This is a genomic window from Lentilactobacillus sp. Marseille-Q4993, from assembly GCF_951230165.1.
Taxonomy (GTDB): domain Bacteria; phylum Bacillota; class Bacilli; order Lactobacillales; family Lactobacillaceae; genus Lentilactobacillus.
The window spans coordinates 1-56,616 of sequence record NZ_CATNVB010000008.1 but is presented as its reverse complement, the minus strand read 5'-3'; the positions used below and the strand labels follow the sequence as shown (position 1 = coordinate 56,616).

73 protein-coding genes are annotated in these 56,616 nt (G+C 40.5%); 3 read left to right on the top strand and 70 right to left on the bottom strand.

The genetic code is table 11. The features are described 5' to 3' along the window. Window positions 1-51: 51 nt before the first annotated feature. Together gntK and QOW94_RS04885 are read left to right on the top strand one after the other, a co-directional pair. On the top strand, window positions 52-1,617 hold the full coding sequence (gntK, locus tag QOW94_RS04890; RefSeq protein WP_283679113.1) for a gluconokinase: 1,566 nt from the start codon (window positions 52-54) through the stop codon (window positions 1,615-1,617). Between the two features lie 35 nt (window positions 1,618-1,652). Next, window positions 1,653-3,008 (top strand): gluconate:H+ symporter, encoded by a 1,356-nt coding sequence (locus QOW94_RS04885; RefSeq protein ID WP_283679112.1) that lies wholly within the window; start codon window positions 1,653-1,655, stop codon window positions 3,006-3,008. A 36-nt stretch (window positions 3,009-3,044) separates the two neighbouring features. Here QOW94_RS04885 and QOW94_RS04880 read toward each other — a convergent pair whose 3' ends face one another. From QOW94_RS04880 to QOW94_RS04715, 34 genes are all read right to left on the bottom strand, one after another. Further along, entirely contained in the window at window positions 3,045-3,764 is a 720-nt protein-coding gene (locus QOW94_RS04880; protein WP_283679111.1) for a demethylmenaquinone methyltransferase, read from the bottom strand. 30 nt (window positions 3,765-3,794) lie between these two features. Beyond that, a complete protein-coding gene (locus QOW94_RS04875) occupies window positions 3,795-4,577 on the bottom strand; it encodes a biotin--[acetyl-CoA-carboxylase] ligase (RefSeq protein ID WP_283679110.1) in 783 nt (260 codons plus the stop codon). An 82-nt stretch (window positions 4,578-4,659) separates the two neighbouring features. Continuing rightward, window positions 4,660-5,418 carry an enoyl-ACP reductase FabI gene (gene fabI, locus QOW94_RS04870; RefSeq protein WP_283679109.1) on the bottom strand — a complete coding sequence of 253 codons (759 nt, stop codon included), beginning with the start codon at window positions 5,416-5,418 and terminating at the stop codon, window positions 4,660-4,662. Window positions 5,419-5,437: 19 nt separating this feature from the next. Further along, window positions 5,438-6,208 carry a carboxyltransferase subunit alpha gene (gene accA / locus QOW94_RS04865; protein WP_283679107.1) on the bottom strand — a complete coding sequence of 257 codons (771 nt, stop codon included), beginning with the start codon at window positions 6,206-6,208 and terminating at the stop codon, window positions 5,438-5,440. A gap of 12 nt (window positions 6,209-6,220) precedes the next feature. Beyond that, a complete protein-coding gene (locus tag QOW94_RS04860; protein ID WP_283679106.1) occupies window positions 6,221-7,045 on the bottom strand; it encodes an acetyl-CoA carboxylase carboxyltransferase subunit beta in 825 nt (274 codons plus the stop codon). Further along, entirely contained in the window at window positions 7,032-8,405 is a 1,374-nt protein-coding gene (accC, locus tag QOW94_RS04855; protein ID WP_283679105.1) for an acetyl-CoA carboxylase biotin carboxylase subunit, read from the bottom strand. Before accC ends, QOW94_RS04860 begins: the two co-directional genes overlap by 14 nt. 19 nt (window positions 8,406-8,424) lie before the next feature. Continuing rightward, on the bottom strand, window positions 8,425-8,841 hold the full coding sequence (locus tag QOW94_RS04850) for a 3-hydroxyacyl-ACP dehydratase FabZ family protein (RefSeq protein ID WP_283679104.1): 417 nt from the start codon (window positions 8,839-8,841) through the stop codon (window positions 8,425-8,427). A gap of 2 nt (window positions 8,842-8,843) precedes the next feature. Continuing rightward, window positions 8,844-9,323: an acetyl-CoA carboxylase biotin carboxyl carrier protein gene (accB, locus tag QOW94_RS04845; protein ID WP_283679103.1), complete on the bottom strand. Its 480-nt coding sequence runs from the start codon at window positions 9,321-9,323 to the stop codon at window positions 8,844-8,846. A gap of 2 nt (window positions 9,324-9,325) precedes the next feature. Beyond that, window positions 9,326-10,555, bottom strand: coding sequence for a beta-ketoacyl-ACP synthase II (gene fabF / locus QOW94_RS04840; protein WP_283679102.1), 1,230 nt, complete (start codon window positions 10,553-10,555; stop codon window positions 9,326-9,328). Window positions 10,556-10,571: 16 nt separating this feature from the next. Further along, the gene (gene fabG / locus QOW94_RS04835) at window positions 10,572-11,303 is read right to left on the bottom strand and encodes a 3-oxoacyl-[acyl-carrier-protein] reductase (RefSeq protein ID WP_283679100.1); all 732 of its coding nucleotides are present in this window, start codon (window positions 11,301-11,303) and stop codon (window positions 10,572-10,574) included. 6 nt (window positions 11,304-11,309) lie between these two features. Next, the gene (locus QOW94_RS04830) at window positions 11,310-12,218 is read right to left on the bottom strand and encodes an ACP S-malonyltransferase (protein WP_283679099.1); all 909 of its coding nucleotides are present in this window, start codon (window positions 12,216-12,218) and stop codon (window positions 11,310-11,312) included. A gap of 12 nt (window positions 12,219-12,230) precedes the next feature. Then, window positions 12,231-12,467 carry an acyl carrier protein gene (locus tag QOW94_RS04825; protein WP_283679098.1) on the bottom strand — a complete coding sequence of 79 codons (237 nt, stop codon included), beginning with the start codon at window positions 12,465-12,467 and terminating at the stop codon, window positions 12,231-12,233. A 34-nt stretch (window positions 12,468-12,501) separates the two neighbouring features. Next, entirely contained in the window at window positions 12,502-13,482 is a 981-nt protein-coding gene (locus tag QOW94_RS04820) for a beta-ketoacyl-ACP synthase III (RefSeq protein WP_283679097.1), read from the bottom strand. Then, entirely contained in the window at window positions 13,482-13,955 is a 474-nt protein-coding gene (locus QOW94_RS04815) for a MarR family winged helix-turn-helix transcriptional regulator (protein WP_283679096.1), read from the bottom strand. The genes QOW94_RS04820 and QOW94_RS04815 overlap by 1 nt, the downstream gene beginning before the upstream one ends. Window positions 13,956-13,973: 18 nt before the next feature. Next, window positions 13,974-14,420 (bottom strand): 3-hydroxyacyl-ACP dehydratase FabZ, encoded by a 447-nt coding sequence (gene fabZ, locus QOW94_RS04810; RefSeq protein WP_283679095.1) that lies wholly within the window; start codon window positions 14,418-14,420, stop codon window positions 13,974-13,976. Between the two features lie 266 nt (window positions 14,421-14,686). Next, window positions 14,687-15,988, bottom strand: coding sequence for a pyrimidine-nucleoside phosphorylase (locus QOW94_RS04805; protein ID WP_283679094.1), 1,302 nt, complete (start codon window positions 15,986-15,988; stop codon window positions 14,687-14,689). 33 nt (window positions 15,989-16,021) lie between these two features. After that, the gene (locus tag QOW94_RS04800; RefSeq protein ID WP_283679093.1) at window positions 16,022-16,969 is read right to left on the bottom strand and encodes a sugar-binding transcriptional regulator; all 948 of its coding nucleotides are present in this window, start codon (window positions 16,967-16,969) and stop codon (window positions 16,022-16,024) included. Between the two features lie 17 nt (window positions 16,970-16,986). Further along, window positions 16,987-17,700: a purine-nucleoside phosphorylase gene (gene deoD / locus QOW94_RS04795; protein WP_283679092.1), complete on the bottom strand. Its 714-nt coding sequence runs from the start codon at window positions 17,698-17,700 to the stop codon at window positions 16,987-16,989. Between the two features lie 12 nt (window positions 17,701-17,712). Continuing rightward, window positions 17,713-18,909: a phosphopentomutase gene (locus QOW94_RS04790; protein ID WP_283679091.1), complete on the bottom strand. Its 1,197-nt coding sequence runs from the start codon at window positions 18,907-18,909 to the stop codon at window positions 17,713-17,715. A 24-nt stretch (window positions 18,910-18,933) separates the two neighbouring features. Then, window positions 18,934-19,596, bottom strand: a complete 663-nt coding sequence (deoC, locus tag QOW94_RS04785; RefSeq protein ID WP_283679090.1) for a deoxyribose-phosphate aldolase — start codon at window positions 19,594-19,596, stop codon at window positions 18,934-18,936. A 206-nt stretch (window positions 19,597-19,802) separates the two neighbouring features. Next, a complete protein-coding gene (locus QOW94_RS04780; protein ID WP_502867243.1) occupies window positions 19,803-20,711 on the bottom strand; it encodes a glycine betaine ABC transporter substrate-binding protein in 909 nt (302 codons plus the stop codon). A gap of 7 nt (window positions 20,712-20,718) precedes the next feature. After that, on the bottom strand, window positions 20,719-21,567 hold the full coding sequence (locus QOW94_RS04775; RefSeq protein ID WP_283679088.1) for an ABC transporter permease: 849 nt from the start codon (window positions 21,565-21,567) through the stop codon (window positions 20,719-20,721). Beyond that, complete coding sequence (locus QOW94_RS04770) at window positions 21,560-22,759, bottom strand: quaternary amine ABC transporter ATP-binding protein (RefSeq protein ID WP_283679087.1); 1,200 nt, start codon at window positions 22,757-22,759, stop codon at window positions 21,560-21,562. The genes QOW94_RS04775 and QOW94_RS04770 overlap by 8 nt, the downstream gene beginning before the upstream one ends. Window positions 22,760-22,960: 201 nt before the next feature. Further along, window positions 22,961-24,328, bottom strand: a complete 1,368-nt coding sequence (gene rlmD / locus QOW94_RS04765) for a 23S rRNA (uracil(1939)-C(5))-methyltransferase RlmD (protein ID WP_283679086.1) — start codon at window positions 24,326-24,328, stop codon at window positions 22,961-22,963. 83 nt (window positions 24,329-24,411) lie between these two features. Next, on the bottom strand, window positions 24,412-25,410 hold the full coding sequence (locus QOW94_RS04760; RefSeq protein ID WP_283679085.1) for a diacylglycerol kinase: 999 nt from the start codon (window positions 25,408-25,410) through the stop codon (window positions 24,412-24,414). A 20-nt stretch (window positions 25,411-25,430) separates the two neighbouring features. Further along, window positions 25,431-26,852: an Asp-tRNA(Asn)/Glu-tRNA(Gln) amidotransferase subunit GatB gene (gene gatB, locus QOW94_RS04755; protein WP_283679084.1), complete on the bottom strand. Its 1,422-nt coding sequence runs from the start codon at window positions 26,850-26,852 to the stop codon at window positions 25,431-25,433. Continuing rightward, window positions 26,852-28,315, bottom strand: a complete 1,464-nt coding sequence (gene gatA, locus QOW94_RS04750; RefSeq protein WP_283679082.1) for an Asp-tRNA(Asn)/Glu-tRNA(Gln) amidotransferase subunit GatA — start codon at window positions 28,313-28,315, stop codon at window positions 26,852-26,854. Before gatA ends, gatB begins: the two co-directional genes overlap by 1 nt. Next, window positions 28,315-28,626 (bottom strand): Asp-tRNA(Asn)/Glu-tRNA(Gln) amidotransferase subunit GatC, encoded by a 312-nt coding sequence (gene gatC, locus QOW94_RS04745; RefSeq protein ID WP_283679081.1) that lies wholly within the window; start codon window positions 28,624-28,626, stop codon window positions 28,315-28,317. The genes gatA and gatC overlap by 1 nt, the downstream gene beginning before the upstream one ends. Window positions 28,627-28,685: 59 nt before the next feature. Further along, complete coding sequence (locus QOW94_RS04740) at window positions 28,686-29,807, bottom strand: CamS family sex pheromone protein (RefSeq protein ID WP_502867242.1); 1,122 nt, start codon at window positions 29,805-29,807, stop codon at window positions 28,686-28,688. A 17-nt stretch (window positions 29,808-29,824) separates the two neighbouring features. Further along, window positions 29,825-31,837 carry an NAD-dependent DNA ligase LigA gene (gene ligA, locus QOW94_RS04735; RefSeq protein WP_283679140.1) on the bottom strand — a complete coding sequence of 671 codons (2,013 nt, stop codon included), beginning with the start codon at window positions 31,835-31,837 and terminating at the stop codon, window positions 29,825-29,827. Window positions 31,838-31,869: 32 nt separating this feature from the next. After that, window positions 31,870-34,116: a DNA helicase PcrA gene (gene pcrA / locus QOW94_RS04730; RefSeq protein ID WP_502867241.1), complete on the bottom strand. Its 2,247-nt coding sequence runs from the start codon at window positions 34,114-34,116 to the stop codon at window positions 31,870-31,872. Window positions 34,117-34,295: 179 nt separating this feature from the next. Beyond that, a complete protein-coding gene (locus tag QOW94_RS04725) occupies window positions 34,296-35,456 on the bottom strand; it encodes an ATP-grasp domain-containing protein (protein WP_283679079.1) in 1,161 nt (386 codons plus the stop codon). Between the two features lie 42 nt (window positions 35,457-35,498). Next, window positions 35,499-36,074 (bottom strand): xanthine phosphoribosyltransferase, encoded by a 576-nt coding sequence (locus QOW94_RS04720; RefSeq protein WP_283679078.1) that lies wholly within the window; start codon window positions 36,072-36,074, stop codon window positions 35,499-35,501. A gap of 14 nt (window positions 36,075-36,088) precedes the next feature. Continuing rightward, window positions 36,089-36,721 (bottom strand): glycoside hydrolase family 73 protein, encoded by a 633-nt coding sequence (locus QOW94_RS04715; protein ID WP_283679077.1) that lies wholly within the window; start codon window positions 36,719-36,721, stop codon window positions 36,089-36,091. 143 nt (window positions 36,722-36,864) lie between these two features. Here QOW94_RS04715 and QOW94_RS04710 point away from each other — a divergent pair, with 143 nt between their 5' ends. Next, window positions 36,865-37,140, top strand: coding sequence for a DUF2187 domain-containing protein (locus tag QOW94_RS04710; protein WP_283679076.1), 276 nt, complete (start codon window positions 36,865-36,867; stop codon window positions 37,138-37,140). Between the two features lie 42 nt (window positions 37,141-37,182). On the opposite strand, the gene QOW94_RS04705 is transcribed toward QOW94_RS04710, so the two are convergent. The 36 genes from QOW94_RS04705 to rpsJ form a co-directional block, all read right to left on the bottom strand. Then, the gene (locus QOW94_RS04705; protein WP_283679075.1) at window positions 37,183-37,785 is read right to left on the bottom strand and encodes an ECF transporter S component; all 603 of its coding nucleotides are present in this window, start codon (window positions 37,783-37,785) and stop codon (window positions 37,183-37,185) included. A 139-nt stretch (window positions 37,786-37,924) separates the two neighbouring features. Next, entirely contained in the window at window positions 37,925-38,317 is a 393-nt protein-coding gene (gene rpsI, locus QOW94_RS04700) for a 30S ribosomal protein S9 (RefSeq protein WP_283679074.1), read from the bottom strand. A 13-nt stretch (window positions 38,318-38,330) separates the two neighbouring features. Next, on the bottom strand, window positions 38,331-38,774 hold the full coding sequence (rplM, locus tag QOW94_RS04695) for a 50S ribosomal protein L13 (RefSeq protein ID WP_283679073.1): 444 nt from the start codon (window positions 38,772-38,774) through the stop codon (window positions 38,331-38,333). A gap of 125 nt (window positions 38,775-38,899) precedes the next feature. Further along, on the bottom strand, window positions 38,900-39,697 hold the full coding sequence (gene truA, locus QOW94_RS04690) for a tRNA pseudouridine(38-40) synthase TruA (protein ID WP_283679139.1): 798 nt from the start codon (window positions 39,695-39,697) through the stop codon (window positions 38,900-38,902). Between the two features lie 12 nt (window positions 39,698-39,709). After that, on the bottom strand, window positions 39,710-40,504 hold the full coding sequence (locus QOW94_RS04685; protein WP_283679072.1) for an energy-coupling factor transporter transmembrane component T family protein: 795 nt from the start codon (window positions 40,502-40,504) through the stop codon (window positions 39,710-39,712). After that, window positions 40,497-41,357 (bottom strand): energy-coupling factor transporter ATPase, encoded by an 861-nt coding sequence (locus QOW94_RS04680; RefSeq protein WP_283679071.1) that lies wholly within the window; start codon window positions 41,355-41,357, stop codon window positions 40,497-40,499. The genes QOW94_RS04685 and QOW94_RS04680 overlap by 8 nt, the downstream gene beginning before the upstream one ends. Further along, a complete protein-coding gene (locus tag QOW94_RS04675) occupies window positions 41,327-42,160 on the bottom strand; it encodes an energy-coupling factor transporter ATPase (RefSeq protein ID WP_283679070.1) in 834 nt (277 codons plus the stop codon). The genes QOW94_RS04680 and QOW94_RS04675 overlap by 31 nt, the downstream gene beginning before the upstream one ends. Before the next feature lie 171 nt (window positions 42,161-42,331). Beyond that, a complete protein-coding gene (gene rplQ, locus QOW94_RS04670; protein ID WP_283679069.1) occupies window positions 42,332-42,715 on the bottom strand; it encodes a 50S ribosomal protein L17 in 384 nt (127 codons plus the stop codon). A gap of 28 nt (window positions 42,716-42,743) precedes the next feature. After that, window positions 42,744-43,694, bottom strand: coding sequence for a DNA-directed RNA polymerase subunit alpha (locus tag QOW94_RS04665; protein ID WP_283679068.1), 951 nt, complete (start codon window positions 43,692-43,694; stop codon window positions 42,744-42,746). A gap of 97 nt (window positions 43,695-43,791) precedes the next feature. Then, a complete protein-coding gene (gene rpsK, locus QOW94_RS04660) occupies window positions 43,792-44,181 on the bottom strand; it encodes a 30S ribosomal protein S11 (RefSeq protein WP_283679067.1) in 390 nt (129 codons plus the stop codon). Window positions 44,182-44,207: 26 nt separating this feature from the next. Next, the gene (gene rpsM / locus QOW94_RS04655; protein ID WP_283679066.1) at window positions 44,208-44,573 is read right to left on the bottom strand and encodes a 30S ribosomal protein S13; all 366 of its coding nucleotides are present in this window, start codon (window positions 44,571-44,573) and stop codon (window positions 44,208-44,210) included. Window positions 44,574-44,593: 20 nt separating this feature from the next. Then, a complete protein-coding gene (rpmJ, locus tag QOW94_RS04650) occupies window positions 44,594-44,713 on the bottom strand; it encodes a 50S ribosomal protein L36 (protein ID WP_227361241.1) in 120 nt (39 codons plus the stop codon). Between the two features lie 34 nt (window positions 44,714-44,747). After that, entirely contained in the window at window positions 44,748-44,966 is a 219-nt protein-coding gene (infA, locus tag QOW94_RS04645; RefSeq protein ID WP_008855782.1) for a translation initiation factor IF-1, read from the bottom strand. 113 nt (window positions 44,967-45,079) lie between these two features. Continuing rightward, window positions 45,080-45,736, bottom strand: a complete 657-nt coding sequence (locus tag QOW94_RS04640) for an adenylate kinase (protein WP_283679064.1) — start codon at window positions 45,734-45,736, stop codon at window positions 45,080-45,082. Window positions 45,737-45,773: 37 nt separating this feature from the next. Then, on the bottom strand, window positions 45,774-47,090 hold the full coding sequence (secY, locus tag QOW94_RS04635; protein WP_283679063.1) for a preprotein translocase subunit SecY: 1,317 nt from the start codon (window positions 47,088-47,090) through the stop codon (window positions 45,774-45,776). Beyond that, window positions 47,090-47,524 (bottom strand): 50S ribosomal protein L15, encoded by a 435-nt coding sequence (gene rplO, locus QOW94_RS04630; protein WP_283679062.1) that lies wholly within the window; start codon window positions 47,522-47,524, stop codon window positions 47,090-47,092. The genes secY and rplO overlap by 1 nt, the downstream gene beginning before the upstream one ends. A 26-nt stretch (window positions 47,525-47,550) precedes the next feature. Continuing rightward, window positions 47,551-47,736, bottom strand: a complete 186-nt coding sequence (gene rpmD, locus QOW94_RS04625; protein ID WP_283679061.1) for a 50S ribosomal protein L30 — start codon at window positions 47,734-47,736, stop codon at window positions 47,551-47,553. A gap of 13 nt (window positions 47,737-47,749) precedes the next feature. Next, window positions 47,750-48,253 carry a 30S ribosomal protein S5 gene (rpsE, locus tag QOW94_RS04620; protein ID WP_283679060.1) on the bottom strand — a complete coding sequence of 168 codons (504 nt, stop codon included), beginning with the start codon at window positions 48,251-48,253 and terminating at the stop codon, window positions 47,750-47,752. Window positions 48,254-48,274: 21 nt separating this feature from the next. Then, a complete protein-coding gene (gene rplR / locus QOW94_RS04615) occupies window positions 48,275-48,631 on the bottom strand; it encodes a 50S ribosomal protein L18 (RefSeq protein ID WP_283679059.1) in 357 nt (118 codons plus the stop codon). A gap of 33 nt (window positions 48,632-48,664) precedes the next feature. Further along, window positions 48,665-49,204 carry a 50S ribosomal protein L6 gene (rplF, locus tag QOW94_RS04610; RefSeq protein WP_283679058.1) on the bottom strand — a complete coding sequence of 180 codons (540 nt, stop codon included), beginning with the start codon at window positions 49,202-49,204 and terminating at the stop codon, window positions 48,665-48,667. A gap of 28 nt (window positions 49,205-49,232) precedes the next feature. Further along, entirely contained in the window at window positions 49,233-49,631 is a 399-nt protein-coding gene (rpsH, locus tag QOW94_RS04605; protein WP_283679057.1) for a 30S ribosomal protein S8, read from the bottom strand. Between the two features lie 27 nt (window positions 49,632-49,658). Next, window positions 49,659-49,844: a type Z 30S ribosomal protein S14 gene (locus QOW94_RS04600; RefSeq protein WP_283679056.1), complete on the bottom strand. Its 186-nt coding sequence runs from the start codon at window positions 49,842-49,844 to the stop codon at window positions 49,659-49,661. A 15-nt stretch (window positions 49,845-49,859) separates the two neighbouring features. After that, window positions 49,860-50,402: a 50S ribosomal protein L5 gene (gene rplE / locus QOW94_RS04595; RefSeq protein ID WP_283679055.1), complete on the bottom strand. Its 543-nt coding sequence runs from the start codon at window positions 50,400-50,402 to the stop codon at window positions 49,860-49,862. 28 nt (window positions 50,403-50,430) lie between these two features. Beyond that, window positions 50,431-50,739: a 50S ribosomal protein L24 gene (gene rplX / locus QOW94_RS04590; RefSeq protein WP_283679053.1), complete on the bottom strand. Its 309-nt coding sequence runs from the start codon at window positions 50,737-50,739 to the stop codon at window positions 50,431-50,433. 29 nt (window positions 50,740-50,768) lie between these two features. After that, complete coding sequence (rplN, locus tag QOW94_RS04585; protein ID WP_283679051.1) at window positions 50,769-51,137, bottom strand: 50S ribosomal protein L14; 369 nt, start codon at window positions 51,135-51,137, stop codon at window positions 50,769-50,771. Between the two features lie 61 nt (window positions 51,138-51,198). Next, window positions 51,199-51,465, bottom strand: a complete 267-nt coding sequence (gene rpsQ, locus QOW94_RS04580) for a 30S ribosomal protein S17 (RefSeq protein WP_283679050.1) — start codon at window positions 51,463-51,465, stop codon at window positions 51,199-51,201. Window positions 51,466-51,490: 25 nt separating this feature from the next. Next, window positions 51,491-51,685 carry a 50S ribosomal protein L29 gene (gene rpmC, locus QOW94_RS04575; protein WP_283679049.1) on the bottom strand — a complete coding sequence of 65 codons (195 nt, stop codon included), beginning with the start codon at window positions 51,683-51,685 and terminating at the stop codon, window positions 51,491-51,493. Continuing rightward, on the bottom strand, window positions 51,675-52,109 hold the full coding sequence (gene rplP / locus QOW94_RS04570) for a 50S ribosomal protein L16 (RefSeq protein WP_283679046.1): 435 nt from the start codon (window positions 52,107-52,109) through the stop codon (window positions 51,675-51,677). Before rplP ends, rpmC begins: the two co-directional genes overlap by 11 nt. Window positions 52,110-52,111: 2 nt before the next feature. Then, window positions 52,112-52,777, bottom strand: a complete 666-nt coding sequence (gene rpsC / locus QOW94_RS04565; RefSeq protein WP_283679045.1) for a 30S ribosomal protein S3 — start codon at window positions 52,775-52,777, stop codon at window positions 52,112-52,114. Between the two features lie 3 nt (window positions 52,778-52,780). Continuing rightward, window positions 52,781-53,137, bottom strand: coding sequence for a 50S ribosomal protein L22 (rplV, locus tag QOW94_RS04560; RefSeq protein WP_283679043.1), 357 nt, complete (start codon window positions 53,135-53,137; stop codon window positions 52,781-52,783). 19 nt (window positions 53,138-53,156) lie between these two features. Beyond that, on the bottom strand, window positions 53,157-53,432 hold the full coding sequence (gene rpsS, locus QOW94_RS04555) for a 30S ribosomal protein S19 (RefSeq protein ID WP_283679042.1): 276 nt from the start codon (window positions 53,430-53,432) through the stop codon (window positions 53,157-53,159). Window positions 53,433-53,478: 46 nt separating this feature from the next. Beyond that, window positions 53,479-54,318 carry a 50S ribosomal protein L2 gene (gene rplB, locus QOW94_RS04550; protein ID WP_283679041.1) on the bottom strand — a complete coding sequence of 280 codons (840 nt, stop codon included), beginning with the start codon at window positions 54,316-54,318 and terminating at the stop codon, window positions 53,479-53,481. Between the two features lie 31 nt (window positions 54,319-54,349). Continuing rightward, a complete protein-coding gene (gene rplW / locus QOW94_RS04545; protein WP_283679040.1) occupies window positions 54,350-54,637 on the bottom strand; it encodes a 50S ribosomal protein L23 in 288 nt (95 codons plus the stop codon). Beyond that, a complete protein-coding gene (rplD, locus tag QOW94_RS04540) occupies window positions 54,637-55,260 on the bottom strand; it encodes a 50S ribosomal protein L4 (protein WP_283679039.1) in 624 nt (207 codons plus the stop codon). Before rplD ends, rplW begins: the two co-directional genes overlap by 1 nt. An 18-nt stretch (window positions 55,261-55,278) precedes the next feature. Continuing rightward, window positions 55,279-55,914 carry a 50S ribosomal protein L3 gene (gene rplC / locus QOW94_RS04535; RefSeq protein ID WP_283679038.1) on the bottom strand — a complete coding sequence of 212 codons (636 nt, stop codon included), beginning with the start codon at window positions 55,912-55,914 and terminating at the stop codon, window positions 55,279-55,281. Between the two features lie 25 nt (window positions 55,915-55,939). Continuing rightward, window positions 55,940-56,248, bottom strand: a complete 309-nt coding sequence (gene rpsJ, locus QOW94_RS04530; protein ID WP_283679037.1) for a 30S ribosomal protein S10 — start codon at window positions 56,246-56,248, stop codon at window positions 55,940-55,942. Between the last annotated feature and the right edge of the window lie 368 nt (window positions 56,249-56,616).

Genomic DNA, 56,616 nt, shown 5'->3' with positions numbered 1-56,616 from the left:
TATATTTCGACAGGATTCCGCTTTTTACTATTTAGAAAGGAAGTTATTTATATGGATTACACATTGGGCGTTGACATTGGAACCACCAGTGTCAAAACCGTTCTATTCGATGTTAAAGGTAAGGTTCATGGCTACTCTAACAATGGCTACCCTCTTTACCAAGACACCCCTGATATGGCTGAGGAAGATCCAGAAGAAATCTTCTCTGCTATGTCTGACGGCATTTCAGAAGTCCTTCGTAAGGCAAACCTTAATGATGGAGAACTGAAGGGCGTATCCTTCTCATGCGCAATGCACAGTTTGATTTTGCTCGATGAGAATTATAAGCCCCTAACCCGAGCAATTACTTGGGGGGACAACCGGGCGGTTAACTATGCTGACGAATTGAAGGCTAGTGACCAAGGAATGGAGATATACCAACATACCGGTACTCCAATTCACCCAATGACTCCATTAACCAAGCTGATTTGGTTACGTAACGACAAGCCAGAATTGTTCAAGCAGGCTAGTTACTTCGTTGGTATTAAAGAATATGTTCTTTACAAACTCTTTGGGGTTTTAAAGGAAGATTATTCAATCGCCAACGCAACTGGAATGTTCAACATTTTCAACATGGATTGGGACGACCAAGCACTTAAGGTTGCCGGCGTTACTCCTGACCAATTACCAGAGCTTGTTGATACCACTTACCAACTCAAAGGTCTTAAAGAAGAATACTCTAAGGTCCTTGGAATCTCAGAAGATGTTCCATTTATTATCGGAGCTTCTGACGGTCCTTTGGCTAACCTTGGAGTTAACGCCATCAAGCCTGGTGTCGTTGCTGTTACCATTGGAACTTCGGGTGCAGTCAGAGTTGTAACTGATAAACCAGTCACTGATCCAAAGGCTCGGGTATTCTGCTACTATCTTTCAAAGGGAATGTGGGTTGTCGGCGGTCCAGTTAACAACGGTGGAGTTGTCTTCCGTTGGGTCCGTGACCAACTTTGCGCCCCTGAAAAGGTTACTGCTGAGCAAATGAAGATTGATCCTTACGATTTACTAACTGAAATTGCAGCAAAAATTCCAGCCGGTTCAGATGGTTTGATTTTCTTCCCATTCTTGGGTGGCGAGCGGGCTCCAATTTGGGACGCTAACGCTCGTGGTTCATTCTTTGGTTTGAGTAGAACTCACACCAGAGCTCACATGATCAGAGCTGCTCTTGAAGGAATTGTTTACAACCTGTACACCGTTAGTTTGGCACTAGAAGAAGTTGTTGGTGAAGCCACAAGTATTCAAGCTAGTGGTGGATTTGCTAGATCAGCCCTTTGGCGTCAAATGCTGACGGATATCTTTGAACAAGATGTTTCCATTCCAGAGAGTTTTGAAAGTACCGCTCTCGGTGCTGCCACTCTTGGAATGTACAGTTTAGGCTTGATTGATAGTTTAGAGGATGTTTCTAAGTTTGTCGGAACTACAGATGTTCACCATCCAGATCCAAAGAACTTCCAAGCATACCGTGAATTGATTCCAATCTATATTCGGTTGAGTCGTTCGCTTCAACCTGAATACAAGAACGTTGCTGATTACCAACGTCGTCATCAATCTGATGATAGCGGTGCAAACACTAGTCACGCTTAATATTTTTTATACCTATACGGGGAAAGGGGAAAACTATGAAATTAATAGCCCTATTAATCGGAATAATTATTTTGTTAGTTCTGATTATCAAATTTAAGATCAACACTTTTGTATCATTAGTTTTAACCGCAGTTATAACTGCAATTATGTTAGGAATGCCTCTCGGAACAATCGCTGACACTGTCGGAGAAGGTATCGGAAGTCAACTTGGTGAACTCTCTATGGTCTTCGGGTTCGGGGCCATGCTGGGAAGGCTGGTTTCAGATTCCGGTGGTGCTTACATCATCGCTGAAACCATGATCCAACGGTTTGGTAAACAGCGGCTTCAAATTGCCGTAATGGTTGCCTCATTTATTCTGGGTATTGCCTTGTTCTTCGAGGTTGGGATGGTTCTGTTAGTGCCAATCGTATTTGCTATTGCGGTTGAAGCTGGAGTTCCAATCCTATTCTTAGGAATTCCAATGGCCGCAGCCCTTTCTGTTACCCACGGGTTCTTGCCACCACATCCTGCTCCAGTTGCCATTGCTCAAGTATTGGGCGCAAATGATGGTCACGTTCTGTTGTTTGGTCTTCTTATTGCCATTATTGCAGCTTACGTTGCAGGGCCAATCTTTTCAAAGATTGCTAAGAAGTATGCTCCGGACGCATTTAACCGGAAAGGTAACCTCTCATCAATCGGTGAGATCAAGCAGTTCTCACCTGAAGAATCACCTTCATTTGGAGTATCCGTATTAACTGCCTTATTCCCAGTTATCTTATTAGCAATCACCACTATCTACACGATGGCGGTTCACGGTGGTCACACACCAAAGAATCCAAGCACCATTGATTCAATTATCGAATTTATCGGTTCACCAAGTATCGCAATGCTGATTTCATTATTCTTCGCAATGTGGACTATGGGATGGAACCGGAAGAGAAGTACCTCACAGATTATGGAATCACTTGAAAACGCCGTTAAGTCCATCGCAATGCTACTCTTAGTTATTGGTGGTGGTGGTGCCTTCAAGCAAGTTCTTATCGACGGAGGAGTTGGTAAGGAAGTTGCCAAGATTTTCCTTGGCTCATCACTTTCACCACTTCTTCTCGGTTGGTTAGTTGCCGTTGTGCTTCGAATCGCTCTTGGTTCCGCGACCGTTGCCTCACTAACCGCAGCTGGTATCGTATCACCATTGATGGCTCAAGCAGGTGTTGATCCTGCCCTGATGGTTCTTGCCATCGGTGCCGGTTCACTTGCCGCATCACACGTTAACGATGCCGGATTCTGGATGTTCAGAGAATATTTCGATTTAACTGTTAAGCAAACATTATTAACATGGACGGTGCTTGAAACGATAATCTCCGTCGTCGGAATAGTCTTAGTCCTCTTACTAAACCTAGTATTCCATTAATAACCAAAAATAAAGCAGTGCGAAATTCGCACTGCTTTATTTTTTTATAGTTCTACCATAATGTAGGGCAGCTGCTCCAAACATAAATCTCTTGATAGCAACATTTGACACCCCAGCTGTTTCAAACATTTGTTGCAGCTTAGTGGCCGATACAAACTGTTTTGCTGTCGTTTGTAAATAATTATACTGATCAAAATTATGAACTCTCAGCTTGGCAATATATGGCACCAACTTAAAGTACGCCCGCCAGCCTATCTTAATAATCACATTCTCAGGAATTGATGTTTCGAGACTTGCAACAAGACCACCGGGTTTAACGACCCTGACCATTTCACGAAGAACCTGGTTCGCATCGGGGACATTCCGTAAACCGAATCCAATTGTGGCAGCCTCAAATGTGTTATCTGCAAAGGGTAAATGCATGGCATCCCCTTCAACTAATGACACCTGTTTTTGTTGCTTTGCCTGAGTGACCTTTTTATCACCAATCGCCAGCATGTTCCGACTAAAATCTAAACCAGTAACATGTCCCGTTGGTCCAACAGCTCGAGCCAGTGCAATCGTCCAATCAGCAGTACCACAACAAACATCAAGCACCCGCGCACCGGTTTCGATATGTAATAGTCTCATTGCCTGGCGACGCCAATTCCGTTGCGTCTTAAACGTCATCACATCGTTCATTTCATCATAATGATCCGCTATATCGTCAAACAGTCTATTTACAACCCTCTCAGGCGTTTTATTAGTTAACCCCATCTCGGTTCATTCCTCCCTAGAAAATGGCTCTCAGCCTAAATATTTGCCTCCTGGCGTCATTACCTTGGTAACTTCACCACTATTGATATGATGCTGAACGCCAAAATCATCAGTTATGATCAATGAGGCATCAGCTGCTATTTTAGTCGCTTGCCCAATAATTTTGTCATTACCAAGCGTAACCTCGACCCGCTCACCTACTGTTTGGTTGATTTTCTCATATTCTAGTAAGTATTGATTAAGGTCACCACGAATCATCAACCAGAATTGATTTACAATTGCACTAATAATTGATTCCCGATTAAAGTTAGAATCATCAGCTATCCACCCAGCTTTAGAGCGTAACTCTAAGGGAAAACTATTGGGGGTCATATTCAACCCAATTCCAACAATAACGTTGTTTGGGACCCCCTGTTTAATTGTACTCTCAGTTAGTATCCCACCAACTTTATGATTATCCACTAAAATGTCATTGACCCATTTAGTTTGAAACTGAGTGTTAGGAAAAAACTGCTTTAATGCCTTAACGACAGCAACCGCCGTTCCAGTTGTCACGAGACCAATTTTAGAAAGTTCAACTGGATTATCTGGCAATAATATCGTTAAATAAATTCCACTATCTCGGGGCGAAAAAAATGGGCGAGCGCGTTTACCCCTTCCGGCCGTTTGACTTTCAGCAATTATCACCGTGGCGGTACTTCGGCCATCGGAAATCAGTTGGTGAGCAACATCCATGGTCGACGTAACTTCGTCAAAGTATTCAACTTCAATAGACTGATCAATCTGTTCTTCTATCCGTTCAATATCAATCATTTTACAATTCCACCTACAAAAAAAGATTGTGTCTATATTAATTATGACACAATCCTTTTGATTATCATCTTATAATTGCTGATTACATTAAATGAACACCCTTATCGACGAAGATTACATCACCTGTAACCCCTGTTGACAAGTCACTCATTAAGAAAGCCGCAACGTTTCCAATCTCTTCGGTCGTAACACTAACATTATCAACCGTGAAGCCTTGAGACATTTTAAGCAAGTCACTATGACCTTTAATTCCAGTAACTGCAAGGGTCTTTACAGCCCCAGCGGAGATAGCGTTAACCCGAATTTGGTCTTCACCCAAATCAGAAGCAAGGTAACGAACACTTGATTCAAGGGCTGCCTTAGCAATTCCCATCATGTTGTAATTAGGAATTGCCCGAATTGACCCGAAGTATGTAAGGGTCAAAATACTACCTGGGTTGTTAAGATATGGTCGAGCATAACGAGCAACCGCAATTAGTGAATATGCACTGATGTTTTGAGCAAGGTCGTAACCTTCCTTTTCAGTGTTGATCACTCCATTGGTTAATGTCTCTTTGTCCGCAAAGGCAATCGCATGAATCACTCCATCGATTTTATTGTATTTATCACCAATTTCCTTGAATGCCTTTTCGATGTTTGCATCCTCAGCAACATCACACTCAATCAAATCGGTTCCCTCTGGAACAAATCGTTCAAGACTAGTTTTGATTCTGTCATTTTGGTAGGTCAAAACAACGTTTGCACCCTGCTCAATCAAAGCATTAGTACAGCCCCAGGCAATACTACGCTTGTTAGCAACGCCCATTACAACAATTGTTTTACCATCTAAAAAGCCTGCCATTTATTCATCCTCCTAAGAATTAGAATTTCTCGTATCGTAACTGTCTCTTTGCTAATAAATCAGTTACGGTTATTTTTTTTAGCTCACTAAATCGACTACTTAAGAATTCACGGAGATTAGCAACATCACTTTCATCCTTAACCTCCGGCAAAATTCCGTCGATTATTTCTTCCTTAAGAAGACTTTGGGGAGTTAATCCTAGCTCCTCAGCAGCTTGTGGAACTTTTTTAGAGTCCTTCCACATGATACTTGCATATCCTTCTGGTGACAAGACTGAATAAATACTGTCTTCAAACATATATACTTCATCACCGCTAGCTAATGCAAGCGCACCACCGCTACCGCCCTCACCGATAATAATGCTAATGTAAGGGACTTTTAATTGAAGACCTTCCAAAATACTTTGGGCAACCGCTGATCCTTGGCCATGGTATTCCGACTCAACGTCTGGAAATGCACCAGGGGTATTTATAATAGCTAAAACAGGACGGTTAAACTTCTCCGCCTGATGCATAACCCGAAGAGCCTTTCGGTACCCAAATGGAGTGGCACTACCAAAATGGCGGTCAATATTTGACTCTGTGTCGTTTCCTTTGGAAATTCCAACAACTGTGACTGGTTGATTTTTAAGATAACCAATACCAGCTATCACTGCATGATCATCAGCGTCAAGTCGGTCACCATGCAACTCAAAAAAGCCATCCACCAACTGATGAACTAAATCAGTCGTTAGAATTTTTCCTTGATCACGAGCTGCCTTAACCTTTTCATATGCTGTATTTTTAACCATGTTGATCTCCCTTTACTGGTGAAGCTTTAATAGTCGGTACAAAGTCTTCTTCATATCGGCACGAGCAACGATCGAATCAATGAAACCGTGCTCTAATACTGTTTCCGCCCGCTGAAAATCTACGGGTGGCTTTTGGTTGATAGTCTGTTCAATAACTCGCCGACCAGCAAACCCAACCAATGCATGCGGTTCAGCCAAAATAATATCGCCGTCCATGGCGAAACTTGCCGTAACCCCACCGGTAGTAGGGTCACATAAAACAACGATATATAGGAGCCCCGCATTAGCGTGTTCGCTAACCGCGGAAGATACCTTTGCCATTTGCATTAGAGAATGAATTCCCTCTTGCATTCTAGCCCCACCAGAAGCCGTAAACATGACAACAGGTAAGGATTCCTTCGTTGCTCGTTTGAACAACCGAGAAATCTTTTCTCCGGTTGAAGTGCCTAAACTACCCATAATAAAATATGGATCCATGATTCCAGCAGCAAAATCAACATCGTCGATAGTTGCCGGTCCAGTTAGGACACTTTCCTTAATCCCAGTGATTTTTTCGGCCTTAGCAATTTTTTGGCGGTACTTAATATCTTGGTATCGGTCTGGAATCGTAATCTCAGCATCGATTTCTTCAAATTTATCAAACGTAATTGAAGCCCGGCGTTTTGCTGTGATACGAAAACCGTAGCCACAATTTGGACACGTATGCAAATCACCCATCTTATTGCTAAAAAACACTTTATGGCAAACTGGGCATTCTTTTAAAAGATTATCGGGCAAGTCACTCATTCGCTTTTTCAGCAAATCAGTGCTTGGAGTATGAAATTTACTTGGCTCCATCTAAAACCCTCCGATCTGCCAAAATCACTTGTTCAATGTAATTAGTGTTATAAGAGGCTTCCTTGAATCCATCACTTTGGAGAATTTCGTTCAAGAAATCCTGATTAGTTGTAACGCCGCCAATTTCAAGTTCACTTAAAACTCGCTTCATCTTAGTGATTGCGACATCTCGATCATTCATGTGAACGATAACCTTGGCAATCATTGAATCATAGTATGGCGAAATAAAACTACCAGCAATGATTCCTGAATCAAATCGAACCCCCATCGTTCCGACAGGGAAGTATAGGTGATTAATTTTGCCAGGCCGAGGAGCAAACCCGTGATAAGGATCTTCAGCATTCAACCGACATTCAAGTGCATGCCCCTTAACGGCGGCATCCGCTTGAGTAAATGGTAAATCTTCACCAGCAGCAACCAAAATCTGAGCCTTAATTAGTTCGAGGCCAGTCACTTCCTCAGTAACTGTGTGCTCAACCTGTAACCGAGTATTCATTTCCATAAAGTAGAAATGATGGTCGTTATCCATTAAGAACTCGTAAGTTCCCGTGTTGGTATAACCCAATTTTGAAGTAGCTGTAGCAACAATATTCCCCAATTCTTTCCGTTCTGACTCAGAGATTAGAATCGAAGGACTCTCCTCGATTACTTTCTGATGACTTCGTTGAAGTGAACAATCCCGTTCAGGAAGGTAGACCACGTGACCACTGTTATCAGCAATCACCTGCATCTCGATATGCTTAGCATCCCGCAATAGTTTTTCAACATAGATACTGTCATCGCCGTACGAAATTCTAGCTTCCTGCTGAGTTGCCAAGAACGCTGCTTCTAGTTGACTTGGTTCATCAATTTCTCGAATTCCCTTACCACCACCACCAGCTGCAGATTTAAGCAAGACCGGATAACCAATCTCATCAGCGATTTGCTTCGCGTCACTAACTTGATTGACGACCCCTTCACTACCAGGAATTACTGGGACGCCATATTTCTTCATTGCATCCCTAGCATTAGCCTTATCACCCATCAAAGAAATGATGTCTGAATCAGGGCCAATGAACTTAATATGACACTGCTCACACAATGCAGCAAACTCTTCGTTTTCAGATAAAAAACCATAGCCGGGGTGAATGGCCTCACACCCAGTTAAACTGGCAGCACTGATGATTTCCGCCATATTTAGGTAGGAATCACTAGGTTGCGGACCACCGATACAAATTGCTTCATCAGCTAATGAAACGAACAAACTGTCCTTATCAGCACTTGAGTAAACCGCAACGGCAGTAATATCCATATCATGAAGCGCCCGAATGATTTGAACCGCAATCTCGCCCCGATTTGCAATTAATACTTTCTTGAACATTTAAATCACCTCAATTGGATTACTCAATGGCAAATACTAAATCTGCCTCGGTAATAACCTCACCGTCGCGGGAAATTTCACCGTGACCAACCCCAACGTTTAGCTTGAGCTTAACTAGTTCCACGGACATAACCAACTTATCACCCGGACGAAAGTCATCCTTAAAAGTTGCTGATCTAATTCCACCGAAAAATACATTTTTACCTTTATACTCATCCATACTTAAAATTGCCGCAACGCCAGTTTGGGCGATTGACTCAATCAAGATTGGACGGGGAATCGTCAAATCCTTTCCCGTTTGATTAGTAAAGAACCATTCATTGATTGTTACTAACTTGGTTGCCGTAGCCCGTTTGCCAGGAACGACTTCGTTAAAGTAATCAATCATTTGAAATGGATATCGTTGAGGAATAACATCCTGTACGTTTAAATCCATTGCTATTCCTCCACTCTAAAGATTGGTTGGTCAAATTCAACCATCGATCCGTCTTCGGGAAGCACTTCTCTAATGGTCCCGTCGACGTCACTCTTAACTTCATTGATCATCTTCATTGCCTCAATCACACAAACCACGTCACCTTTAGCAACGTGGTCACCAACCTTTTTGTAAGGTGGCTTATCAGGACTGGCAGCAAAGTAGACAACCCCAACTAGCGGTGCTTTGATATCAGTTAGATTATCATTAACCACAGGTTGGTTAGTGGTATCTGATGTAGAAACCGCCTCGTTAGCTGGTGCTTCGTTTGAAACTGTGGTGGATTCAGCTTGATTGTTTTGGGCAACAGGGGCCTGAACAATCTGAGCCTCCTGTTCCCGTTTACTAAGATTCAACTGAAAATCATCCTGAACTAACTTGAAGTCCAGCAAAGATGATTTATCAAATTTATCTAGTAATCGTTCAATCTCCTTCTCATCCATTCCTAGTCCACTCCCTTAAATGCAACTACGGCGTTATGCCCTCCAAAGCCGAAAGAGTTGCTAATTGCAACGTTAACTTGGGCATTCTTGTTTTCCTCTGTTACAAGGTCAACTGGGCATTCTTCGTCTTGATTCTTAACGCCAATATTAACTGGCATCTGATTCTTGTTAATTGCGGCGATAGAAGCAACGGCTTCGATTGCACCGGCAGCACCCAGTAAATGACCAGTCATTGACTTAGTACTACTTACCTTAACGTGGTCATTATCCTTGAACACTTGGCTAATTGCCTTAGCTTCGGCACTATCATTGGCCTTAGTACTAGTACCGTGGGCATTGATGTAATCAACATCCTTAGCATCAATTCCAGCTTCATCAATGGCCTGTTGCATTGCTCTAACGGCTCCCTTACCTTCTGGATCCGGAGCAGTCATGTGGTATGCGTCACTAGTAGTTCCGTATCCAACCACTTCGCCAAGAATGTTAGCACCACGAGCAATCGCATGGTCGTAACTTTCGAGAATAAGCGTAGCAGCTCCCTCGCCTAGTACAAAACCATGACGGTCCTTATCAAACGGAATGGAAGCATCCTCTGGATTCTCACTCTTCGATAAAGCAGTAAGGGCAGCGAAACCAGCAATTCCAATTTCGTTAACAGAAGCTTCGGTTCCACCAGTGATCATAACGTCCGCTTTACCCATCTTGATGTATTCAAACGCGTTACCAATGGCATTAGTAGCTGATGAACATGCGGTAACCACTGCCTGGCTGGTGTTTAATGCGCCAAATTCAATGGCGATGTTACCGGCCGCCATATTAACGATTGAGTTTGGTACAAACAAAGGTGAAACCCGACGAGGTCCCTTGTCGTGCATCTTAATAACTTGTTCTTCAATCGTGGTTAATCCACCAATCCCTGAACCGTAAATAACGCCAAGGCTATAAGGATCCAACTCACCATCTTTAAAGTTAGCCATTTCCATAGCTTCCTTCGCAGAGTATACGGCGTAGTTACTGAATAAATCATTTCGCTTTGATGCCTTTTTGTCCAAACGAACAGTGGCATCAAAATCTTTTACTTCACCAGCAACTGTAATTCCTGTCTCAGTAGCATCAAACTTAGTAATTGGACTAATTCCAAGCTTGGAGCCAAACAAGTTAGTTAAATATGTGTCAACATCGTTTCCTAATGGAGTAACTGCCCCCATACCTGTAACTACAACTCTATTCATAGACTTACTCCTTAAATTAAATCGTTAATCCGCCATCAACAGTAATCACTTGACCAGTGATGTACTCATTCTTTGCAAGAAAAGCAACCGTTTCGGCAATTTCAGCCACGTCACCAAACCGCTTAAGCGGAATTGTATCAGCAAATTCTTGTTGGCGCTTTTCACTCATGGCATCAACCATATCAGTCCGAACCATTCCTGGGGCAATTGCATTGACCCGAATGTTTCTTAATGCACCTTCACGGGCAGCCGTCTTGGTTAGACCAACAACTCCAGCTTTACTGGCTGAATAATTGGCCTGCCCAATATTTCCATGGGTTCCAGAAATACTTGCAAGGTTGACGATTGAACCAGTCCGCTTCTTTTGCATGTACTTCATAGCGTATTTGGTCATGTTAAAGGTTCCAACCAAGTTAGTGTCTAACACTGCCTTGAAATCTTCTTCTTTAATTCTAGTTAGTAATTTATCACGGGTAATACCAGCATTGTTAACTAGCAAATCAATTTGACCGTGCTTTTCAACAACGGAATCAATCATTTGCTTAGCGTCATCATCACTAGCAACATCACCCTTAAGAACATCAAATGAGTAACCCTCTTTTTCAAGAGCTGTCTTTTGATCATCACTCAAATCAGAATGAACGTTGATTGTTACCTGATAACCTTCATCGCTCAACTTTTTTGCAGTTGCCAAACCAATTCCCTTGGCGGCACCAGTTACTAACGCAATTTTTGCTTCTTCTGCCATTAATTATTACCCCAATTTTTCTCTTAGTTCAGCAAGGGTTTCAACACTATCAACGTGATAGGTTTCAACACCCTTAATGCTTTTTTTGACTAATTTGGTTAATGTGGCACCTGGGCCAATTTCAACAAACGTGTCAACTGAAAGACTCGCGAGTTTTTCAGCACACTGATCAAAATGGGTTGGGCTAACTAACTGCTTAGTCAACGTTGATGGAATATCTGATGCTTCAAACCGGTCAGCAGTAGTGTTACTGATTACTGGGTAGTTTGGTTCTGAAAAAGTTACGGTCTTAAGTCGATCATTTAGCTTTTCAGATGCCAATTGCATTAATGGGGTATGCGAAGCCACCGCCACATTAAGTGGCACGACCCGCTTTACCCCATTACTCTTTAGATATTCACTTGCGGCAGCGACACCATCAGCATCGCCACCAATAACAACTTGACTCGCAGTGTTGTAATTAGCCGGATAAACCTTACCGTGTTTTGAGCCTTCATCAATCGCCTGTTCCAAAACTTCAGGGGCAGCCTTCATAACGGCAGCCATTTTACCTGGATTTTGGGCACCAGCTTCTGCCATGTACCGAGTTCGGTCAGCCACTAATGGTAATGCTGTTTCCAAATCAAGGGCTCCGGCAGCAACTAAGGCACTGTATTCACCTAAACTCAAGCCAGTAGCACCAACTGGTTGACCAATCTCTGTGGCCAAAATCCGGTTGATTCCAGTGCTCATGGTCACAATGGCAACTTGAACGTTGTCAGGATCATCAAACACATCGGCATTTGTTAGATCTATTCCGAGGACAGTAGATGCCTCGTCAACAGTTTGTTTGTAGATTGGTTCGGTTTGGTAAAGGTCTTGTCCCATTTCTTTAAACTGGCTACCTTGACCACTAAAAAGAAATCCTAATTTCAACTTATTTACCTACTATTCTGCTTTCTTAACAACGTAATCTACTAATTCGCCAACAGTTTCCATACCATCATCAGTTTCGATTTCGATGTCGTATGTATCTTCAATCTTGTCGATAACTTCAAAAATGTCCAAGCTATCAAGATCCAAATCGTTCTTAAAGTTAGTTGTTTCAGTAACCTTGTCTGCTTCTACGTCCAATTGGTCCACGATGATTTCTTTTACCTTGTTGAATACTTCTTCTTTAGTCATAATTTGTTTCCTCCAAATATTTTTTATAAATTAATTAGTATTTTAATACAACAGTTCCAATGGTTAATCCACCACCAAAACCAGATAGTACTACAATGTCGCCTCTGGTGATTGTTCCATCCTCGATTTTTTCATCTAGAAGGATTGGTTCACTGGCTGCCGCCGTATTTCCATACTCAGCAATATTACTGTGGAATTTCGATTCAGGCAACCCCATTTTGTCAGCAATTCGTTCAATAATGCGAATATTTGCTTGATGTAACACAAAATGGTCAACGTCATTGACAGTTAAATTTGCATCTGCCAACGCACTCTCGATTGAAAGGGGGACATTATTCACAGCGAAGTTGTAGACCCGACGACCATTCATTGTAAAGAACCGACTAAACTCGGTTGACTCACTTTGAAACGGCGTGTTCTCGCCAACCTGACCGGCAGTCAGGTACTTGCCAAGATCACCAAGAGTTCTCAAATCAGTTCCAAGAACTGCTCCATCACCTTCAACGCTCTCGACTAGTGCACCCGCAGCTCCATCACCAAACAAAACCGCGGTACTGCGATCGTGCCAATCAAGGAGCTTGGATAGCACCTCTGCACCAATCACAATTGCCCTTTTAGGTTCATCACCAATGAGCATTTGCCTTGCTACCGACAACCCGTATGAAAAGCCAGAACAAGCCGCACTCAAGTCAAAAGCAACTGCTTTAGTGGCACCGATTTTTCCTTGAACCGTTGCGGCAACTGAAGGTGAGAGAAAATCTGGTGACATGGTTGCCACGATGATATAGTCAATCTCATCTGCGGATAATCCCGATTTAGTCAATAATTGACTGGCAACATCCGTACTTAAGCTTGTCGTCGTTTCTTCGTCAACAACGTGCCGTTGTTTTATTCCCGTTCGTTGGGTGATCCATTCATCAGAGGTATCCATCATCGTTGCTAAATCATCATTAGTAACAACTTTACTTGGAACCGCCTTAGCAGTTTCAAGAACGGAAATGTTTTCAAATTTCATTATTTAGATACCTCATCAATAAAACCCAGCAGATTATCTAAAACCTGCTCAATTATGTCGATACTGTCATCAGAAAAATCATCCAGGACTCGTTTAACAAGTGCGTGATGAAACGCATCATGAGCCCGAAATAGCAATCTTCCCTTATCAGTAAGTTCCAAATTGATTATTCGCCGATCCCTTTGGTTCTGAACCCTACGAATATATCCTTTCTTTTGAAGCGTATTAAGATTAGCAGTCAACGTGCCTTTACTAAGCTTGAGGTAGTTGCCTACTTCAGAAGTTGTCTTGTGCTCGTGAAGGCCAATCGCGTGAACTAAGTGAAGTTCCTTAGCGGTGACATCTTTAAACCGACTTTTACGAATTTCAGTTTCTTCAATTCGCATAATACTGTCATAGATATCAATCATTGAATCACTAATTAGCTTGAAATCAGAATTCTTTTTGTTTTCTCTATCAAGTAATTGATCCATGATCAGCCCCCCTAACTATTACAACTTCTTATCTGCATCAGCTACGATAAATGTCAACTTACATGAACAAGCGACTTTATCGTCAACCTTAACCTCACACTTAACTGTTCCCATGTTAGTTCTAACTTTCTCCATATCAACATGAAGCTTTAGAACATCACCTGGACGCACAACTTTTCTAAACTTGGCATTTTCAATTGCACCAAGATAAGCTGTCTTACCCTTGAACTTTTCTGATTTCAAAATCAAAATTGAAGCAGCTTGAGCCAACGATTCAATAATCAAAACTCCAGGCATTACTGGGTTACCAGGAAAATGGCCTTGGAAAAATTCTTCGTTAATTGTTACGTTTTTAGTAACCACGATTGACTCGCCTGGATTTAATTCATCAACCTTATCCATAAAAAGGATTGGGTAACGGTTAGGAATTAGATCCATAATTTCAGAAGTATCTAATACACTCATTTATGGTTCTCCTTAAAGATAAAATTTATTAAGACCAAAATAGTTTGATTTTCGAACTATTCTGGTAAAAATAAAGGCCCGTATCGGACAACAGCAATGATAATATAAATTAGTTTGAATATCAAACTAATTTTTTGTGAATTTTTGATAGCATCAGCTAAACCCTTTACCCCGCGTGAAGTTGCTAGGTATTATGAATCAATAAAAAAGTTTTTCAAACCACTAAAAAAAGTGGCAAAACAAGTTGCCACCCTAGTTATATCAATCTATTCAATTGTTTCATAAATTAATTTCATTGGTTTAGCAGATTCAGAGATTTCGATATTAGTTGCTAAAATTTTCTTGATGTCATCAACGTCTTCACGATTACTGTAAATCGTTAATAATGATTCACCGGCATCAACCTTATCCCCAATCTTTTTGTGGAGAACAATTCCAACGGCATAATCTAGTTTATCATCTGCTTTTTGCCGACCGCCACCAAGGAGCATACTTGCGACACCCACTTCATCAGCAACAATTTTTGAAATCACCCCAGCTTTTGAGGCTGGAAATTCAATCTTATATTTAGCTTGGGGCATTACACCATCCGGATCATCAACAACATTACCATCGCCACCTTGGGCCTCAATCATTCCCCTAAAGGTTGCTAATGCAGAACCGTCATGAAGAGATGCCTCACAAAGCTGTTTTCCTTCTTCAACAGTTGAAGCCTTACCGCCCATTTTGGCCATATAACCACCAATGGTCGTGGTCAATTCTTCAAGGTCAGCTGGTCCCTCGCCCCTAAGTAATTCAATTGATTCCTTGATTTCCAAGGCATTTCCAATCGCATTACCTAGAGGTTGGTTCATGTCAGTAATCATCGCCATGCACTGCATGCCAACCCCTTTGCCGATTCCAACCAATGCCTTAGCCAAATTTCTAGAATCATCGAGCGTCTTCATGAATGCTCCAGCTCCGGTTTTAACATCAATAATTAGGGCATCGGTCCCGGAAGCAATTTTCTTACTCATTATCGATCCAGCAATCAACGGAATTGAGTCAACCGTGTCAGTTACATCCCTTAATGCGTAAATCTTTTTGTCTGCTGGTGCAATATTTCCGGTCGCACCAATGATTGCACATTTTTCCTTCTTAACTTGATTTATGAATTCCTGTTCAGAAATTTCCACTTGGTAACCAGGAATTGCCTCAAGTTTATCAAGAGTTCCACCAGTGTGACCTAAGCCCCTACCGGAAATCATTGGCACTGGAATTCCTAATGAACCAACCACGGCGGCAAGTGGAATGCTGACTTTATCACCAACTCCACCAGTTGAATGCTTATCAAGCTTAACGCCTGGAATTCCACTCAAATCAAGATGGTCCCCTGATTCCATCATTTTCATAGTCAATGTTGACTGTTCTCTCTCGGTCATCCCCTGAAAGTAAATAGCCATCAACAGCGCACTAGTTTGGTAATCAGGAATACTACCATCAACTACCCCATCAACAAAAAATTGAATCTGCTCGTCGGTCAATTCTTCCCCGGACCGCTTTGCATGAATTATATCTACCATTCTCATTCGGATCACTTCCCCTATCCTATTGGTATCTTGTTAATAATCTAATATCACTTGAGCCAAGCTCTGGTCAATAATCGCACAATTGGCGTACTTAGCTGTCATAGCCGCATGAACTCCAGCTGCTTTTTGATTACCACTTGCAATCAACACAGCGTGTTCCTTTTTTCGTAAATCTTCAAGCTCAATTCCAATCGTCCTAGCATCAATTCCCGAATCAACAACCTGACCGTTCTTATCAATAAATCTGGAAACAATATCCCCGACAGCTGACTGCTGCAATCTTTCAATTTCGTCATGGTCAAAATACCCTAGTTGAAAAATCAACGCTTCAGATCTGACGGTGCCAACTGTGAACAACGCAACGTTAGCTCGTTTGCCAAGCTCTAAAATGTGCTTAATGTACCTGTCTTTTTCAACCATTTGTTTGGTTACATCATTATCAAATATCACTGGCAGGGGTAAATATTCTGGTACTACGCCATAAGCACTTGCTAGTTCATTTGCACTCTCGTATGCGTAAGTTTTCTCACTGGAATAACTAACGCTTCCTTTTAGCTGAACCACCTGAACGCCAGAAACATTTTGAGGTTCCATGGATTCAGTCAATGCGTGGATTGTATTCCCCCAGCCAATTCCAATCGTGTCCCCGGGTTTGACGATCCGAGCTAAGTAATCTGCAGCAAACTTGCCAACGCTTCTTATTGCCGTTGTCTGCCCACCATAATTACTGGGAACAACGTGAACCTCAATGTCATACTTTTCGCTTAACTGATCAGCCAGCACTTGAGAATCAACGATTGGATTTACTATTTGAATTCTGACTAGCCCTTCATCCTTGGCATATTGAAGAAGCCGAGAAACAGTCGGCCGTGAAATTCCTAGAGTCTTTGCGATTTCCTGCTGGCTATAATTTTCTGAATAATACAGCTCAGCGACTCGCAAGCTCTGCTTTAGTTTTTCAACGTCATTTCCGATTGCCATCCCGGCCACCTCATTTATTATTTAATGTTTTTTACCGCTGTGTTAAGGGCTAACCGAATCATTTCATCAAACGAAGTCTCTCTGTCCTTCGCCGACATTGCCTCACCTGTCAATAAGTGATCAGACACGGTCAAAATAGTCAGTGCCCTGATGTGGTGTTTAGCAGCAAGTAAGTACAGGCCGCTAGTTTCCATTTCGGTTGCCAACACTCCGTAGTCAATCAATTTTTGCATGTCAATCTCATCATTATAGAATCGATCAGCCGCAAAAATATTACCTACCTTGGTGGAAATTCCCATTTCTTCCGCAGTGTGGTAAGCAGAGTCTAGTAACCCAAAATCAGCGATTGGAGAATAGTACATCCCAGAGCCAAACGTATTAGCGATAATTGATGAATCCGTTGTGCCCGCTTGGCCTAAAATAACATCTTTCATATGAACGTCTGGGCTCATTCCGCCACAACTACCAACCCGATAAATCGTCTTAACTCCGTATTCTTTGATCAACTCAGTAGTATAAATTGCGAGTGATGGGATTCCCATTCCAGAACCCTGAACGGAGATTTTTTTGCCCTTATAGGTTCCAGTAAATCCAAACATATTCCTAACATCACTGTATTGAACAACATCTTCCAAGTAGTTTTCAGCAATAAATTTTGCCCGTAATGGGTCGCCTGGCATTAAGACCGTTTCGGCAATATCACCCTTATTTGCACCAATATGTGTACTCATAAAATCCCCCTCTTACTTAAGGTCAGCAAGAAAACTCTTACCAACACCATTAGCGTCAACGTTAAAGTTATCAATTACAGTTGCCCCGAAATCAGAGAATGTGTCTCTAAGTCCCAAACTATTGCTATCAACCATCGAAGGTGAATAAGCAATCACTGGCACGTTCTCCCGAGTATGATCAGTTCCTTTGAACCCAGGATCGTTTCCGTGATCAGCAGTAATTAATAACAAATCGTCATCCTTAAGGTTTGCCAATACTTTTTCAAGTCGTTGGTCAAAGTCCATCAACGCTTGACCAAATCCAATTGGATTTCTTCTATGCCCATACATAGCATCAAAATCAACTAAATTTGTAAAGCAAAAGCCTTCAAAGTCCTCTGCCATAACGTGGTCAACATGGTCCATTCCATCCATATTGCTTTCATTATGGTAACCTTCATCAATTCCATGGCCAGAGAAAATATCATTGATTTTACCAATTCCAACTGTGTGAACTCCTGCGTTACTCAATCTATCTAAATCAGTTTCGCCTGTTGGCTCCAAAGTGAAGTCATGTCGATTAGCGGTTCTAGTGAAGTTATCCTTATCAGGACCAACATATGGTCGGGCGATAATTCGACCAATCATGTATTCTGGACCGTTTACGATTGAGCGAGCATACTCACAGATTTTGTACAGTTCTTCTAGCGGAATTACGTCCTCATGGGCAGCAATCTGCAAAACTGAATCACCAGATGTATAAACAATCAAGTCCCCAGTTTTCATTTGTTGTTCGCCTAATTCAGCGATAATTTTAGTCCCTGACTCTGGCCGATTACCAATAACGTGACGACCAGAAAAGGCCTCTAACTTTTTGATAATGTCATCTGGAAAGCCATTTGGAAATGTGTCCAAAGCCTTTTTTACTGGTAATCCCATCATTTCCCAGTGGCCATCCATACTATCCTTACCAGCTGAAATTTCTTTCATCTTGCCATAGTAGCCGAGTGGTTTATCAACTTTATCCACTCCAGGAATTGCATCTTCTCTGAGATTAGAAATGCCTAATTTTTGTAGGTTAGGTATCCTGAGTTTTCCTTCATACGCTTCACCAACGTGGCCAAGCGTATCTGAGCCAACATCCCCGTATTTATCTGCGTCGGCAGCATTTCCAGTTCCAACGGAATCAAGAACGATTCCAAAGATTCGTTTATACTTTTTGTAACTCATAATTTTGCCCCCTAGAAAACATTGTTAATCCGAAAGAATTTTAACTGTGGCACTAACTCCAAGTCGACTCGCACCAGCATCAATCATTGCAAGGGCTTCTTCACGAGAATGAATACCGCCAGATGCCTTAACGCCAAGTCTGTCCCCAACTGTCTTTCTCATGAGAGCTACATCATCTAATTGTGCCCCTGCTGAAGAAAATCCAGTTGATGTCTTAACGTAATCAGCACCAGCTTTTTCAGATGCTTCACAGCCGGCAACGATTTGATCATCATTAAGGTATGAAGTTTCCAAAATAACTTTAAGTAATTTACCCTTTTCATGAACGGCTTCAGCCACTTCCTTAATGTCCTTAGTTACAAAATCGATATTGTTTCCAATTAATTCCCCGATATTAAGAACCATATCAACTTCTTCGGCACCCTCATCAATAGAAGTTTTCGCTTCAAATACCTTTGTTGCAGTATTTGTTTCCCCTAGCGGAAAACCAACTACCGTGATTGGATTGACTGTTGAGCCTTTTAATTGTTCAGTGACCAACGGAATCCAGTGAGAGTTAACACATACGGATGCAGTATTGTATTTGACCGCTTCCTTACAAGTATTAATGATGTCTTCCTCAGTAGCATCAGGTTTTAAATTAGTGTGATCCAAATATTTTGCGAGTTCCTCAGTAGTAAGTGTCATAGTAAATGTAACCCCTTTCATTTATTTACAAGTTCATTTTACCGAATCAGCGAACAAATGTAAACGTTTTAGTTGAAAAAATGTTCACGTTTGCTCAAATATTCACTATCATCGCGACACAGAGACTGAAAAAAGAAGCCGAACTTGACTTAATGCTTCTAATCAAGATCAGCTTCTACTATTAAAGTTAATATTTTTCTATTGAGCTATTTTAAATCTTCAATCGAATTAACCGTAGTCATATAGGTTGGCACTGCGAGCCCAACTTTGGCACCTTTAAGGTTGGTACCCACAACGTCGATTTTGCTCTTATAATCTTCGTAATAAGTTTTGGCCGTGTTTGGAAGCCAAGCACTTACCATAGCGTCAGCAGCATTGGTTGCAACTGATGCCCACATTGGTTGCATTTCCATCGCCTGAATCGTGACTTTATATCCGAGCGACTTCAACACTTGAGCAACAACATTGTTAGAAGCAATTTCTGAATCCCAGGCAACGTAAGTCATCTTAAACGGTACATTCTTAACATGCTTGATTCCCTTAGTCCAGCTATCAACTTGCTTCTTATTAGCCTTGATCCACTGTTTAGCTGCCTTTTCAGGAGCCATTCCGTTATTAACCTTAATCATAACGGAGGACATCTGCTTTGGAGTCCATTTGAACCGAGATAGCATTTGGTAAGCTTCTGGCTTGTCCTTCTTTAGTCCCTTACGAGCAATCGTCATGATGTTTTCTGAACTACCATAGACGTTTTTAGGATCCTTTAAGAATTTCAACTTATACTTAGTGAACATCCAATGGGGTTGCCAGCCAGTAACCACGATTGGTTGCTTCTTCTTGTACTTCTTGTCTAGTGTACTGGTCATTGCAGCCGTTGAACTGGCCTGTAACTGCCATTTATGCTGTTCCAACCCATAGACTTTAAGTGCCTTTTGGGTAGTAGCCATCTCACCAGCACCGGCATCAATACCAGTGATCGTATAATCTACTTGTTTCCCAACGGATTCCTTTGGATTGTACTTAGCAACTTGAGAAGTGCAGCCAGCCAAAACTACTACAAAACTTATTACACCAACAAATGCCAATAATTTAGCGATCTTCTTTAAAATAACGATCCCCTCCTTACGACTTTGTTTTGTCTTTATTCAGTGCTTGAGTAACCCGATCAAGGATAATTGCCAAAATAACGATTGCTAATCCGGCAGCAAAACCGCCACCAGCATCGTTTCTACCAACAGCAAAGTAGACCTTGTTTCCTAATCCCATTGCACCAATCATTGACGCAATAACAACCATAGAAAGGGAAAGCATCAAGCTTTGGTTAACCCCTGCCATCAAGGTTGACTTAGCTAACGGTAACTGAACCTTAATCAGTTTTTGCCAAGAAGTCGACCCATATGAGTCAGCAGCTTCAATCAAATCAGTTGGTACTTGGCGGATTCCTAAGTTTGTCATCCGAACTGTTGGTGGCATTGCGAAGATAACTGAGGCGATTACCCCAGGAACCATTCCAATACCGAAGAAAGCAACGGCTGGAATTAAATAAACGAAAGCGGGCATGGTCTGCATGAAGTCCAGGATTGGCATGTTAATAGTCCTGAAGATATCAGATTTTGCCATCAAAATTCCTAGTGGAACTCCAACGACTAACGCAATAATACTTGAGGTCAACACCAAAGTTAGGGTTTGAGTCATATCGCGCCAAAATCCTTGGTTCCACACGTAAAGCAGGCCCAGAATTTCAAACGTGATCAATGGCCAGTGCTTCATTTTTCTGGTTACCCAGTAAGTTAGGGCGACCGTTAAGATAATGAACAGCCAAGCTGGAATTAAGTCAAAGACCCATTGAAAGCCATCGATAATTCCACCGATAAAGTTGGTAATGGCGTTGAAAAATCCTTCAAAACTAGCAAGCCAGTCAACCAAACTATCAATCCATTTTGAAATTGGTATTTGCGGAATGTTATTCATCTACAGTCACCTCGTTTCCTGAAATTGCTCCAAGAACAGCACCTCTAATAATGATTCCAAGTAAATGATTATTATCATCAACAACCGCATATGGAAATGGTGTACTTGAAATCTGATCCATAATTTCAGTAATTGGTGTGTCTGGAGATGTAGTTGGAATATCAGTCTCAACGATTGAATCCAGCTTCTTTTCACCTTTTTTAATTAGGTCCATGGCGTGACGAGCGTCAACTAAACCAACAAACTCACGTTTATTGTTAACAACATAGACTGAAGAAATTTCATTTTCCTGCATCCGGCGAATTGCAATCCGCGGACCATCTTTTTCAATGTTGACAGTGTTTGGTCGAATCATGACATTTTCAGCGGTAAGGACCTTAGTTCTATCAACATCCTCAATGAATCGTTCAACGTATTCATCAGCTGGTTGAGTCAAAATTTCTTCTGGCGTTCCAGTCTGAATAACTTCACCGTCTTTCATAATCATGATTCTGTCACCAATTCGTAAGGCTTCGTTCAAATCATGAGAAATAAAAACGATTGTTTTATGCAGATTTTCCTGTAAATCAAGAAGTTCATCCTGCATGTCTTTTCGGTTTAATGGATCAAGAGCTGAGAAAGCTTCGTCCATTAACAGGATTTCAGAATCGTTAGCTAATGCTCTCGCCAACCCAACCCGTTGTTGCATCCCACCAGAAAGTTGAGTGGGTAATTGATTATCATAGCCATGAAGACCAACTAGTTCAAGGGCATCATGAGCCTTTTTCCGGCGGGTATCTCTATCAACACCCTTGATTTCCAAGCCATAAGCAGTGTTGTCTAAAATACTTCTGTTTGGGAATAAGGCAAATCCCTGGAAAACCATACTCATCTTAGTCCGTCTAACGTCTAATAATTCCTTTTTACTTAATTGTGTCAAATCTTGACCGTCAATTTTGATTGACCCCGAAGTTGGCTCAATCAATCTGTTGATCATTCTAATCATGGTTGACTTTCCACTTCCGGAAAGTCCCATAATAACAAAAATCTCTCCCTCATCGACATCAAAGCTAGCGTCACTGACCCCAACTGTTGCACCGGTTTGTTCGAGAATTTCTGCTTTTTTCTTTCCCTCTTTGAGCAATTCTTGTGCTCGGGGAATTCGTCTTCCAAATATCTTGGTAAGATTTTGCACTTGAAGTTTTTTTGTCATGTGCTCCTCCTTACATTTCTATAGTAAAAAAAGTTAACTATGATACCGTAACAAATATCTATTTTAAATTCAAATGATTATAATAAATAACTACTTATGTTTAAGCGCTAACTACTTATAGGTCAAGGGTTTCCTAATTTTAAAAAAGTTCAACAAAAAAAGAGCAACGACGCACGTTTGCGTCATTACTCTTTTATTATATTACACTCTTTCAAGAACTGAAATTGATTCGATATGAGTAGTTTGTGGGAACTGATCGACCGGTTGGATTGGTTGATTCAATTTATATCCCTTATCAGCAAATAACTTAACATCCCTAGTAAGAGTTGCTGGGTTGCAAGAGACGTAAACCACACGTTCAGGATTCATTTCATCGATACTATCGATCAACGAAGCATCTAATCCCTTACGAGGTGGGTCAACAATCACAACGTCAGGTTTGATTCCCTGCTTTTGCCATTCGGCCATCTGGGTTTCTGCCCGATTGGCAACAAATCTAACGTTATCAAGGCCATTAAGCTTAGCGTTACGTTTAGCATCCCGAACCGCATCTTCAACCACTTCGACTCCGTAAACTTGCTTAACTTTCTTTGCGACGGCTAACGAAATCGTACCAATACCACAGTAGGCATCAATAACAACATCATCTTTATTAAGTTTAGCCTTTTCAATTGCTAACGAATAAAGCTTTTCGGTTTGAACCGGATTAACTTGATAAAACGAGGTTGGTGAGATTTCAAACATCAACCCCATCAACTTATCAATGATTTTCTCTGAACCAAATAGGACAACATTTTTCCGACCCATCAATGCGTTAGTTTTCTTTTCATTGATGTTTTGGACAATACTATTGATTTCAGGCAATTGCTTGCGAATTTCTTCAACAATCTGATCACCACTAGGCAACTTCTTAGTTCTTGTGATCAAAACAATCATCATTTCACCAGAGTAATGGCCACGGCGAACCATGACGTTTCTGATAACGCCTGTATGTTTGATTTCATCATATGCTGGTACTTCAAATTTTCTAAGAATATCCCGAACAATGATAATTGCCTCATCGATTTTAGGATCCTGAATATAAAAGTCCTCAATTGGAACCAAATCGTGAGAATGGCGCCGATAGAATCCGGTTTCAAGCTGGCCATCAACGTTGCGGACAGGAATTTGAGCCTTGTTTCGATATTGATAAGGCTTTTCCATCCCAATCGTTGGGTCTACTTCCACTGGATACTTAGCCTTTTGAAAATCAACTTCAATTTGATGCTGCTTAAACTTTAGTTGTGATTCATAAGCCAAATGCTGTAGTGGGGCAATCCCAGTTTGAGTGTATGTCTTGTTGACAAGCTCCACTCTATCCTTGCTTTTAGTGATCAACTTGATAAGTCGACCATAAGCAAAGCTCTTCTTTACTTTAATAACTTGAATCAACGCCTTTTCGGTTGGCAGCGTATTTTCAATAAAGATTGGGAAGTCGTCAATTTTGGCTACTCCCATTCCTTCATAAGTTAAGTCATCGATAGTTACTTCATACTGTTCATTCTTTTCAACTGGTACTTCTATTTTCATTTATCCACCTTTTCATTCTAAAAAAACAAAAACTGCGAAACGAATTTTTCGAATCGCAATTTTAAAAATCCTATTGAATTATATCACTTATCTGCGTCGGGGATACGATCAACATTCTCGACAAAGTTCTTTTCCGCAAAAAGCAGGTCTTCATCGTTCTCATATGCTTCGTTTGGAATTGAATCCGTGTCCGCAAATATAGCAATATGTTGCTTTAAATTAGTAAACTTCATTGGTGCATCTCCACCGTATTCACCATCAAGATTAATTTGCATCCGATCATGAACCGGTTTGGCGGTAACTTGACGAGTCTTTTTGTAAATTATCCTAGGGTCATTCACATGGCTCCCACCGTTAAAGACTTTAGAAACTAGATGCAAAATTTCAACTAGATTTGCAGTCTTAACAATGATCAGCGTAAATTTGCCATCGTCCAATGATGCATCTGGGACAATCTGTTCAAACCCACCAACAGAATTGGTTAACGCCAGGAAGAACATCGAGGCTTTTCCCTTAAATTCCCCATCATCATACTTTATATCCATATCAATCAGCTTAATTCTTGGTAATAACTCAGCACCCTTAACCAGGTATGCTAGATACCCAAAAACCGTTTTAAGATTGGAAGGGACATCGTAGGTAAGTTCTGTCAGCAGACCGCCCGCTGCAATATTGATAAAATAACTCTTTCCTGCCTTACCAATATCCATATTAATAGTCTGATTTTTCAAAACAACCTTGGCAGCTTCAACCGGATCTTCGCGTGGAATATGCAACGCCCTAGCGTAGTCATTAGTTGTTCCCGCGGGAATAATTGCCATCTTTGGTCGTTTCTTTAATGGAGCGACTCCATTAACAACTTCATTGATGGTTCCGTCACCACCCGCAGCAACGATTAAATCAAAACCGTCCTTACCTGCTCGATGTGCCTCATCCCTAGCCGAATTTTCTGCTGGAGTCGTAGCAAAAGCGCTCGTTTCGTATCCTGCTTGTTCAAAAACATTAAGAATATCAACGAGTTTTTGCTTAACTAGCTCTCTTCCGGATGTAGGATTATATATGATTCTGGCACGTTTTCGCATCCCTAAACCTCTGTTTCTCTTTACTTATTCATAGTATCTACTAGTAATTTGTTAACCACTTGTGGGTTGGCTTTACCTTGTGTTTGTTTCATAATTTGACCAACCAAGAAGCCAATGGCCCGATCCTTACCATTATGGAAATCTTCAACTGATTGAGGATTTGCAGCAACTACCTCATCAACGATTGGTTGAAGTTTGGCAGGATCTGACAGTTGAACCATTCCCTTTTCTTCAACGAATTGCTTAGGCTCTTTGCCTTGAGTAACTGCCTTAAAGACCTTTTTGGCCATCTTAGATGAAATCGTTCCATCAGTAATCAACTTAACCATAGTAGCTAGGTGTTCTGGCGTAATATCAGTATTCTGTAAATCGACTTGATTATCATTCAGATAGGCATTTACATCACCCTGAAGGTAATTGGCAGCTAACTTAGCGTCAGCCCCCTGAGCAATCATTTGGTCATAGAAATCTGACATTTCCTTAGTCTGAGTCAAAACCATAGCATCGTAATCAGTAATTCCTAATTCATTTACGTAACGATCACGACGTTTTCCAGGAGCTTCAGGCATTTCAGAATTAATTGAATCGATCCAATCTTGCGAAATATCTAGTACGGGTAAATCTGGTTCTGGGAAGTAACGATAATCGTCAGAACCTTCCTTAACCCGCATCAAAATCGTTTGACCAGTAGTTTCATCGAATCGTCTTGTTTCCTGACGAATCGTTCCACCAGACATTAAAACTCGTTGTTGGCGTTGTTCTTCGTAAGCAAGGCCTTTGCGAACGTAATTGAATGAGTTTAAGTTCTTCAACTCAGTCTTAACACCGTACTCCTTCTGGCCAACTGGACGAATCGAGATGTTAACGTCAACCCGCATTGATCCTTCTTCCATTTTAACGTCCGAGATTCCAGTAAACTGAATCTGTTGACGTAATTCTTCAAGGTAGGCATATGCCTCATCGGGAGAAGCAATATCGGGCTTAGAAACGATTTCAACAAGTGGCGTACCCTGACGGTTTAAATCAACGTATGAATAGCCATCACCGTGGGTGTTTTTACCGGCATCTTCTTCGATATGCATCTCGGCAATTCCGATTTTTTTCTTCTTACCATCAACGTCAATTTCAACCCAGCCATCGTGGCCAAGTGGTGTTTCTGATTCAGTGATTTGGTAAGCTTTTGGATTATCTGGGTAAAAGTAGTTCTTCCGATCAAAATGAGGATGTCTTTCGATATCAGCATGCAAAGCTAAGGCTGCCTTGATTCCTGATTCAACAACTCCCTTATTGGTAGAAGGCAAAACTCCAGGATAACCCCAATCAATAACGTTAGTGTTTGAGTTTGGATCATCACCAAATTCTACTGGAGAAGGACTAAAAATCTTTGAATTTGTTTTGAGCTCTACGTGGACTTCTAGTCCAATCGTTGTTTCAAAATTCATTAGTTGTTTCCTCCCATCTTTGGTGTTTGCTTATGAAAGTCGGTGCTTTGTTCGAATGCATTTCCGGCTTGGTAAATTGTAAGTTCATCGTATGGTCGACCAATCAATTGAACACCGACTGGTAATCCGTTTGAGAATCCAGCTGGAATTGACATTCCTGGTAATCCTGCAAGGTTAACTGGTAATGTCAAAACATCATTCATGTACATCGTCATTGGATCAGACACATCTTCACCAATTCCATAAGCTGGAGTTGGGGCAGTTGGAGCTAAAATCAAATCAAAGTCTTTAAAGGCATTTGTAAAGTCATTGATCATCAACGTTCTTACTTGAGCTGCCTTCTTAAAGTATGCATCGTAAAACCCAGCTGACAATGAGAAGGTTCCGAGCATGATCCGACGTTTAACTTCATCACCAAAGCCTTCAGACCGAGATTTAACGTAAAGTTCCTCAAGATTCTTAGCATCTTGTGAACGATGGCCGTAGCGAATTCCATCAAATCGTTGCAAGTTTGATGATGCTTCTGATGAAGAAATGATGTAATAAGCCGCAACCCCATACTTTGTGTGAGGTAACGAAACTTCCTCAACTGTGGCGCCAAGTTTTTTATAAGTTTCAGCAGCATCTAAGACAACTTTTTTAACATCGTCGTTAATTCCGGCAGCCATGAACTCCTTAGGAATTCCAATTCTAAGCCCCTTTACCCCACTGTTTAGAGTGCTGGTAAAGTCTGGGACATCTTTGGTCGAACTTGTCATATCGTGAGTATCATGACCTGAAATTGCGTTAAGGACAGTTGCATTATCTGCCACGTTTCTAGTAATCGGACCAATTTGATCGAGAGATGAACCAAAGGCAATTAGGCCCCAACGTGAAACTCGGCCGTATGTAGGCTTCATTCCAACAACTCCGTTAAATGAAGCTGGTTGTCTGATTGAACCACCAGTATCCGAACCAAGAGCTACCAATACTTCACCAGCTGCAACTGACGCGGCTGATCCACCTGATGAACCACCAGGAACCTTAGTAGTATCCCAAGGGTTGTGAGTAATCTTAAAAGCTGAATTTTCAGTTGATCCACCCATGGCAAACTCATCCATGTTGGTTTTACCAACGTTTACGGCGTTCAATGCCTCCAACTTTTCAACTGCGGTTGCAGTATAGATTGGTTTGAAGTTTTCAAGAATCTTTGAAGCGGCAGTTGTCTTTAAACCTTTGGTAACAAGATTATCCTTGATTGCTACTGGCATTCCTGACAATAGGTTATCTGCGTCGATTCCCTTTTCATCAGCCTTCTTAGCCTTTGCCAAAGCACCTTCATCATCAATTGTAATAAAGGCATTGATATCATTATCGACTTCATGGATGTTACTCAATGTTTCCTTAGTTAGGTCCTCGGATGTGATTTCCTTTTTAACTAATTGTTCATGGATATCACTTAGTGAGTGATCAAAATAGTTCATTATTCGTTATCCCCACTTTCATCGATGATTGATGGCACCTTAATATAGCCTTTCTCGGCATCGGGAGCATTAGCTAATAATTCTTCACGTTGATTCCAGTTATCAGCTACGTCCTCCCGCATTGTGTTAAGCTGATCAGTCACACTGCTGGTAGGCTCAACCCCATCGGTATCTACCTCACTCAGTGTTTCAAATAAACCGATAATCTTATCTAACTGCGTAGTAAAGTATGGCAGCTGATCATCATCGATTTTTAGTTTTGCAAGTTCCGCAACGTGCTTCACTTGATCTTCAGAAATTTGTTCACTCATCGCTCATCGTCCTTTCCTATATAACATTTGTCATTTTACCATATAAACTAAGCTCTAAATCAATAACTATTAAAGATGTGGGCTGAGAAGCTCTTCTCGCCCGAACCACGACTCAAGAAACTTTGAATATCATTCGTCGATTGAATCTGAATATCGATTGGTGCTGTTCCTGGCAAATACTTCTGAGCTGCTTGCTGTACATACTGGGTAAAACTAATAATCTCAGTCTGGCTGTAAAATTGAGTTGTAATATTCACGTTCATCCCTGATAGCGTACCATCAGTGTACTGAGCTTGAGCTGTTACTCCACTTAGATTAGGGAAAAATGATTGAATCTGTGATTTAAAGTTCTCAAATGCATCTTCATCATTTTTATTAGGAGTTTTCTTTCCAGATTGGATTGGAAAGACGTAGTTCTTCTGATTAATTTTCTTCCAATCAGAAACGGTTTTACTATTAGAGTTATTGACTGAATAACTGAAGAAATTTCCACCAACCAAACTATCGTCAGATGCTTGTTTATACAACGCAATCACAATTGGAATATTCTTCAGTGACTTCTTAGCTCTAAGCCGTTGAAGTACTTTATTAGCAATTTCCTTACCTTGGCTTTGAATTTGAGCATTAGTTAAATCCTTAGAGTACGTTGGTCCATCAGTAGTTTTTTTGTAATAATAAACCGAATTAATACCTAGCCCAATTGTCATTCCCGACAAGGATAACTTCTTTCCCTGCTGGGTCATAAAGTCCATCTCATTGATTTGAGCCAAATAACTAGGAGTTGCTGAATTCTTACTAGTTGGATTTAGACCAGTAGGATTCTTTTTGGTCTTTCTTCCCAGCCAATTAGTAACCGTGCCAGTCGATAAATACTGACCTTCTTGGAAAACATATTTATTTGTTGAAAACTGATCCTTTGAAATATCTAGCAAACCATTCTCAAACCCTTTGATATTAAACTGGTTTGAAATTTGAGAAACACTAACTCCACGGGATTTACTGGTTTGATAATGGCCATTTTTAATGACTCCTTGGTAGTATCCCTTGTTAGTTTGTCCCGTCAGTTGAGTCTTTTTGCTCGTATCAGATGTATTATCAGACTTAAGATTATCCGCACTACCACACGCTGCCAGTAAAATTCCACACAACATTATTGAGATGGATAGAACTATTTTTTTCACGAAATTTATCCTCCGAACTAACTTTCCTGGTTCATTTCATCACTAAATCGGCTTTCTTCCCAAACGGGAATATCTAGCTTAACCGCCTTATCGTACTTACTTCCTGGATCCGTCCCGACAATTACTAAATCAGTATTTTTAGAAACAGAACTGGTTACCTTGGCACCATGGTTAGTCAACCATGAGGAGGCATCTCCCCTAGTCATTGTTTCCAACTTCCCAGTCAAAACGACCTTTTTGCCACTAAAGAATGAGTCTTCACTCTCGAGTTCTTCTTCACTAACACCAAGATAATCCATATTAACACCAACTGATTTTAACTTTTCAATCAGTGATATCGACTCAGGCATTGAAAAGTAAGTAACAACACTATCAGCAATAATCATACCCATTGTATCAATTTGTGCAATAGTCTCCGCATCAGCTTTAATAATTTCATCAATATTCTTAAACTTTTGCGCAATTAACCGAGCAGCTTTTGCACCAACATGTCTAATTCCCAATCCAAATAGCAGTCGTTCAAGTGAGTTTTGCCGACTATTGTTAATAGATTCAAGTAAGTTAGTTGCCGATTTTTCGCCAAACTTGTCTAATGTTAATAAATCTTCGAAATTTAATTCGTATAAACCACTTACATCAGTTAATAACTTCTTGGAAAACAACTGGCCGATGATCTTAGGGCCAAGGCCGTCAATATTCATCGCATTACGAGAAGCAAAGTGAGTTAAGCCCTCTGTCAACTGTGCTGGGCACATCGGGTTGATACACCTAAGAGCGACCTCATCATCAAGATGAACTAACTCAGAGCCACAAGATGGACACTTGGTTGGAATCAAATATTTTTCTGAATCTTGTAGTCGCTTGGATTCAACATAATTTGAAATCTCAGGAATTATGTCACCAGCCTTATGGAGTTTTACGGTATCACCTATTCGAATATCCTTTTCTTCAAGATAATCCGGATTATGAAGAGACGCCCTAGAAACGGTGGTTCCTGCAAGGATTACTGGATTCATTACCGCCGTTGGAGTAACAACCCCCGTCCGGCCAACTGTCCATTCAATATCCGTTACAATCGTTTCTGCCTCTTCAGGTGGAAATTTAAACGCAATTGCCCACCGAGGCACTTTAACCGTTGCACCTAGAGTTCGATGTAGGTTTAAATCATTGACTTTAATTACTATCCCGTCGATTCCATATGCAAGGGAATCTCTTTTCTCTTGATATTTATCAATATAACTGGATACATCATCAAAGTTATTAGCAACCTGATAACCAGGATTGGTTTCAAACCCAAGTGCCTTTAGTTCTTCTAACAATCCGCTTTGCGTATTAGTCTCCAGATCATCATAATCAGCAACATTGTACATAAAAGTGCTTAGCTTCCGTTTAGCAGTTTCCTTAGGATCTAATTGGCGCAAACTCCCAGCAGCGGCATTCCTTGGGTTGGCAAAAGGTGTCTGGCCATCCCGTTGGCGGGCATCATTTAAATCAACAAATGACTTTTTCGGCATGTAGCACTCGCCCCTAACCTCAATAGTTACTGGCTTGTTAAGCTTTTGGGGAATTGATTTGATTGTTTTTAGGTTTTCGGTAATATCCTCACCGATTTGACCATTTCCACGAGTAGACCCTTGAACAAAAATCCCATTTTCATAGCGTAGCGAGATAGCCAACCCGTCAATTTTTAGCTCACAGTTATATTCAAATGGAACTGAGTCCGTTTCCGCTAATCGGTTGATAAAGCCACTCAGCTCGTCCTTTGAAAAAACATCCCCCAAAGATAACATCGGGATTTCGTGAACGACCTTAGTAAACCCAGGGAGAGTGTTATCTCCAACTTGCTGGGTTGGGGAATCAGACGTAATGACTTCTGGATATTCATTCTCTATTTCTGTTAATTGCCGATAAGCTGCGTCATACACCGAATCTTCAACGCTTGGTGCATCATGAGTGTAGTATTCATCTGCCCACTTGTTTAATTTTTCCCGAAGTTCAGCGGCAGTTTTAGCAGCTGTTCGCTTATCCATTCCATCAGATGCCACGTAAAATCCCCTCTTTTTTATTCAGCTTTAGTAATTGGTGCAAATGCGGCTAATAAACGCTTAATACCTTGTTGATCAAAGGCAATGTCTAATTCCATATCTTCACCATCACCTGAGATTTTGACGACAGTACCAGTTCCCCATGCTTTATGCGAAACCTTATCACCAACTGCCCAGGCTTTCTTATTTGCACCGGTTTCCTTTGGCTTTTCAACAACCTTGTCTGGCCGATGATACGTCTTTGCAAACGCTCTGTCGGTTTTCCGGTCAAACGGTGTCTTGATTTGACTTGTCTGCCCATTATCAACGTTCTCGTTTTTAATTAGTTCTGGAGTAATCTCCTCAATGAACCGTGACTGCGGATTCGCTTGCCGGCGACCATAAAGAGTCCGTGAATAAGCATTGGTAATGTATAATTTTTTCTTGGCCCTGGTGATTCCCACGTATGCCAACCGGCGCTCTTCTTGAAGTTCATCATTATCGGCGGCAGCTCTGGAGAGTGGAAACAGTCCCTCTTCCATTCCGATGATAAAGACAATTGGAAATTCTAGTCCCTTTGCCGCATGGAGTGTCATCAAGGTAACGGCTTTATTATCATCATCGATGTCATCTTGATCTGAAACTAGCGCTAAATCATTGAGAAAGTTAACCAAATTATCCAGGCCAAGCTCATCACTATTGTTGTCATCATATTTCTGAGTTACCGTCATGAATTCTTCCAAGTTTTCAATTCGGGATTGTGATTCGAGACTCTTGGATGCCTTCAAGGTAGCCATATAGCCTGTCTTATCAAGAATTTCATCAACTAATTCGGATATGGTTAGTTTATCGGCTTGATCAGCAATTGCTTTAATCGCGTCGGCAAACTCAACCAATGAATTCTTGGCCCTAGCTGAGATATCATTTGCTAAATCAACATTCATTGCAGCTTCTAACATGCCCCAACGCTGGTCATTTGCAAAATCTCTAAGTTTGTTAAGACTTGTCTGACCAATTCCACGCTTAGGTTCATTAACCACCCGCTCAAAGCTAAGCGAATCGAGAGGATTAGCAATTAAAGTTAAGTACGCCAAAATATCCCGAATTTCTTTTCGATCATAGAACTTATGACCACCGACCATTGTGTACGGAATATTAGATTTAAGCAGCGTTTCTTCCATTACCCGTGATTGCGCGTTTGTCCGGTACAGGATAGCAATATTATCATAATCCTGATTGTTCTTAGCAACTTCCTTTTGAATATTAGAAACAACGTAGCGAGCCTCATCCATCTCGGTTTGACCACGGTAGTAAGAAATTTTATCGCCTTGATCATTCTCAGTCCACAGATTCTTATCCTCGCGGTCATCGTTATTAGCGATCACCGCATTAGCAGCATCAAGAACTGTTTTGGTTGATCGATAATTCTGTTCCAGCATTGTAACGTGGGCATCCTTGTAATCATCCTTAAAATTAAGAATGTTTTGCATATTTGCACCACGCCAACCGTAGATACTCTGGTCAGCATCACCAACAACACAGATATTACGATACTTTTTAGCTAACATCGTAACTAGTTGGTACTGAGCTTCGTTTGTATCTTGGTACTCATCAACGTGAATATACTTGAATTTTTCTTGATAATACCCTAAAACATCTTCATGCTGCTGAAATAGCTCAATCGTAATCATTATTAAATCGTCAAAGTCGAGAGATTGATTCCGCTTTAGTTCAGCTTGGTAGCGTTCATAGACGTCAGCAACAATACTTTCAAACGGGCTCCGAGCTGATTTTCGATACTCTTCTGGGATCAGTAAATCATTTTTAGCGTTTGAAATGGCAGAAAGAATTGATCTTGGATCAAATTTCTTGGGGTCAATGTTTAAATCAGTGAGGATTCGCTTAACTAATGTTCTTTGTTCACTAGTGTCTGCGATTGTAAATGCCCTATTATATCCCAATAAATCAATGTTTCTTCTTAAAATTTGAACACAAAGAGCATGAAATGTGGAAACCCAAACATCATTTCCACTTTCTTCTAAGAGCTTTGAAACCCGTTCTCTCATCTCACGGGCAGCTTTGTTTGTAAACGTAATCGCCAAAATATTCCATGGTTTTACGTGATTATGCTCAATAATGTATGCAATTCGATGTGTTAGCACCCGGGTCTTTCCACTTCCTGCCCCTGCCATAATAAGAACAGGCCCCTCAGTATGAACAACCGCATCCTTTTGCTCTGTATTCAAGCCATCAATCAATTCTGTATCAGCCAATTTAAGTTTCATCCTCTCGTCAATTATCCAATCAATTATATCAAAAATAGTGGTTCTTCGCTTGCCCATTCACGAGCGGAATTAGGGTCAAATCACTTGATAAATCAGCAAAAATGGGCAACTATTTCCATCAAGAAAATATTTACCCATTAGTTGTCGTTATTAAATTTATATCTATCGATAACTATAAGCTATCTCATTTTTTCATACTTCGATTTAAAATCAACCTGGCTCCAAATATTGGTTCCTTCAAGTTGCATCAGAGTATCAGGAATTGATTCTGTTGGAATCAAAATATGACCAATCGGTGAACTCGTATCACTATCAATTCCATAAAAACTGAAATGCCAATTATCCTTAATTACCCACTGCGTTTTGATTCGCGCATAATCATTTTTGAAAATTGCTTGTAAAACTGTCGGAATTCCCTTGATTGGTTTTGAAAGTGGTAAGCCAGCAACTGCTCTTAAATGTTGCTCAAACTGACCAATGCTTAACGCATACTCGAAGACAAGACCTGCCATTCCAAGGTTAGGTGCTATCTTGTTGATGTAAATTGAGCCACCCTCAGACACAAAGAACGAAACTTCGAATGTCCCAACATAATCTAAATTATTAGCAATTTCATTAGTTATCCGGGTTATTTCCTTTTCCAAACTACCATTAATTTTCGCAGGCGTGAAAGAAGTAACCAATCGATTCTCATCATACATATCTTCAACCACTGGGAAGATGATTCGATTCCCATCAGCACTTCTAGTGGCAACTACCGTGTAGTCAATGTCGTGCTTAACGTACGACTCCAAAATATATGTTCCTAAATCTAGTAATCCTGACGCTCCAACCACGTCCGTTTGGTTACGAATCAGTAACTCCCTAGTGCCAGCGATTCCCTTTTGAATTGGCTTTAAAATCGCTGGATACCCAATCGAATTTAGGGACTGATATAAGTCCTCAAGGTTGATGATAGTTGAATAAGGGACCATATTGATATTTAACGTTTCAAAAAAGCTCCGTTCCATTAATCGATCTTGATTAATATCTAGTAAGGTCGATTGCTGCGGAACGTTAGTGTACTGGGAAATATAGTCAATTACAGATGCACTGATTTGGTCGTTGTTATAGATAACAATGTCGCATCGTTCAGCAAACATCTTTAACGATTCCTCATCCGCATAACTTCCAACATAATTGTAGTCAGATAATTGAGCTACGTCGGACTCATCGTCCTTACTATACAAAGCTACTTTGAAGCCCATTTTTTTAGCAGCACTTACAAGTGAGAGGTTGCTAAAACTTTCCCCGATAATTCCAATTACTTGGTTTGGATATAGATAATTATTATTGGCCAACCCACTCACTTCTTTCTTAATAATCTACAATTAATTGTAAACTTATTCGCCGACAAAAGTTACTTTTTGATCATCAAGTGATGCAATTCTAGCTAAAGATTCTAACTTAATTCCAGTCTGTTCGATAGTTTCGCGTCCCTTTTGGAAGCTCTTTTCTATTACGATACCTATACCAGCCACCTCAACGTTAGCGGCCTTAGCTATTTCTAGTAAACCATCAACAGCCTGACCGTTTGCTAAAAAGTCATCAATAATTAAAATTTTATCGTCAGAACTCAAGAATCGCTTGTCGACACTGATATTGTTGCTGACTTGTTTTGTATATGAATATACATTAGCAGTGTACAAATTGTCAGTCAAAGTAAGACTCTTATGTTTACGGGCAAAAATCATTGGAACTCCCAGGTGAATTGCGGCGGTCATGGCCGGTGCAATTCCTGACGATTCAACCGTCACAACTTTGGTAACCCCATCTTCTTTGAACAAACGGGCAAATTCTTTTCCCACTTCATCCATAAGCTGGGTATCAACCTGATGATTCAAAAAGTTATCAACTTTCAAAACGTTTCCAGGAAGTACAGTTCCATCTTTTCTGATTTTGTCCTCTAATAATTTCATTAATAAATCCCTTTCTAGTCGTCGTACTGATACAGTTTATATTTTTTGATGATTGAAATGAGCTTTTCAGTGTAAGCTGGATCTGTTGCATATCCATCCTTTTGGAGCGCCTTAGCAGCTTCAAGATAATTATCAGCCTGTAAAACATCGATATACTGTTGTGAATTCCACTTAGTTCCTTGAGCTAAAAGTTTTGCGTGATCACTTAATGACTCAGCGTACGAGCCATAAACCTGAAACCTTGCTTTAACGGTAATATACTTACCGTCCACAAATTCTTGAGTATTCATGTAAACAGAATCATGCTTGCCATTCTGGGCCTTAACTCCAAACAAGTTGTTGTATTCACTTGCCAACTTACTCTCGCCCCACTGCGATTCAAGAATTGCCTGAGCAATCGTAATACTTGGTAGGACATTGTACTGGCCCTGAAGTCTCTGAGCCGTTGGAGCAATTTTACGAATAAACTTCTTTTGTTGGAGAGCTGCTTGGTCGACAGGATCAGCAACCTGTGAGGGCGTGTTTTCAGCCTGATACAGCGCTTTAAACCCAAGGAGGATGAATAGACCAAAACCAATAAAGATAAGCATAATAAGCGTGTTTGAGCGCCTCTTACGACTGTTTTTTCTTTTCTTACGTGCTGTCAAATAGATTTCAATCCTTCTTATAATAAATTAATTCTACATGGAATTATTGGGAAAAACAATTTGTTTTCTATCAATATGTTTGACAAATTGGTTATTTTCCGTTATTTTATCATTTGATACTTACAGTCTGGAGATGTAAAAACTTGGCAAAAAATACTGAAATTTCAGAAGCTCAAGCTAAATTCAACGTTGGTGATGAAGTTGCTTTCAAAATTGAAAAGAAAACTTTTCACGGATTTATCGACAAAGGATACACCAACTCATTTTTAATCACCTTTGAGTCAGATGATCCTGAGATTATCGATAAGTACCACAATAAGGTAGTTATCAATAACCAGCACCTCAAAATGATCAAGGCAGCGCCAAAAGTTGAAACTGACGATGACGAAGATGATGATGAAAAAGATAGCAAAAAATAAAGATTAATATTTAAGCCATTCCATATTACTGGGATGGCTTTTTTATTTTGCCAATTTAGCCTTAAATGCTTTTTGCAAAGGAATAACAATTAGCGGAGTTACCACCCCACTAAAAATTGCCTCTGGAATCCCATTAGTACCCACAACTCCAAGTAAATAAGGAAGCAATTCCTTGACGTTAACTTGGTACAGTTGAGGAGCGTTTGACCGATAAAAAATATAGATTAATCCTAAAACTAACACAGTGTTAGTAAGGCTTCCAAGAATTGCGGCAATCGCCAATCGGGTTGTCTCATTTTTGATCATATTAATCATTGCTTTAAAAGTATACCCAGCAACAACCGCAATTAAAATCCTAGGTAGAATTGAAACCACTGGATTAACAAATACCAAAGCAGCCATTGGACTAGTTGGCCAAGCAAAAGCTCTAATAAAGGTAATCAGTCCCCAAACTCCACCAATGATAGCACCGTCTTTTATGCCCATCAGCATGGTTGCAACAACAACAGTGACTTGAATAATTGTTATTTCAAGTGGACCAATTGGAATGTAACCAATCATTGGGATTGATGTTTGTAAAAATATGATTGCAATGAACATTGCTAACATGCTGAATCGAAAAGTGTTTGTTCTCTTTCGTTTCATTACAAATCCTCCGTAATTGGAATAATTATATACTATCTATCACTCAGAAATAAGTAGTTTGTCTAATCTAAGCAGAAAGTTTAATAAAATTAAAAAAACACCTTCCAAGGAAAGTGTTTTTGACGAAAATATATAAATATTAACGCTTTGAGAATTGTGATGCCTTACGGGCTTTCTTAAGACCTGGCTTCTTACGTTCCTTCATACGAGCGTCACGAGTCAAAAGACCTGCGCGCTTCAAAGGTCCACGGAAATCTGGGTCTACTTCGAGCAATGCACGGGCAATTCCATGACGGGTTGCTCCGGCTTGTCCAGAATATCCACCACCATTAACGTTTACCAAAACATCATAGTTACCTAAAGTTTCTGTAACGTTGAATGGTTGAACAACAACTTCACGTAAATCAGCTGCTTGGATGTAATCTTCAATAGGACGATCATTCATTACGATTTTACCAGTTCCTGGTACCAAACGTACACGAGCAACTGAATCTTTACGACGGCCTGTGCCGCGATATTGTACTTGAGCCAATGCTATTTCCTCCTTAAATTAGGTTAGTGATATCCAAAACTTCTGGTTTCTGAGCATCATGATTGTGTTCTGCACCTGCATAGACATGCAACTTCAAACCAATCTTGTGACCTAATGAACTGTGAGGAAGCATTCCCTTAACTGAAGTTTCAATCAACTTCTCAGGATCTTTTTCACGAAAATCGCCGGCTGTTCTTTGCTTCAAACCACCGATGAATTTTGAGTGACGGTAATAGATCTTACCGCTAGCTTTCTTACCAGTTAAGGCTACTTGACTTGCATTAATTACAATTACGTTATCCCCAGTATCTACGTTGGGGGTGAAAGTTGGCTTATTTTTTCCTCGTAAAATAGATGCAACTACAGTTGAGAGACGTCCCAAAGGAACATCAGTTGCGTCAATAACGTACCATTTACGATCTACTTCACCAGGTTTTGCCATATAAGTTGTACGCACGTTAATTTCCTCCATGTTTCTGTGTTTGTTCGACACCAAATAAGATTCCGGGGCTTATCGTGGGGCAAACAATACCAGTTACAATAATACAAATAATACCGACTAAAGTCAATAAATTTTAAGCATTATCGCTGATATTTTGGTAACTTTGTTGGGTGTTCGCTGTCTTCACCAATATAATAGACATGCTTTAGATATAATCCAGATGCTGGCATTGTTCGTCTGGCCTGGTCCCTATCCCCTACCTCAAACAGTCTTGGAATATCGTTTTCAGGTCGAAACGATGAACCAATTTCGACCACTACTCCTACCATTATCCGAACCATATTATATAAAAAGCCATTACCATAAAATTCAATTTGGACTTCCCGCTCTTCAGGAATGTATTTTGCCTGAGCATTATAAATCGTTCTAACATTCGACCGAGCTGTAGAACCGGAAGCAACAAAGCTTGAAAAATCATGTTCACCAATCAAATCAGCAAGCGCTCGATTTACTTTATCAATATCAATGGGGTACTTCCAATGACCTGTATAGTTACGTTTAAACGGATCTGCAAACTCACCCAAACTAAGCCGATACAGATATTTTTTCCCAGAGACATCGTACCTTGCATGAAAATCATCGGCAACTTTCTCAGCCTTTAAGATTTCCATATCAAGAGGCAACATACTATTCAATCCTTTATACACTGCATTAGTGGGTAACTCAAAGGGAAAATCAAAATGAGCAACCTGAGCTAAAGCATGAACACCCGAATCAGTTCGGCCTGATCCATATACAATAATTTTTTCTTCAGGGTTCTTAGCCATCAAATTGACCTTATCAGTTAAAACCCCTTCAACCGTCCGTTTACCAGGTTGCCTTTGAAACCCATTAAACAAAGTGCCGTCATATGCAAATGTTAATTTATAGCGAGTAATATTTACACCTCATTAATTTCTGATCAGTAAAACGATAGCAAATATAGCAACAAAAGCTAGCACAGCAAGTGCATCAATTTTTTTCCAACCATAAACACGATATTTGGTTCTGTGCTCACTATCGACAAATCCTCTGGCATCCATTGCCGTAGACAGATTTTCTGCGTGAGTTATTGCCCCACTAAATAGTGGTACTAATAGTGGAATTGCGGATTGAATTCTCTGTTTAATACTACCAGAGCCAAAATCTACTCCTCGCGATCTCTGAGCATTCATAATCGACTCCATCTCATCCATCAAAGTCGGGACAAATCTCAGAGCAATCGATAACATGAGCGCTAAAGTATCTACTGGAAATCTAAGCTTCTTTAACGGTTTCAATAACGTCTGCACTCCATCAGCTATTCCTAATGGGGTTGTTGTTAAAGTTAATACCGTAGAAATCATGATAATCAGCAAAAATCTCATAAAAATATATCCACCTGTGATTAAACTATGAGCAGAGATTGACAATGGTCCCCATTGCCACCAGGGATTGCTGCTTTCAGTAAACAAAATCTGAATGACTACTGTAAAAATAATTAACCAAATTAATGGTCGAATTCCCTTGATGAAAAATAAGATGGAAATTCCAGTCAGCAGAACAATCATTATCATTGAAAGAGCAAGAACCCCATAGGTCAACCAGTTATTGGCAAAGAAAATAATAATCACAAACGCAAAACACAAAAGTAACTTTGCTTGAGGACTCATTTTATGAATTAATGATTCACCTGGAATGTATCTTCCAAAAATAAAGTTATTCATTCATGGATCCTCCCGCTATACTATCCGCCAATTCATCGATTGTCATCGGTAATTCGTTAAAGTTGAATCCTTGGCTAGCCAGTTCAAGGGCAAAACTAGCACTGTCCGGTAGATTAAGTTGATGGTCAACAACCCATGTTGGATCAGAGAATACCTTTCGTGGACCATCATGTTTTATCAGTTTACCCTGTTCCATCACCAACACATCATCTGCATAATTGGTTACATCATTCATCTGGTGAGTTACAAGAATAATTGTTACCCCTTCAGCATTAAGCCGTTTTGCAAGATTCATTATTTCGTGATGGCCACGTGGGTCTAGTCCGGCTGTTGGTTCGTCCATGATTAAAATTTCCGGTTTCATAGCAAGCACTCCAGCAATCGCTACTCTTCTCATCTGACCACCAGATAAATCAAAGGGTGATTTATTGAAATTTGCAGCCGGTAAGTTAACCATATTCAATGCTTCTTTTGCTAATAACTCAGCATTTTGCTCTGATTCACCATAGTTTTTCGGTCCAAACATCACGTCTTTCAAAACGGTTTCTTCGAATAACTGCTTTTCAGGAAATTGAAACACCATTCCAATATGCTTTCTAAATGACTTCAGATTTTTATTGCTTGTATCAGGCGTAATAGCCTTTCCTAAGACCTTAACTTCGCCAGCGGTCGGTTTGAGTAAGGCATTAATATGTTGGACTAACGTCGACTTACCACTACCAGTGTGGCCAATGACCGCCGTAAAAGAACCTGCTTTAATGCTAAGACTCACGTTTGATAAGGCATCGGCAGCCATTGGAGAATCGGCCTGATAAACATGGCTTACCTCTTTGAATTCAACTGCATTATCCATTGAACTAGCTCCTCTTTATTCGAATACTTGTCTGGCATACTAACATTTCTTTCTGACAACCGGTTAGCTAACCTAGTCGTGAAGGGGGCGTCTAGTCCTAGCTCAACTAACTTCTCTTCGTCGTTAAAAACATTCGAGGGAATATCATCCACAAGCAGTTTGCCACGGTTCAAAACTAAGACTCGGCTAGCTAATGCTGCTTCATCAATATCATGGGTAATTGAAATAACAGTTAAATTATTCTTCTCCTTTAGTTCAGCAACTAACTTTAAAACATCTTGCCTACCTTTTGGATCAAGCATGCTTGTAGCTTCATCAAGAATTAATATTTTAGGGTTAACGGCAAGAATCCCTGCAATAGCTACTCTTTGTTTTTGACCACCCGAGAGATTAGCTGGAACTGATTCACGGTAGTCCCACATTCCAACGTCCTTTAATCTTTTCTGAACTGTTTCAATCATTGAAGGCCGACTTACTTGTCTGTTTTCCAAGCCAAAGGCGACATCATCTTCTACCGTTGCTCCAACAAACTGATCTTCAGGATTTTGAAAAACCATTCCAATACTTTCTCTCACAAAATCAAGATTATCCTCATTGACGACCTTACCGTCAACAGTAATAGTCCCACTTTCAGCCTCTAATAATCCATCAATCAGTCTTGCTAATGTACTCTTTCCGCTACCGTTTTGACCAATAATAGCTGTCCAGGAGCCTCGCTCAATTGATAACGAAAGCTTTTTGAACAACTGCTCTTGCTCTGGATATTCAAATGTGAGATTATCCACCCGAATAATGTTATCCATCATACAACCTCGCTGACTTCATTTTAAATATATGTACAAAAAAATCACTAACAAGTAATTGGCGCGTGGAAAATCCACATTCAAACTAGACTAGGAAAAATCCACCATCATGACGTTCTATACCAAAAACCTGAGTGATTCTCGTGAAATTATGTTCGTGGCTAAAATAAATTAGTCAACAAGTTGAAGGATAACCATTTCTGCACCGTCACCACGACGTGGCATAGTCTTATAGATGCGTGTGTATCCACCATTACGATCAGCATACTTAGTTGCTAAATCGCCGAATAACTTTTGCAATGCGGTTGTTACTTCGATATCGTCTCCGTCTTCCTTAACATCTGCAACAACGTCACGGATGTAAGCAGCAGCTTGACGACGAGCGTGTAAGTCACCACGTTTGCCAAGTGAAATCATCTTGTCAGTAGTTGACCGAACTTCCTTAGCCTTAGCTTCAGTAGTGATGATTTGACCGTGAACAATCAAGTCAGTAGTAAGGTTACGAAGCAATGAACGACGGTGTTCACTTGTACGTTGTAATTTACGATTACGCATAGTTGTTTGTCCTCCTTTTTAACTAAAATTAGTCTTCTTTACGAAGTGATAGTCCAAGAGCTGCAAGTTTCTCTTTGACTTCTTCCAATGACTTCCGGCCAAGATTTCTAACCTTCATCATATCTGGTTCACTCTTCTCAGTTAATTCCTGAACAGTGTTAATACCAGCCCGCTTGAGACAATTGTATGATCTAACCGAAAGGTCAAGCTCTTCGATTGTCATTTCAAGCATCTTTTCCTTGTGGGATTCTTCCTTTTCCACCATGATTTCAGTGTTCTTAACTTCAGCAGTTAAGTCAATGAACATCTCAAGGTGCTCAGTTAGAATTTTTGCTGCTAAACTAACAGCTTCACTAGGGGTAATTGATCCATCTGTCCAGACATCAAGAGTCAACTTATCAAAGTCATCTCTTTGGCCTACCCGGGTACTTTCAACTTGATAGTTGACACGTTCGATTGGGGTATAAATAGAATCGACGGGAAGTACACCGATTGGCATGTCACTACTACGTTTCTTGTTCTCAACAGCAGAAACATAACCACGACCTTTGTTTGCGGTTAAGCGCATATGAAAATCAGTGCCTTCAGCGACTGTAGCAATGTGCAAATCAGGATTTAACACAGTTACGTCACTATCACCAACAATATCACCTGCGGTAACCTCAGCCGGTCCGATAACATCAATTTCTAAGTTTTCCTCTTCGTCGTCAGGTCCTTCCAACTTCAAAGAGATTTTCTTAACATTCAAAATGATTTGAGTCACATCTTCTACAACCCCTTTGATGGTCGAGAATTCGTGAAGCACATCATCGATTTGGATACTTGTAACTGCAGCACCAGGAAGCGAAGATAGAAGAGTTCTTCTTAGTGAATTACCAAGAGTAGTTCCATATCCTCTTTCCAATGGTTCAACTACAACTTCACCGTAGTTATCTGTTTCTTCAATCTTATGAATGTTAGGCTTTTCAAATTCAATCATTCTTATCATTAACCCCTTTCAAAACGTGTGAGTCTGTAAATCTTGAAAATAAATATGCGGGTACATATTCTAGTTTGCTAATTGGGCATTCCATTCACTAAACTCGACGACGCTTTGGAGGACGAGATCCATTGTGAGGGACAGGAGTAACATCTCTAATTGCTGTAACTTCTAACCCAGTTGCTTGAAGTGCACGAATAGCAGCTTCACGACCAGAACCTGGTCCCTTAACAGCAACTTCAACAGACTTCATACCATGTTCCATTGATGCTTTAGCAGCAGCTTCAGCAGCCATTTGGGCAGCAAATGGTGTTGACTTTCTACTACCACGAAAACCTAATGCACCGGCTGATGACCATGAAATAGCATTTCCTTGAACGTCGGTAATCATGACCAAAGTATTATTGAAAGTTGAGTGGATATGAGCCACACCAGATTCAATATTCTTTTTGACACGACGCTTCCGACTTGTCTTTTTGTTTACCATAAAAGTAGACGACCTCCTTTAACTAATTATTTTTTCTTACCTGCAATAGCAGTCTTCTTACCCTTACGAGTACGGGCATTGTTCTTTGTGTGTTGGCCACGAACAGGCAAACCACGACGGTGACGCATACCACGGTATGAGCCAATTTCTTGAAGGCGTTTGATGTTCATACTTACTTCACGACGTAAGTCACCTTCGATTTTGTAGTCGTCAACAACTGAACGAATTTTGTCCTCTTGATCAGGCGTTAAATCACGGACACGAACGTCCTCTGAAACTCCTGACTTTTTCAAAATCTCTTGTGCAGTTGTATCACCGATCCCAAAGATGTATGTGAGACCGATAACGATTCGCTTATCACGAGGTAAATCGATTCCGGCAATACGAGCCATTTAACAGCACCTCCTATTTATTATTTACCTTGACGTTGTTTGTGCTTAGGGTTAGCAGAGCAAATAATCATAACTCGACCTTTTCGCTTGATAACACGACAATGTTCGCACATTGGTTTTACTGATGGTCTTACTTTCATTTTTAATCCTCCTCAAAAAGATGAAGATAAAGAATTATTTAAACCGATAAGTAATTCTTCCCTTACTTAAGTCGTATGGCGACATTTCAACAGTTACTTTGTCCCCAGGTAGGATCCGAATGTAATGCATCCGAATTTTCCCCGAAACATGAGCCAAAATTTCATGACCATTTTCCAATTCAACTCGGAACATGGCATTTGGCAAAGTTTCAACAACTTTTCCTTCTACTTCTATGACATTATCTTTAGCCAATAAAAACACCTCCAACTGTGTAGTTAGGTTGATTAACTCTTACAATTGATAGCCACCCGAAAGTGTACCACAAGAGAGTATAAAATTCAATCTAATTATTCTTACCTAAGAAACTATAGGTTTGATAAAACCTTATCAACCTCTTGCCAAACATCATCAATGTTCTTATTTCCATCAACGTTGTACAGCAAGTTTCTTTCTTTATAGTAAGAAATCAATGGAGTATTCATTTTGATATTGACGTCTAGTCTATTCTTTACAGCTTCAGGCTTATCGTCCTCACGCTGGAAAAATTCATGACCGCCACAAACATCACAAGTGCCTTCAACTTTTGGCATGTGATAAAGCTTGTGATAAGTTGCTCCACACTTTTTGCAAATGAAGCGTCCTGTCAGACGATCAGTCAAAATATTAGGATCAACATCGATATAAATAACAGCATCAAGCGGTTTATCAAGCTCATCACTCATCTCCCCAAGTGCGTTAGCTTGGTCGAGAGTTCTTGGATATCCATCCAAGAGATAACCACTATCAGTGTCGTCCTTACCTAGCCTATCCTTAACAATCCCGTTGGTAACTTCGTCAGGCACCAAGTTCCCTTTGTCGGTAAACTCTTTTGCCTTAAGTCCCATTGGTGTTTCATTAGAGATGGCTTCTCTGAACATATCTCCCGTTGAAATGTGAGGGATATTGAATTTTTCTACAATGTATTGTGCTTGAGTTCCTTTACCTGCACCAGGTAGTCCCATTAAAATCAAATTTAATGACATTAAAATTCCTCCAAAAATTATTTAGGTACTGCGTCTTCTAGTCAGTAGTTGGGTGAGTTCCTTTAATGAAACCAACGTATTGCCGCTTCATCATTAATCCACGGATCTGACGGATGGTTTCAATAGCAACACCAACAACGATAAGTAAACTTGTACCACCTAAACCGATAGACTCATCAAGATTCCATACGTTTTGGGCAATTAATGGAATTAGGGCAACCACACCAAGGAAGATTGAACCAACAGTACTCAAACGCATCAATAAATTAGACACATATGTTTGAGTTTCATGTCCTGGCCAAACGCCTGGAATGTAACTTCCTTGCTTTTGCAAATTCTCTGATAATTTTTCAGGGTTAACCTGAACAAATGCATAGAAGAAAGTGAACATAACAATTAACACAGTGTACAACGTGGCACCAGTAGGAGTCTGCATATTAAAAATATCAGAAAGCACTTGATACCATGTGTCTTGTGAATAGTTGTTTGTGAATGCCATTAAAATTGTTTGTGGGGTTGCAATAAACGAACTTGCGAAAATAACTGGAATAACACCGGCAACGTTAACTTTCAATGGAAGGTAACTGCTATCTGATGCTCCAGATACTCGCCTCGTATATTGAATTGGAACTCGACGTTCCGCTTGTTGAACCCATGTTACAAAAGTGACGATCATCAGTACGATGATAAGAACAGCAAGAGCAAACAAAATTGGTTGCCACATATTCTTACCATTCACACCGACAAAGTATGTTTGATACAAGTGTTGAACACCAACAGGGAGGCGAGCAATAATACCCGCAAAGATAATCATTGAGATACCATTACCAATCCCCTTTTCAGTGATCATATCACCCATCCAAGTGGTCAACATAGTACCACCAGTCAGAATAATACCAATCATAGCAAAGGTTTTTAAGTTAGGATGTTGAACAAGATTCAAACTACTCAACTGATTAAAACCTGCAGTGATACCGATTGATTGGGCAAATCCAAGAAAAACCGTTAAATAACGAGTGTGTTGGTTTAACTTACGTCTACCAACTTCTCCTTGTTTGCTCCATTCAACATACTTTGGAACGATGTCCATTTGCAACAATTGGATAATAATTTGAGCAGTGATGTAAGGTGAAACCCCCATCGCAAAGATGGAATAGTTCGTCAATCCACCACCACTAAAGGTATTCAAAATGCTTACCAGTCCAGATGAAGCGACGGACTGAAGTGCTTTCGCATTGATTCCTGGAACCGTAATGTAGGCACCCAAACGGAAAACAATAAGAACTCCAAGAGTAAATAAAATCTTATTTCTGATCTCTTTGACTTTAAACGCACTTCTTAAAGTGGAAAGCATTAGATCACCTCGATTTGACCGCCTGCATTTTCAATTACAGATTGAGCTGTCTTCGAAAATTTGTTTGCTTTGACAGTCAACTTCTTTGATAACTTACCGTTACCAAGAATCTTTACGCCTGATTTAACGTTTTTAACAATTCCTGATTCAACAAGTAATTCAGGAGTTACTTCTGTACCATTATCAAACGCTTCAAGACGTTCAACATTGACAACAGCGTATTCTTTGCGGTTAATGTTGTTAAAACCACGCTTTGGCATACGACGGTACAATGGCATTTGGCCACCTTCGAAACCTACACGAGTTTTACTACGAGCTTTTTGTCCCTTTTGTCCACGACCGGCAGTCTTACCCTTACCGGCTGAACGACCACGACCTTTACGTGTACGTAATGAACGAGAACCTTCAGCAGCTTTCAATTCATTCAATTTCATGAAATTGGCACCTCCTTGCAATATTATTAGTCTTTAACTTGTTCTACTTCGATCAAGTGAGCAATTTGGAAAAGTGCTCCCCGAATAGATTCGTTATCAGGTTTAACAACTGTACTGTTTACTCGACCTAATCCAAGAGCCTTCACAATTTTGCGTTGCTTTGGGAGGCGATGTGCTGCACTATGTTTCAAAGTGATCTTTAATTGAGCCATTACAGTTACCTCCTTATTCAGCTAGATGTTGTGTAGAAACACCACGAAGAGCTGAAACTTCATCAGCATTCTTCAATGCTTTTAAGCCTTCAAAAGTAGCTCTAACAACATTGACTGGAGTGTTTGAACCCAACCTCTTACTTGTAATATCGTCAACACCAGCAAGTTCCATAACGTTACGTACGGCACCACCAGCGGCAACTCCAGAACCTTCAGCGGCAGGCTTAAGTAAGATACGGCCTCCACCAAATGTTCCAACAACTTCATGAGGAATTGTAGTACCAACAATCGGAACCTCAATCAAGTTTTTGTGAGCTGCTTCAACAGCCTTACGGATTGCTTCTGGAACTTCTTGGGCTTTACCAGTTCCAAAACCAACGTGGCCGTTCTTGTCTCCAACAACAACAAGTGCTGCGAAACGAAGACGACGACCACCTTTAACAACCTTAGTGATCCGGTTGATAGATACTACCGTATCTTCAAGCTCTAATTTATCTGGATCAATAAACTTCTTCATGTGCGGTTATTCCTCCTTCTTTTAAAATTCTAATCCGTTTTCACGGGCAGCGGCTGCAAGAGCTTCAACACGACCATGATAAATGTATCCACCACGATCAAAAACAACATTCTTGATGTTCTTTTCACTAGCACGTTCAGCTACTAATTTACCAACACTAGCTGCTTGTTCAGTCTTGTTTCCACCACTGACCGCAGTATCAAGTGTTGAGGCACTAACAAGCGTTACACCCTCTACGTCATCAATAATTTGAGCGTAGATGTTTTTATTAGAACGATATACATTCAAGCGTGGGCGCTCGGCAGTACCAGAAATTTTTGAACGGACACGGTTATGACGACGTTTCCGACTTTTATTCTTATCTGGTTTAGAAATCACAATAGTCACCTCAATATTTATTAACCGGCAATATTACTTACCAGTCTTACCTTCCTTACGGATAATGTGTTCGTTTTCGTAACGAATACCTTTACCCTTATATGGTTCTGGTGAACGAACTGCACGAATATCAGCAGCAAGATCACCAACTCTTTGTTTACTGATACCACTAATGTTAATAGTAGTGTTATCAGGAACTTCAACAGTTAAATCTTCAGGAACAGCGATTTCAACTGGGTTTGAATAACCAACGTTCAATGTAAGAGTCTTGCCCTTCAATTGAGCACGATATCCAACACCGACAAGCTTAAGTGTCTTTTTGAAACCGTCTGTAACTCCTTCAACCATGTTGTTGAAGTTAGCTCTTGTAGTACCATGCAATGCACGGACACGGTTGTTGTAGTCACCGATTGGCTCAAAATCAACTTCACTACCGTTAACATTCATCTTAATATCTGATGAAAGTTCACGAGTTAAAGAACCTTTAGAACCCTTTACAGTTACAACATTTCCGTCTACCTTAACCTCAACGCCTGCAGGCAAGGTAACTTTTTTATAACCAATACGACTCACGGATCACACCTCCAATTTTATTGAATTTTTACCAAACGTAAGCCAAAACTTCGCCGCCGACTTTTTGGGCGCGAGCTTCTTTATCGGTAATCACACCGTTTGATGTAGAAATGATAGCAATTCCTAGACCGTTAAGGACCTTAGGAACAGCGTCAGCTTTAACATAAGAACGTAATCCTGGCTTAGAAATTCTCTTAAGACCAGAAATTACTCGTTGCTTATCCTTACCGTACTTCAAGAAAACACGGATAACGCCTTGCTTGTCATCTTCGATATATTCAACATCGCGTACGAAACCTTCTTTTTTCAAGATTTCAGCAATGTCTCTTTTGATTTTTGATGCAGGTACTTCAACTGTTTCATGGTAAACCATGTTCGCATTACGAATACGAGTTAAAAAGTCTGCAATTGGGTCAGTCATAGACATTAACGCACAACCTCCTTTTTGTTTTTATTACCAACTAGCTTTCTTCATACCAGGAATTTGACCCTTGTGGGCAAGTTCACGGACACAAAGACGGCATAAATGGAATTTCTTGTATACTGAACGAGGTCGTCCGCAACGTTCGCACCGGGTGTAAGCCTGGGTTGAGAACTTTGCTGGCCGTTCACTTTTAACAATCAATGATTTTTTAGCCAATGTGAAACCTCCTCATTATCTAGCAAATGGCATACCGAATTGAGTCAACAACTCACGTGATTCTTCATCGGTATTTGCGGTAGTTACAATAACAATGTCCAAACCTCTAACACGGTTAACATTATCATAATCAATTTCAGGGAAAATCAATTGTTCTCTAACACCAAGTGTGTAGTTACCACGGCCATCAAAGGCACGAGTACTTACACCGTGGAAGTCACGAACTCGAGGAAGTGACACGTTGATCAATTTATCCAAGAAATCATACATTCTGTCACCACGAAGAGTTACTTTAGCACCAATTGACATACCTTCACGAAGTCTGAAACCGGCGATTGATTTCTTGGCTTTAGTAACCAATGGCTTTTGACCAGAGATCAATGCTAATTCAGCAACAGCTTCGTCCAAGTTCTTAGCGTTGGTTACGGCATCACCGACACCCATGTTAAGAACAATCTTTTCAATCTTTGGGGCTTGCATGCTTGATGAGTAACTAAACTTATCAATCATGTGTGGAGTAATTTCACTAACGAATTTTTCATGTAAACGACTTGACATTTAAAAGGTTTCCTCCTTTCGCTAAATATTAATCAATCGCTTTTTGCGACTTTTTAGCAACACGTACTTTTTTACCATCTTCAACTTTGAAAGAAACCTTTGTAGGTTCGTTGGTTGATGGATCAATGAGCATTACGTTTGAAACATGAATTGGGGCTTCAGTATCAACAATTCCACCTTGTGGGTTAGTTGAGCTAGCCTTAGCATGCTTCTTAATCATGTTTACGCCTTCTACGACAACACGATCTTTTGAAGCAATTGTCTTCTTGACAGTTCCTTCTTTACCTTTGTCCTTACCACTAATAACACGAACTTTGTCACCAGTTTTAATGAACATAACGGCACCTCCTTATATCTTTGGTTGAATTAAAGTACTTCTGGGGCTAATGAAACGATCTTCATGAAGTTATTATCACGCAATTCACGAGCAACCGGGCCAAAGATACGAGTGCCTTGTGGGCTTTTATCATCACGAATAAGAACAGCTGCGTTTTCATCGAAACGGATGTATGAACCATCATTACGGCGAGTAACTGCTTTAGTTCTAACAACAACGGCCTTTACAACGTCACCCTTTTTGACAACGCCACCTGGTGTTGCTTGTTTAACAGTAGCAACGATTGTATCACCAATTCCGGCATATCTTCTAGTTGAGCCACCCAAAACTTTAATTGTAAGTATTTCTCTTGCACCTGAGTTATCGGCAACCTTTAAACGACTTTCTTGTTGAATCACAGGTATTTCCTCCCTTCATTTTTTAGATCAGAATACGATAAAAAATGATAATCAAGTAAAATTAAATAATAACCGCTTTTTCAACAACTTCGAGTAAACGGAAACGTTTTGTCTTTGACATTGGACGAGTTTCCATAATCTTAACGATATCATTTACTTTAGCTTCGTTGTTTTCATCATGAGCAGTGTATTTTTTAGAATACCTAACACGCTTACCATATACAGGATGGTTTTTGTAAGTTTCAACAACGACAGTGATTGTCTTGTCAGCTTTATCTGAAACAACACGTCCTTGATAAACTTTACGCTGGTTACGTTCTTCAGCCATTAATTTGTTACCTCCTTATCGTATTCTATTTGTTAAGTTCTTGTTGACGAAGTGCAGTCTTGATCCGCGCGATGTTCTTACGAACTTGCTTAAGACGAGCGGTGTTTTCCAATTGACCAGTGGCTAGTTGGAAACGAAGATTGAACAATTCATCCTTGTAATCTTTTTCTTTTTCAAGCATTTGATCAGTGGTTAATTCATTAATATCTTTAGCCTTCATTTGATTCGCCACCTACTTCCTCACGTTTTAAAATCTTAGTTCTAACGGGAAGTTTCATTGATGCAAGGCGTAAAGCTTCAGTAGCAACTTCTTCAGAAACGCCGCCTACTTCAAACAATACTTTACCACGCTTAACGGGTGCTACCCATCCAGCTGGTGTACCTTTACCATTACCCATTCGGACTCCGACACCTTTTTCAGTATATGATTTGTGAGGGAAAATCTTGATCCAAACTTTTCCACCACGCTTCATGAAACGGGTCATTGCAATACGAGCAGCTTCGATTTGACGGTTTGAAATCCAATGTGAATCAAGAGATTGTAAACCGTAATCACCGAAGGTTACCGTCTTGCCACCCTTAGCAGCTCCACGGAGCTTACCACGATGTTCACGGCGGTGCTTAACACGTTTTGGTACTAACATGTTTATTTACCTCCTTTTTCTGCGCTATCGTCATTCTTTTTTTCAGGAAGAATCTCACCACGGTAGATCCAAGTTTTAACTCCGATTGAACCGTAAGTTGTGTGTGCTTCTACCCAAGCATAATCGATATCAGCTCTCAAAGTATGCAAAGGAACAGTTCCATCAGAATATGTTTCAATACGAGCCATATCAGCACCGTTCAAACGACCAGCTGATTGAGTCTTAATACCCTTGGCACCTGATCTCATAGTTCTTTGCATAGATTGTCTCATAGCACGACGGAAAGCAACACGACCCTCAAGTTGACGAGCGATGTTTTCACCAACTAATTTTGCATCCAAATCTGGTTTCTTGATTTCGATGATGTTGATGTGAACTCTCTTACCAGTTAAGTTGTTAAGTTCCTTACGAAGATTTTCAACTTCAGAACCACCCTTACCAATAACCATACCTGGCTTAGCAGTGTGGATAGAAACGTTAACACGATTTGCTGCACGTTCAATTTCAACAGTTGAAACTGAGGCACTAGCTAAATTCTTTTCGATGAACTTCCGAATTTGTAGGTCTTCGCGTAAGTATGCAGCGTATTCTTTGTCTGCGTACCACTTGGCTTCCCAGTCACGAATGACACCAACACGGAATCCATTAGGATTAATTTTTTGTCCCACGCGTTATCCCTCCTCTTTTTCAGACACAACGATTGTGATGTGACTTGTTCGTTTGTTGATTGGTGATGCAGAACCCTTAGCTCTAGGACGGAATCTCTTAAGTGTTGGGCCTTCGTTTACGAAAACTTCACTAACATATAAGTTTTCACTATCTAAATCAAAATTATTTTCTGCGTTGGCAACAGCAGATTTTAAAACCTTGGCAACTACAGGTGAAGCTCCACGAGGTGTGAAGTCCAAAATAGCAGCTGCTTCAGCAACGTTCTTGCCTCTGATAAGATCGACTACAAGGCGGACCTTACGAGCGGCGATACGAACAGTTTTGGCTGTTGCCTTTGCTGATGTAACTTCTTCAGCCATATGTTGTTATCCTCCTTGTTTACTTTGTCTTCTTATCGTCTCCACCATGTCCGTGGAATGTACGAGTTGGAACGAATTCACCAAGCTTGTGACCTACCATGTCTTCTTGGACATATACTGGGACGTGCTTACGTCCATCATAAACTGCAAATGTATATCCAATAAAACTTGGGAAAATTGTCGATCTACGTGACCAAGTCTTGATAACAGACTTCTTTTCCTGATCTTTTTGTGCGTCTACTTTTTTAAGCAGATACTCGTCAGCAAATGGTCCCTTTTTTAAGCTTCGACTCATTATTTGACCTCCTCTTTATGAGTAGTGATTTTAATTAATCAGTTAACTACATTTTTGACCCTTTACGACGACGAACGATAAACTTATCTGAACGTGCCTTCTTAGAACGAGTCTTCTTACCAACTGTCTTCTTACCCCATGGTGATAATGGTGATGGAAGACCAACTGGAGCTTTACCTTCACCACCACCATGAGGGTGATCGTTAGGGTTCATTACAGATCCACGAACATGAGGACGTTGACCTTTATAACGAGTTCTACCAGCTTTACCAACATTAACAAGTTCATGTTCTTCGTTACCAACTGCACCGATAGTGGCACGGTTAACTGAAAGAATCATTCTAACTTCACCAGATGCAAGTCTAACTAAAGCGTACTTACCATCACGGCCAAGCAATTGTGCTGAGGCACCAGCTGAACGTGCAAGTTGTCCACCTTTACCAGGCTTCAATTCGATGTTGTGGATGATTGAACCAACTGGAATCTTCTCTAATGGAAGTGCGTTACCAGTCTTAATATCAGCGTTAACACCAGATTCAACCTTATCGCCAACCTTTAATCCCTTAGGTGCGATAATGTAAGTTTTTACACCATCAGCATAAACAAGAAGTGCAATGTTTGCAGTTCTGTTTGGATCGTATTCGATAGCTTTAACAATTGCTGGCACATCATCTTTGATACGTTTGAAATCAATAACACGGTATTGATTTTTGTTACCGCCACCACGGTGACGAACAGTCATATGACCGTAGTTGTTACGGCCGGCTGTCTTGCTCTTTGATTCAAGCAATGACTTTTCTGGCTTTGACTTAGTAATTGCACTGTAGTCAAGGCTAGTCATGTTACGTCTACCATTACTGGTTGGCTTGTATGTCTTTATAGCCACAATGTTTCCCTCCTACATCACAAATTTAATATTATTCTTCACCGAATAATTTAATTTCTTTTGAATCTTCTGTTAGAGTAACGATAGCCTTACGACGTTTCTTAGTAAAACCAACATAACGTCCTTGGCGCTTTTCCTTACCCTTAACATTCATAATGTTAACCTTAGTTACTTTAACATCGAAGATATCTTCAATGGCTTTTTTCACTTGAGTCTTAGTTGCTCGTAGATCAACATCGAATGTATATCTTTTGTCGTCCATCTTACTAGTTGATTCTTCAGTAATAACTGGGCGTAAAACTATATCGCGTGATTCCATTATGCGAGCACCTCCTCTACTTGAGAAAGAGCAGCTTTCGTGATGACAACTTTTTGACTGTTAGCAACATCTAACACGTTGATACCTTTAGCAGGTAATACCTTAACGTTTTCGATGTTACGAGCAGAACGACTTGCGTTTTCGTTGCCGTCTTCCAAAACTACCAATGTCTTCTTTGAAGCGTCTAACTTATCAAGCAAGTTCACGAAGTCTTTTGTCTTTGGTTGATCAAATGATAATGAGTCAACAACCAACAAGTTTTCTTCTGAAACTTTTGATGATAATACTGACTTCAATGCCAAACGTGATACCTTACGTGGCAAATGGTATGCGTATGAACGAGGAGTTGGTCCGAAGACAATTCCTCCGCCACGCCATTGTGGTGAACGAATTGAGCCTTGACGAGCTCTACCAGTTCCCTTTTGACGCCATGGCTTTCTTCCACCACCGCGAACAGCAGAACGGTTCTTAACAGCATGAGTACCTTGACGCATTGATGCACGTTGCATAAGAATTACGTCAAACACAACATGTTCGTTAGGTTCAATGGCAAAGATCTCATCGTTCAATGAAACCGTACCGTTTTTGTTTCCGTCTTGTTTAAATAATGCTACATCAGTCATCTAATGGTTGCCTCCCTTCTATTTTTTTGAACCGCGAGCTGCGGTTTTGATTGTAACGAATGATTTGTTTGCACCAGGAACGTTACCTTTGATCAAGATTACGTTATTTTCTGTATCGGCACGAACGATTTCAAGGTTTTGAATAGTTACAGTCTTGTTTCCCATACGACCTGGGAGTTTCATACCTGGAACAACCCGGTTGATAATTACACCAAGTGAACCTGGACGACGGTGATAACGAGAACCGTGGGTTTCTGGTCCACGACTTTGACCGTCTTTGTGGATATTACCTTGGTATCCATGACCTTTAGTTGTACCAGTAACATCTACGATGTCACCTGGTTCAAAGACGTCAGCTTTTACTTCACCTGATACTTCGTAATCTCCAAGCTCAACATCTCTGATTTCTTTAATGAAGCGCTTAGGATTAGTATTTGCTTTCTTTGCATGACCTTCGGCTGGCTTGTTTGAAAGCACAGCACGCTTATCAGCATAACCCAATTGAACAGCTTCGTAACCTTCGCTTTCAACCGTCTTAACTTGCATAACAACGTTAGGAGTAACTTCAACTACAGTTACAGGGACTAATTCGCCGTTATCAGTAAAAACTTGGGTCATTCCAACCTTTTTTCCTAAGATTCCTTTTTTGGTCATGAGTACACCTCCAATTTATTTGTAATTATAGTTTGATTTCGATATCTACACCGCTTGGCAAGTCGAGCTTCATTAATGAGTCAACTGTCTTTGGTGTTGGATTTGTAATGTCGATTAAACGCTTGTGAGTCAAGATTTCAAATTGTTCACGCGCATCTTTAAACTTATGTGGTGAACTTAAAACAGTATAGATAGTACGTTCTGTTGGCAAAGGAATTGGACCTGAGATAGTAGCTCCAGTTCTTTGTGCAGTTGCAACGATCTTGTCTGCTGATTGATCTAAAATACGATGCTCATACGCCTTCAAGCGAATACGAATTTTTTGGTTTGCCATTGTGTTCCCTCCTTCGTCTATTTTAAAAATATGACTAACTCCGTGAAAATTACCGCCGCCCCCATGGCAAAGCATCCGGGTGTGTCGCAACCTTTCACATCAAAGCTATTCGCGCATTATTTTTTGGGCATACTTACCCCTAAAAACAATTACTAGGATAGTTTACTAGAAAAAGCATCTCGGTGCAAGGGTAACAGGCAATAAATTTGAATTTGTAATAATTTTGTTATCCAACAAAAAAGGTTCTACAATATCTGTTGTTGGTGATAGATTTTTCTATCACTGATAGCAGATTTTTTTGTATATTCTAAAGGTACACAAAAACGGAGACCTTCCGTTTTAAACCACCCTACTAAAAGCGTTCAAAG

Coding starts and splice junctions, on each gene's coding strand:
- gntK (WP_283679113.1), top strand. CDS start 52: ATGGATTACACATTGGGCGTTGACATTGGAACCACCAGTGTCAAAACC.
- QOW94_RS04885 (WP_283679112.1), top strand. CDS start 1,653: ATGAAATTAATAGCCCTATTAATCGGAATAATTATTTTGTTAGTTCTG.
- QOW94_RS04880 (WP_283679111.1), bottom strand. CDS start 3,764: ATGGGGTTAACTAATAAAACGCCTGAGAGGGTTGTAAATAGACTGTTT.
- QOW94_RS04875 (WP_283679110.1), bottom strand. CDS start 4,577: ATGATTGATATTGAACGGATAGAAGAACAGATTGATCAGTCTATTGAA.
- fabI (WP_283679109.1), bottom strand. CDS start 5,418: ATGGCAGGCTTTTTAGATGGTAAAACAATTGTTGTAATGGGCGTTGCT.
- accA (WP_283679107.1), bottom strand. CDS start 6,208: ATGGTTAAAAATACAGCATATGAAAAGGTTAAGGCAGCTCGTGATCAA.
- QOW94_RS04860 (WP_283679106.1), bottom strand. CDS start 7,045: ATGGAGCCAAGTAAATTTCATACTCCAAGCACTGATTTGCTGAAAAAG.
- accC (WP_283679105.1), bottom strand. CDS start 8,405: ATGTTCAAGAAAGTATTAATTGCAAATCGGGGCGAGATTGCGGTTCAA.
- QOW94_RS04850 (WP_283679104.1), bottom strand. CDS start 8,841: ATGGATTTAAACGTACAGGATGTTATTCCTCAACGATATCCATTTCAA.
- accB (WP_283679103.1), bottom strand. CDS start 9,323: ATGGATGAGAAGGAGATTGAACGATTACTAGATAAATTTGATAAATCA.
- fabF (WP_283679102.1), bottom strand. CDS start 10,555: ATGAATAGAGTTGTAGTTACAGGTATGGGGGCAGTTACTCCATTAGGA.
- fabG (WP_283679100.1), bottom strand. CDS start 11,303: ATGGCAGAAGAAGCAAAAATTGCGTTAGTAACTGGTGCCGCCAAGGGA.
- QOW94_RS04825 (WP_283679098.1), bottom strand. CDS start 12,467: ATGACTAAAGAAGAAGTATTCAACAAGGTAAAAGAAATCATCGTGGAC.
- QOW94_RS04820 (WP_283679097.1), bottom strand. CDS start 13,482: ATGAAATTTGAAAACATTTCCGTTCTTGAAACTGCTAAGGCGGTTCCA.
- QOW94_RS04815 (WP_283679096.1), bottom strand. CDS start 13,955: ATGGATCAATTACTTGATAGAGAAAACAAAAAGAATTCTGATTTCAAG.
- fabZ (WP_283679095.1), bottom strand. CDS start 14,420: ATGAGTGTATTAGATACTTCTGAAATTATGGATCTAATTCCTAACCGT.
- QOW94_RS04805 (WP_283679094.1), bottom strand. CDS start 15,988: ATGAGAATGGTAGATATAATTCATGCAAAGCGGTCCGGGGAAGAATTG.
- QOW94_RS04800 (WP_283679093.1), bottom strand. CDS start 16,969: ATGGCAATCGGAAATGACGTTGAAAAACTAAAGCAGAGCTTGCGAGTC.
- deoD (WP_283679092.1), bottom strand. CDS start 17,700: ATGAGTACACATATTGGTGCAAATAAGGGTGATATTGCCGAAACGGTC.
- QOW94_RS04790 (WP_283679091.1), bottom strand. CDS start 18,909: ATGAGTTACAAAAAGTATAAACGAATCTTTGGAATCGTTCTTGATTCC.
- deoC (WP_283679090.1), bottom strand. CDS start 19,596: ATGACACTTACTACTGAGGAACTCGCAAAATATTTGGATCACACTAAT.
- QOW94_RS04775 (WP_283679088.1), bottom strand. CDS start 21,567: ATGAATAACATTCCGCAAATACCAATTTCAAAATGGATTGATAGTTTG.
- QOW94_RS04770 (WP_283679087.1), bottom strand. CDS start 22,759: ATGACAAAAAAACTTCAAGTGCAAAATCTTACCAAGATATTTGGAAGA.
- rlmD (WP_283679086.1), bottom strand. CDS start 24,328: ATGAAAATAGAAGTACCAGTTGAAAAGAATGAACAGTATGAAGTAACT.
- QOW94_RS04760 (WP_283679085.1), bottom strand. CDS start 25,410: ATGCGAAAACGTGCCAGAATCATATATAATCCTACATCCGGAAGAGAG.
- gatB (WP_283679084.1), bottom strand. CDS start 26,852: ATGAATTTTGAAACAACGATTGGACTAGAAGTCCACGTAGAGCTCAAA.
- gatA (WP_283679082.1), bottom strand. CDS start 28,315: ATGAACTATTTTGATCACTCACTAAGTGATATCCATGAACAATTAGTT.
- gatC (WP_283679081.1), bottom strand. CDS start 28,626: ATGAGTGAACAAATTTCTGAAGATCAAGTGAAGCACGTTGCGGAACTT.
- ligA (WP_283679140.1), bottom strand. CDS start 31,837: ATGGATAAGCGAACAGCTGCTAAAACTGCCGCTGAACTTCGGGAAAAA.
- pcrA (WP_502867241.1), bottom strand. CDS start 34,116: ATGAAACTTAAATTGGCTGATACAGAATTGATTGATGGCTTGAATACA.
- QOW94_RS04720 (WP_283679078.1), bottom strand. CDS start 36,074: ATGAAATTATTAGAGGACAAAATCAGAAAAGATGGAACTGTACTTCCT.
- QOW94_RS04705 (WP_283679075.1), bottom strand. CDS start 37,785: ATGAAACGAAAGAGAACAAACACTTTTCGATTCAGCATGTTAGCAATG.
- QOW94_RS04685 (WP_283679072.1), bottom strand. CDS start 40,504: ATGAATAACTTTATTTTTGGAAGATACATTCCAGGTGAATCATTAATT.
- QOW94_RS04680 (WP_283679071.1), bottom strand. CDS start 41,357: ATGGATAATGCAGTTGAATTCAAAGAGGTAAGCCATGTTTATCAGGCC.
- QOW94_RS04675 (WP_283679070.1), bottom strand. CDS start 42,160: ATGGATAACATTATTCGGGTGGATAATCTCACATTTGAATATCCAGAG.
- rplQ (WP_283679069.1), bottom strand. CDS start 42,715: ATGCGTAATCGTAAATTACAACGTACAAGTGAACACCGTCGTTCATTG.
- QOW94_RS04665 (WP_283679068.1), bottom strand. CDS start 43,694: ATGATTGAATTTGAAAAGCCTAACATTCATAAGATTGAAGAAACAGAT.
- rpsK (WP_283679067.1), bottom strand. CDS start 44,181: ATGGTAAACAAAAAGACAAGTCGGAAGCGTCGTGTCAAAAAGAATATT.
- rpsM (WP_283679066.1), bottom strand. CDS start 44,573: ATGGCTCGTATTGCCGGAATCGATTTACCTCGTGATAAGCGAATCGTT.
- rpmJ (WP_227361241.1), bottom strand. CDS start 44,713: ATGAAAGTAAGACCATCAGTAAAACCAATGTGCGAACATTGTCGTGTT.
- QOW94_RS04640 (WP_283679064.1), bottom strand. CDS start 45,736: ATGTCATTAAATTTGATTTTAATGGGACTACCTGGTGCAGGTAAAGGA.
- secY (WP_283679063.1), bottom strand. CDS start 47,090: ATGCTTTCCACTTTAAGAAGTGCGTTTAAAGTCAAAGAGATCAGAAAT.
- rplO (WP_283679062.1), bottom strand. CDS start 47,524: ATGAAATTGAATGAATTGAAAGCTGCTGAAGGTTCTCGTTCATTACGT.
- rpmD (WP_283679061.1), bottom strand. CDS start 47,736: ATGGCTCAATTAAAGATCACTTTGAAACATAGTGCAGCACATCGCCTC.
- rpsE (WP_283679060.1), bottom strand. CDS start 48,253: ATGAAGAAGTTTATTGATCCAGATAAATTAGAGCTTGAAGATACGGTA.
- rpsH (WP_283679057.1), bottom strand. CDS start 49,631: ATGTCTATGACTGACCCAATTGCAGACTTTTTAACTCGTATTCGTAAT.
- rplE (WP_283679055.1), bottom strand. CDS start 50,402: ATGTCAAGTCGTTTACATGAAAAATTCGTTAGTGAAATTACTCCACAC.
- rplX (WP_283679053.1), bottom strand. CDS start 50,739: ATGTTCATTAAAACTGGTGACAAAGTTCGTGTTATTAGTGGTAAGGAC.
- rpsQ (WP_283679050.1), bottom strand. CDS start 51,465: ATGGCTGAAGAACGTAACCAGCGTAAAGTTTATCAAGGACGTGTTGTT.
- rpmC (WP_283679049.1), bottom strand. CDS start 51,685: ATGAAGGCTAAAGATATTAATGAATTAACCACTGATCAAATGCTTGAA.
- rplP (WP_283679046.1), bottom strand. CDS start 52,109: ATGTTAGTACCAAAACGTGTTAAGCACCGCCGTGAACATCGTGGTAAG.
- rplV (WP_283679043.1), bottom strand. CDS start 53,137: ATGGCTGAAGAAGTTACATCAGCAAAGGCAACAGCCAAAACTGTTCGT.
- rpsS (WP_283679042.1), bottom strand. CDS start 53,432: ATGAGTCGAAGCTTAAAAAAGGGACCATTTGCTGACGAGTATCTGCTT.
- rplW (WP_283679040.1), bottom strand. CDS start 54,637: ATGGAATCACGCGATATAGTTTTACGCCCAGTTATTACTGAAGAATCA.
- rplD (WP_283679039.1), bottom strand. CDS start 55,260: ATGACTGATGTAGCATTATTTAAACAAGACGGAAACAAAAACGGTACG.
- rplC (WP_283679038.1), bottom strand. CDS start 55,914: ATGACCAAAAAAGGAATCTTAGGAAAAAAGGTTGGAATGACCCAAGTT.
- rpsJ (WP_283679037.1), bottom strand. CDS start 56,248: ATGGCAAACCAAAAAATTCGTATTCGCTTGAAGGCGTATGAGCATCGT.